48 protein-coding genes and 1 tRNA gene (2 of these 49 only partly in view) are annotated in these 57671 nt (G+C 48.5%); 31 read left to right on the forward strand and 18 right to left on the reverse strand.

The genetic code is table 11. The features are described 5' to 3' along the window. The 8 genes from E7747_RS15630 to E7747_RS15665 form a co-directional block, all read left to right on the forward strand. A protein-coding gene (locus tag E7747_RS15630; protein WP_123615844.1) for an FtsX-like permease family protein crosses the window boundary here: on the forward strand, nucleotides 1–104 show its 3' end. The gene continues 1228 nt to the left of window position 1, outside the view; 104 of the gene's 1332 nt are visible here — the last part of the coding sequence; the start codon falls outside the window, past its left edge; the stop codon is at nucleotides 102–104. 193 nt (nucleotides 105–297) lie between these two features. Then, nucleotides 298–969, forward strand: coding sequence for an ABC transporter ATP-binding protein (locus tag E7747_RS15635; protein WP_394366309.1), 672 nt, complete (start codon nucleotides 298–300; stop codon nucleotides 967–969). 35 nt (nucleotides 970–1004) lie between these two features. Then, nucleotides 1005–2294, forward strand: a complete 1290-nt coding sequence (locus E7747_RS15640) for an ABC transporter permease (RefSeq protein WP_136416916.1) — start codon at nucleotides 1005–1007, stop codon at nucleotides 2292–2294. A 24-nt stretch (nucleotides 2295–2318) separates the two neighbouring features. Further along, the gene (locus E7747_RS15645; RefSeq protein WP_136416918.1) at nucleotides 2319–3575 is read left to right on the forward strand and encodes an ABC transporter permease; all 1257 of its coding nucleotides are present in this window, start codon (nucleotides 2319–2321) and stop codon (nucleotides 3573–3575) included. 54 nt (nucleotides 3576–3629) lie between these two features. Then, complete coding sequence (locus tag E7747_RS15650) at nucleotides 3630–5114, forward strand: TolC family protein (RefSeq protein WP_123615841.1); 1485 nt, start codon at nucleotides 3630–3632, stop codon at nucleotides 5112–5114. A gap of 157 nt (nucleotides 5115–5271) precedes the next feature. After that, nucleotides 5272–6621: a sigma-54-dependent transcriptional regulator gene (locus E7747_RS15655; protein WP_136416920.1), complete on the forward strand. Its 1350-nt coding sequence runs from the start codon at nucleotides 5272–5274 to the stop codon at nucleotides 6619–6621. Next, on the forward strand, nucleotides 6618–7982 hold the full coding sequence (locus tag E7747_RS15660; protein WP_136416922.1) for a sensor histidine kinase: 1365 nt from the start codon (nucleotides 6618–6620) through the stop codon (nucleotides 7980–7982). Before E7747_RS15655 ends, E7747_RS15660 begins: the two co-directional genes overlap by 4 nt. 105 nt (nucleotides 7983–8087) lie before the next feature. Continuing rightward, nucleotides 8088–8159: transfer RNA gene (locus E7747_RS15665), tRNA-Arg, on the forward strand. 169 nt (nucleotides 8160–8328) lie between these two features. Here the strand turns inward: E7747_RS15665 and E7747_RS15670 are convergent. After that, entirely contained in the window at nucleotides 8329–9237 is a 909-nt protein-coding gene (locus E7747_RS15670) for a helix-turn-helix domain-containing protein (RefSeq protein WP_136416924.1), read from the reverse strand. Nucleotides 9238–9407: 170 nt separating this feature from the next. On the opposite strand from E7747_RS15670, the gene E7747_RS15675 reads away from it, so the two are divergent. The 3 genes from E7747_RS15675 to E7747_RS15685 all read left to right on the forward strand — a co-directional run bounded on the left by E7747_RS15675 (nucleotide 9408) and on the right by E7747_RS15685 (nucleotide 12609). Beyond that, nucleotides 9408–10445 (forward strand): alcohol dehydrogenase, encoded by a 1038-nt coding sequence (locus E7747_RS15675; protein ID WP_136416926.1) that lies wholly within the window; start codon nucleotides 9408–9410, stop codon nucleotides 10443–10445. A 63-nt stretch (nucleotides 10446–10508) separates the two neighbouring features. Next, nucleotides 10509–11189: a response regulator transcription factor gene (locus E7747_RS15680; protein ID WP_123613334.1), complete on the forward strand. Its 681-nt coding sequence runs from the start codon at nucleotides 10509–10511 to the stop codon at nucleotides 11187–11189. Continuing rightward, the gene (locus E7747_RS15685) at nucleotides 11167–12609 is read left to right on the forward strand and encodes a HAMP domain-containing sensor histidine kinase (RefSeq protein ID WP_228449206.1); all 1443 of its coding nucleotides are present in this window, start codon (nucleotides 11167–11169) and stop codon (nucleotides 12607–12609) included. Before E7747_RS15680 ends, E7747_RS15685 begins: the two co-directional genes overlap by 23 nt. A gap of 58 nt (nucleotides 12610–12667) precedes the next feature. Here the strand turns inward: E7747_RS15685 and E7747_RS15690 are convergent, their stop codons facing one another. Continuing rightward, entirely contained in the window at nucleotides 12668–14923 is a 2256-nt protein-coding gene (locus E7747_RS15690) for an inorganic phosphate transporter (RefSeq protein WP_136416928.1), read from the reverse strand. A gap of 254 nt (nucleotides 14924–15177) precedes the next feature. On the opposite strand from E7747_RS15690, the gene E7747_RS15695 reads away from it, so the two are divergent. After that, nucleotides 15178–18315 carry a glycoside hydrolase family 2 TIM barrel-domain containing protein gene (locus E7747_RS15695; protein ID WP_136416930.1) on the forward strand — a complete coding sequence of 1046 codons (3138 nt, stop codon included), beginning with the start codon at nucleotides 15178–15180 and terminating at the stop codon, nucleotides 18313–18315. Nucleotides 18316–18320: 5 nt separating this feature from the next. Next, entirely contained in the window at nucleotides 18321–19880 is a 1560-nt protein-coding gene (locus tag E7747_RS15700) for an alpha-N-arabinofuranosidase (protein WP_276927920.1), read from the forward strand. Nucleotides 19881–20009: 129 nt separating this feature from the next. Here E7747_RS15700 and E7747_RS15705 read toward each other — a convergent pair whose 3' ends face one another. Next, nucleotides 20010–20918, reverse strand: coding sequence for a LuxR C-terminal-related transcriptional regulator (locus tag E7747_RS15705; RefSeq protein ID WP_168185375.1), 909 nt, complete (start codon nucleotides 20916–20918; stop codon nucleotides 20010–20012). A gap of 289 nt (nucleotides 20919–21207) precedes the next feature. Here E7747_RS15705 and E7747_RS15710 point away from each other — a divergent pair, with 289 nt between their 5' ends. Genes E7747_RS15710 through E7747_RS15740 form a run of 7 tightly spaced genes read left to right on the forward strand, consistent with a single transcriptional unit; the run spans nucleotide 21208 to nucleotide 30736 of the window. Continuing rightward, a complete protein-coding gene (locus E7747_RS15710; protein WP_123613330.1) occupies nucleotides 21208–22035 on the forward strand; it encodes a calycin-like domain-containing protein in 828 nt (275 codons plus the stop codon). 31 nt (nucleotides 22036–22066) lie between these two features. After that, nucleotides 22067–22720 carry an HmuY family protein gene (locus E7747_RS15715; RefSeq protein ID WP_136416932.1) on the forward strand — a complete coding sequence of 218 codons (654 nt, stop codon included), beginning with the start codon at nucleotides 22067–22069 and terminating at the stop codon, nucleotides 22718–22720. Nucleotides 22721–22725: 5 nt separating this feature from the next. Next, nucleotides 22726–24660, forward strand: a complete 1935-nt coding sequence (locus E7747_RS15720; protein ID WP_136416934.1) for a TonB-dependent receptor plug domain-containing protein — start codon at nucleotides 22726–22728, stop codon at nucleotides 24658–24660. Between the two features lie 44 nt (nucleotides 24661–24704). Next, nucleotides 24705–29078 carry a cobaltochelatase subunit CobN gene (locus E7747_RS15725; protein ID WP_136416936.1) on the forward strand — a complete coding sequence of 1458 codons (4374 nt, stop codon included), beginning with the start codon at nucleotides 24705–24707 and terminating at the stop codon, nucleotides 29076–29078. Next, the gene (locus tag E7747_RS15730; RefSeq protein WP_136416938.1) at nucleotides 29078–29776 is read left to right on the forward strand and encodes a hypothetical protein; all 699 of its coding nucleotides are present in this window, start codon (nucleotides 29078–29080) and stop codon (nucleotides 29774–29776) included. Before E7747_RS15725 ends, E7747_RS15730 begins: the two co-directional genes overlap by 1 nt. A gap of 25 nt (nucleotides 29777–29801) precedes the next feature. Beyond that, a complete protein-coding gene (locus tag E7747_RS15735) occupies nucleotides 29802–30413 on the forward strand; it encodes a MotA/TolQ/ExbB proton channel family protein (protein ID WP_123613325.1) in 612 nt (203 codons plus the stop codon). Further along, nucleotides 30410–30736: a DUF2149 domain-containing protein gene (locus tag E7747_RS15740; protein WP_123613324.1), complete on the forward strand. Its 327-nt coding sequence runs from the start codon at nucleotides 30410–30412 to the stop codon at nucleotides 30734–30736. The genes E7747_RS15735 and E7747_RS15740 overlap by 4 nt, the downstream gene beginning before the upstream one ends. Before the next feature lie 122 nt (nucleotides 30737–30858). On the opposite strand, the gene E7747_RS15745 is transcribed toward E7747_RS15740, so the two are convergent. After that, nucleotides 30859–33468 (reverse strand): UvrD-helicase domain-containing protein, encoded by a 2610-nt coding sequence (locus tag E7747_RS15745; RefSeq protein ID WP_136416939.1) that lies wholly within the window; start codon nucleotides 33466–33468, stop codon nucleotides 30859–30861. Between the two features lie 656 nt (nucleotides 33469–34124). On the opposite strand from E7747_RS15745, the gene E7747_RS15750 reads away from it, so the two are divergent. Both E7747_RS15750 and E7747_RS15755 read left to right on the forward strand, forming a co-directional pair. After that, nucleotides 34125–34313: a hypothetical protein gene (locus E7747_RS15750; protein WP_136416941.1), complete on the forward strand. Its 189-nt coding sequence runs from the start codon at nucleotides 34125–34127 to the stop codon at nucleotides 34311–34313. A 10-nt stretch (nucleotides 34314–34323) separates the two neighbouring features. Continuing rightward, entirely contained in the window at nucleotides 34324–34533 is a 210-nt protein-coding gene (locus E7747_RS15755) for a hypothetical protein (protein WP_123613322.1), read from the forward strand. Here the strand turns inward: E7747_RS15755 and E7747_RS15760 are convergent. Genes E7747_RS15760 through E7747_RS15770 form a run of 4 tightly spaced genes read right to left on the reverse strand, consistent with a single transcriptional unit; the run spans nucleotide 34515 to nucleotide 36813 of the window. Continuing rightward, complete coding sequence (locus E7747_RS15760; RefSeq protein WP_317130235.1) at nucleotides 34515–35108, reverse strand: GNAT family N-acetyltransferase; 594 nt, start codon at nucleotides 35106–35108, stop codon at nucleotides 34515–34517. The genes E7747_RS15755 and E7747_RS15760 overlap by 19 nt on opposite strands. Next, on the reverse strand, nucleotides 35018–35455 hold the full coding sequence (locus tag E7747_RS17160) for a hypothetical protein (RefSeq protein ID WP_228449207.1): 438 nt from the start codon (nucleotides 35453–35455) through the stop codon (nucleotides 35018–35020). The genes E7747_RS15760 and E7747_RS17160 overlap by 91 nt, the downstream gene beginning before the upstream one ends. Nucleotides 35456–35509: 54 nt before the next feature. Then, a complete protein-coding gene (locus E7747_RS15765; protein ID WP_136416945.1) occupies nucleotides 35510–36133 on the reverse strand; it encodes an L-threonylcarbamoyladenylate synthase in 624 nt (207 codons plus the stop codon). Continuing rightward, nucleotides 36130–36813, reverse strand: coding sequence for a B3/B4 domain-containing protein (locus E7747_RS15770; protein WP_136416947.1), 684 nt, complete (start codon nucleotides 36811–36813; stop codon nucleotides 36130–36132). Before E7747_RS15770 ends, E7747_RS15765 begins: the two co-directional genes overlap by 4 nt. A gap of 185 nt (nucleotides 36814–36998) precedes the next feature. Here E7747_RS15770 and E7747_RS15775 point away from each other — a divergent pair, with 185 nt between their 5' ends. The 8 genes from E7747_RS15775 to E7747_RS15810 are packed head-to-tail and all read left to right on the forward strand — an operon-like array spanning nucleotide 36999 to nucleotide 46667. Continuing rightward, entirely contained in the window at nucleotides 36999–38252 is a 1254-nt protein-coding gene (locus E7747_RS15775) for a 3-deoxy-D-manno-octulosonic acid transferase (RefSeq protein ID WP_228449208.1), read from the forward strand. Then, nucleotides 38237–39109 (forward strand): lysophospholipid acyltransferase family protein, encoded by an 873-nt coding sequence (locus E7747_RS15780; protein WP_136416951.1) that lies wholly within the window; start codon nucleotides 38237–38239, stop codon nucleotides 39107–39109. The genes E7747_RS15775 and E7747_RS15780 overlap by 16 nt, the downstream gene beginning before the upstream one ends. A gap of 50 nt (nucleotides 39110–39159) precedes the next feature. Further along, nucleotides 39160–39897, forward strand: a complete 738-nt coding sequence (locus E7747_RS15785; protein WP_123613316.1) for a 3-deoxy-manno-octulosonate cytidylyltransferase — start codon at nucleotides 39160–39162, stop codon at nucleotides 39895–39897. Nucleotides 39898–39916: 19 nt separating this feature from the next. Beyond that, the gene (locus E7747_RS15790) at nucleotides 39917–40912 is read left to right on the forward strand and encodes a glycosyl transferase family 90 (RefSeq protein WP_136416953.1); all 996 of its coding nucleotides are present in this window, start codon (nucleotides 39917–39919) and stop codon (nucleotides 40910–40912) included. A 29-nt stretch (nucleotides 40913–40941) separates the two neighbouring features. Further along, the gene (locus E7747_RS15795) at nucleotides 40942–41976 is read left to right on the forward strand and encodes a glycosyltransferase family 9 protein (protein ID WP_136416955.1); all 1035 of its coding nucleotides are present in this window, start codon (nucleotides 40942–40944) and stop codon (nucleotides 41974–41976) included. 13 nt (nucleotides 41977–41989) lie between these two features. Then, the gene (locus tag E7747_RS15800) at nucleotides 41990–43834 is read left to right on the forward strand and encodes an LTA synthase family protein (RefSeq protein WP_136416957.1); all 1845 of its coding nucleotides are present in this window, start codon (nucleotides 41990–41992) and stop codon (nucleotides 43832–43834) included. A gap of 25 nt (nucleotides 43835–43859) precedes the next feature. Beyond that, the gene (locus E7747_RS15805; protein ID WP_136416959.1) at nucleotides 43860–45854 is read left to right on the forward strand and encodes an LTA synthase family protein; all 1995 of its coding nucleotides are present in this window, start codon (nucleotides 43860–43862) and stop codon (nucleotides 45852–45854) included. A gap of 15 nt (nucleotides 45855–45869) precedes the next feature. Further along, a complete protein-coding gene (locus tag E7747_RS15810) occupies nucleotides 45870–46667 on the forward strand; it encodes a glycosyltransferase family 2 protein (protein ID WP_123613311.1) in 798 nt (265 codons plus the stop codon). 113 nt (nucleotides 46668–46780) lie between these two features. Here the strand turns inward: E7747_RS15810 and E7747_RS15815 are convergent, their stop codons facing one another. The 10 genes from E7747_RS15815 to E7747_RS15860 form a co-directional block, all read right to left on the reverse strand. Beyond that, on the reverse strand, nucleotides 46781–47854 hold the full coding sequence (locus E7747_RS15815; protein WP_136416961.1) for a GNAT family N-acetyltransferase: 1074 nt from the start codon (nucleotides 47852–47854) through the stop codon (nucleotides 46781–46783). A 243-nt stretch (nucleotides 47855–48097) separates the two neighbouring features. Further along, complete coding sequence (locus E7747_RS15820; RefSeq protein WP_136416963.1) at nucleotides 48098–49801, reverse strand: SulP family inorganic anion transporter; 1704 nt, start codon at nucleotides 49799–49801, stop codon at nucleotides 48098–48100. Between the two features lie 251 nt (nucleotides 49802–50052). After that, on the reverse strand, nucleotides 50053–50901 hold the full coding sequence (prmA, locus tag E7747_RS15825; protein ID WP_136416965.1) for a 50S ribosomal protein L11 methyltransferase: 849 nt from the start codon (nucleotides 50899–50901) through the stop codon (nucleotides 50053–50055). A gap of 64 nt (nucleotides 50902–50965) precedes the next feature. Further along, entirely contained in the window at nucleotides 50966–51253 is a 288-nt protein-coding gene (locus E7747_RS15830; protein ID WP_123613307.1) for a hypothetical protein, read from the reverse strand. 27 nt (nucleotides 51254–51280) lie between these two features. Next, the gene (locus tag E7747_RS15835) at nucleotides 51281–51622 is read right to left on the reverse strand and encodes a hypothetical protein (protein WP_123613306.1); all 342 of its coding nucleotides are present in this window, start codon (nucleotides 51620–51622) and stop codon (nucleotides 51281–51283) included. Nucleotides 51623–51754: 132 nt separating this feature from the next. Continuing rightward, on the reverse strand, nucleotides 51755–51952 hold the full coding sequence (locus tag E7747_RS15840; protein WP_123613305.1) for a YtxH domain-containing protein: 198 nt from the start codon (nucleotides 51950–51952) through the stop codon (nucleotides 51755–51757). A 96-nt stretch (nucleotides 51953–52048) separates the two neighbouring features. Next, on the reverse strand, nucleotides 52049–52246 hold the full coding sequence (locus E7747_RS15845; RefSeq protein ID WP_123613304.1) for a YtxH domain-containing protein: 198 nt from the start codon (nucleotides 52244–52246) through the stop codon (nucleotides 52049–52051). Between the two features lie 173 nt (nucleotides 52247–52419). Beyond that, nucleotides 52420–54684 (reverse strand): cation:proton antiporter domain-containing protein, encoded by a 2265-nt coding sequence (locus E7747_RS15850; protein WP_136416967.1) that lies wholly within the window; start codon nucleotides 54682–54684, stop codon nucleotides 52420–52422. Nucleotides 54685–54721: 37 nt separating this feature from the next. After that, the gene (locus E7747_RS15855) at nucleotides 54722–55438 is read right to left on the reverse strand and encodes an MgtC/SapB family protein (protein WP_123613302.1); all 717 of its coding nucleotides are present in this window, start codon (nucleotides 55436–55438) and stop codon (nucleotides 54722–54724) included. Between the two features lie 73 nt (nucleotides 55439–55511). Then, entirely contained in the window at nucleotides 55512–56402 is an 891-nt protein-coding gene (locus E7747_RS15860) for a hypothetical protein (protein ID WP_136416969.1), read from the reverse strand. A gap of 248 nt (nucleotides 56403–56650) precedes the next feature. Here E7747_RS15860 and tamL point away from each other — a divergent pair, with 248 nt between their 5' ends. After that, nucleotides 56651–57671 carry the 5' end (the start) of a translocation and assembly module lipoprotein TamL gene (tamL, locus tag E7747_RS15865; protein WP_136416970.1) on the forward strand. 1325 nt of this gene lie beyond the right edge of the window, so only the first 1021 of its 2346 coding nucleotides appear in the window; its start codon is at nucleotides 56651–56653; the stop codon falls past the right edge of the window.

Below are 57671 nucleotides of genomic sequence, written 5' to 3' on the forward strand. Positions count from 1 at the left end.
TCATAATCTACTCCATAATGCTCACCTGTGTTCTCCTCGGCATCTATATCCCTGCCGGCAAAATAGCCCGCATAAACCCTGTCGACGCATTGCGCGATGAATAACCCATATCATCGTCGCAAGCTGAGCGGAACCCAGACTTCAATCTTAAAATCGATATTTTCAAACGCCCAAAATAATCAACATTTCCCATCCTCAATCAATTATTTAACCGCGTCATAATTCATGGCATAAGGAAGCCGAAAACCGTATAATCGAGCATTGTGCATTATGGATTATGAACTTAAACAAAAAACTATGGCTATCATCGAACTGAATTCAGTAAACAAAATCTATCGTACCGACGAAATTGAGACTCTCGCACTCGAAAACGTAAACATCGCTATCGAAAAAGGCGAATTTGTCAGCGTAATGGGCCCTTCAGGCTGTGGAAAGTCAACACTGCTCAACATTGTCGGTCTACTCGACACCCCGACCAGCGGAACAGTCAGCATCGACGGAACAACCCTCAGGAAAATGAGCGACAATCGCCTTGCCGCATTCCGCAACGCAAAACTCGGTTTCGTCTTCCAGAGCTTCCACCTCATCAACTCGCTCAATGTTCTCGACAACGTAGAACTCCCGCTTATCTACCGTTCCATGAGCGCATCAGAACGTTTCCGTCGCGTCCGCGAGGTACTTGACCGCGTAGGTCTCAGCCACCGCATGCGCCACATGCCCTCGCAGCTCTCCGGCGGACAATGCCAGCGCGTGGCCATCGCCCGTGCTATTGTCGGAAATCCCGAAATCATCCTTGCCGACGAACCGACCGGTAACCTTGATTCCAAAATGGGAGCTGAGGTCATGGACCTTCTCCACTCGCTCAACAAGGACGACGGACGCACAATCATGATGGTGACCCACAATGAAGAACAAGCCAAACTGACCGATCGCATCATCCGCTTCTTTGACGGCCGTCAGGTTATGTAAAACACCGTGCATTATCACCTTCCACATATACACAAATGAAAACCAATTATATCAGACAGGCATGGGTCTCGATGCGCCAGCAGCCGGTGGTCAGCTCCGTTAGCGTAATCGGCACAGCCCTCGCCATATTCCTCATCATGATAGTGGTCATGATGCAGGAAATCAAAACTGCGCCCTATTCACCGGAAAGCAACCGCGACCGCTGGCTCGTGCAAAGGTACGGTTCAATAAAAAACAAGGCTTGGGGTGAAGACAATTCATCAAACGGACCTCTTGCCTACAACACCGTCAAAGCCGTATTCTATGAAATGGAAACACCTGAAGCCGTGACCGCATTTGTGGGAAGTCCGAGTGTAGCATCACTCTCCGTGTCCGAAAAGCCGGCTTTCGGAGCGGAAAAGCGTGATGTCGACAACGGTTTCTTCGATGTTATGGACTTCAATTTCATTTCAGGCAAACCATTCACCAAAGCCGATTTCGAATCAGCCATACCGATGGCAGTCATCAACGAGTCGACCGCCCGCCGTCTTTTCGGTTCGACAGATGTCACAGGTCGTGAATTCAACATAAACCATGCCCCTTACCGTGTCAGCGGAGTCGTCAGAGATGTCACCAATCTCGCCCTGCTTGCCTATGCCGAAGTCTGGGTGCCGTTTACCACCACAAACACAGCCAACAGCAGCTGGTGTAGCTACATGGGACTGCTTAGTGCGGTGATTCTTGCCAAAGACCCGTCCGATTTTCCTGCCATACGCGAGGAGTACAACCGCCTGTTTGCAAAACTCGGTGACGAAGCAAAAACAGACGGATGGGAATTCATACCGCGCGACCGTCCCTACACACAGGAAGTCACAGTCAACACACCGTGGGCAAACTCCACTCCGGATATGGGCAAAGTGTACCGCACACGGCTGATTGTCTACCTCATCCTCCTAATTGTCCCCGCTGTCAACCTCAGCAGCATGACCCATAGCCGTCTCCAGCGCAGACGCGAAGAAATAGGTGTCCGCCGCGCTTTCGGAGCAAAACGCCGGGAAATCGTGACTGACATATTTATCGAGAATCTTATCATAACACTGATTGCCGGCATCATCGGATTTGCCCTAAGTCTCGTATTCGCCACCATCTGGGGCGGAACGATCTTCATGCCATCCCACGGCTGTTCATCACTATCTCTGACAGGAATAAACCTCGGGACACTCATCCATTGGTCTACATTCGGATGGGCCATGCTCTTCTGTTTCTTCCTCAATCTTCTCAGTACAGGACTTCCGGCATGGCAAGCCTCGCGCACGAATATTGTCAACGCCCTCTCCGGCAAATGATAGTCAACTATTACATCCAAAACAATGAAACGAAAACTACTAAAACAAATACGCAACGAATGGCGCTCGAATCTGTGGCTCGGCATCGAGCTGCTGATTGTCAGTGTGGTAATGTGGTATATCACTGACAATATTTTCTGCAAGACAGCCATACTCAACGAACCGCGCGGTTTCGACACCGATCACTGCTACCTCATCGACTATTCACAGCTTTCAAGCCAAAGTCCCGACTTCATACCTGACCAGACATACGAGGAAGCGAATGCCGACCTGCTGACATTTATCGACCGTCTGGAAAAACGCCCTGAAATCGAATGTGTGGCAATGGGACAGAATGCCTATTTCTACAACAGTTCAAATTCCGGAACTTATATGGCCTGCGATACGTTCAACACCACCGCAGCAGGCTATCTCGTCCGCCGCTACGTCTCTCCTGAGTTCCCAAAAGTGTTCCGCATACATGGCGCTAACGGGGAAAGCCCGGAGAAACTCGCTGAAATTCTTGAAGAACGCAACGGATTCATCATTTCGGACAATGCGTTCAAACGCGGCTACGGTATAGAACACATGAACGAGTTTTTCGGCAAAGATTTCTACAACGGTGCAAATAATGATACACTCGTGCTGAAAGCCTCCTACGTCCCGACACGCTATGATGACTACAGCGCTCTCGAATGGGCAGCCTCAATGATTATGCCATATCCAAAGGAATACTATAGGTCACTCAACGAGATGTTTGTCCGTGTGCGCGACAACATGGACAAAGATTTTATCGAAAATCTGATGAATGATGCCGACCGTCACTTCCGCATCGGCAACTACTACATCGCCTCAGTCAGATCGTTTGATGACATACGCACCATCCATCAGCGCAGCGAGAGTTCGGAAATGCGCAACTATTTAGTCGGAGCGCTCTTCCTTGCCATAAATATTTTCCTCGGGCTGCTCGGCTCTTTCTGGTTCCGCACCCGGCAGCGTGTCCCAGAAATAGCCATACGTAAAGCAAACGGTGCTACTCGCTCCGACATTTTCCGTCGTGTGATAGGCGAAGGGCTTCTGCTCCTGCTAATCGTGACACCGATTGCTGCTGTCATCGACTGGATTATCGCCCATTTCGAGCTCAACAGCTATTATAACGGAGCGTTTTTCGATCCTCTGCGCTTCATTGGCTGCATTCTGATTTCATCTGCATTCATGGCTCTGATGATAGTCCTCGGAATCATGATTCCGGCCAACCGGGCTATGAAAATCGCTCCGGCCAAAGCCCTTATGTCAGAATAACAGGCCGACATGCCATAACCATAGATATCATAACAGCTTTTAATACCTCTATATATGAAGATCTTCCGACAGTTAATGTTATCCCTCGCGCTCGCAGTCTCGATGACTGCGGGTGCAAGCGGAGAAACCACGCGGACCATAACACTCGACGAAGCCATACTCCGCGCCCGCAGCAGTAGCGTCGATGCCGCCGTTGCTCTCAACGAGCTGCGCACGGCCTACTGGACCTACCGGACATATCGCGCCGACCTTCTCCCTGAAATCAACTTTAACGCTACAGTCCCCTCCTATCGGAAGAGCTATAGCGCCTATCAGCTTGAAGACGGATCATATACCTTCGTCCGCAACAACAACCTCCAGATGTCGGGTGAAGTATCAATCGACCAGAATATATGGCTGACAGGCGGAATGCTGTCACTCAACACGTCGCTCGACTTTCTCAAGCAGCTTGACGGAGCGAAATATAACCGCTTCATGTCCATCCCCGTCGCGCTGACACTCTCCCAGCCGATTTTCGGAGTAAACAATATCAAGTGGAACCGCCGCATCGAGCCGGTGCGCTATGCCGAGGCCAAGGCCAAATTCATCAGCGCGACCGAACAGGTGGCCATGACGGCCATCAACTACTACTTCTCGCTGCTGCTGTCAAAAGAAAATGTCAATATTGCCAACCAGAATCTCGCTAACGCCGAAAAGCTCTATGAGGTTGCAAAAGCCAAGCGCGACATGGGACAGATAAGCAAAAACGACCTACTTCAACTGGAGCTCAATCTGCTCAATGCACGTTCAAGCCTGACGGATTGCGAAAGCCAGTATAAGTCCGACATGTTCCAGCTGCGTGCATTCCTCGACATTGAAGCCGACGTTACGCTCGATCCGGTTGTCCCTGCCGAAATTCCATACGCACTTGTAAATTACGATGACGTGCTTGAAAAAGCACATGCCAACAATAGTTTTTCCAAAAATATCCGTCGCCGCCAGCTTGAGGCCGACTATGAGGTAGCCCGCGCCAAAGGCAGCCAGCGCCAGATAACACTCTACGCACAGATCGGTTATACAGGGACGGCTGATAAAATGGGACTTGCCTACGACCGTCTTAAAGACAACCAAGTGGTTGAAATGGGATTTAAAATACCGATTCTTGACTGGGGCAAACGGCGCGGACAGGTAAAAGTGAGCGAGAGCAACCGCGATGTGGTGACAAGCCGTCTGCGAAAAGAACAGATGGACTTCGACCAGAATATATTCATACTCGTCGAACGTTTCAACAACCAGCGCCAACAGCTTGAAAACGCTCTTCGTGCCGACACGATAGCTCAGCGTCGCTATGACACCAACGTCGAGACATTTCTCATCGGCAAGATATCCACTCTCGACCTCAACGACTCTCAGGTCAGCAAAGACGAAAGCCGGCAGGCATACATCAACCAGCTCTATCTCTACTGGAACTACTACTACCAGCTACGCAGCGTTGCTCTCTGGGATTTCTCGACCAACACCGGCATTGACCGCGACATCGATGCCATAGTCCGTAACTGACCTGAACCACCACGCCTCATAACCGGATTCTTTTCCGGCAATCCTGTTACTCTCCCATCTTCACGAAAACACACGCCATCGCTTAGTCACGGTATAAATCCAAGACAAAAAATCATTTTCTCATTATTACGTTAATATTAAATTGTAAATTTGCATCATGATTCTAATTGTAGATGATGACCCGGGCATTCGACTATCGTTGCGGTTATTGCTGACACGCAACGGCTATGAAGTAGTCATGGCTTCCAACCCTAAAGAAGCCATGACTGTCGTGCGCTCAGCTAAACCCGAGCTCGTATTGCTCGACATGAACTTCTCGCGCGCAACATCCGGCGACGAGGGGCTGACGCTGCTAAAACAGATGAAAGTCTTCCATCCCGATGTCCCGGTCATACTCATGACCGCATGGGGAAGTATCCCTCTCGCTGTCGAAGGAATCCATTCCGGAGCATTCGACTTCATCACCAAACCGTGGGACAACGCATCGCTCCTCCAGCGTATCTGTGTCGCGTTGGATCTGAACAGTACCAAACCGGCCGACAGTGAGTCAGACGCAGCCAGACCGAAGTTCGACCGTTCATTCATCATCGGACGCTCTCCGGCGCTCATGAACATCCTCAACACCATCGAACGTATAGCCGCTACCGATGCCCCAGTGCTTATCATGGGCGAAAACGGTACAGGCAAGGAACTGATTGCCGAAGCTATCCACCGCAACAGCCTGCGGCGCGAAGGCTCGATGGTCAAAGTAAACCTTGGAGGCATATCCTCGTCTCTTTTCGAAAGCGAGATGTTCGGCCATAAAAAAGGGGCGTTCACCGGTGCTGTGGCCGACCGTGAAGGCCGTTTCGGTGTAGCCAACGGAGGAACTATCTTTCTCGATGAGATCGGAGAACTTGATTTCAACTGTCAGGTGAAATTGCTCCGCGTATTGCAGGAACACACCTACGAGATGCTCGGCGACAGTCATCCAAGGCGCACCGACGTGCGCGTGATTTGTGCCACAAACGCCAATCTCCCTGCTATGGTCAACGACCGGACATTCCGCGAGGATCTTTTCTACCGTATCAACCTCATAACCGTCACACTCCCTCCGCTGCGCGAACGCAGCGATGACATTCCGTTGCTTGTTGACTATATGGTAGACCGTCACTGCAATATTTCCGGACGCGAAAGACCTGATATAACGCCAGAAGCGATGGACTATCTGTCATCACTTCCTTATCCGGGTAATATACGTGAGCTTAAAAACCTTGTGGAACGGACTCTGCTCGTTTCGCCGGCCACACATCTCGATGCCAGCGACTTCCGCGCTCAATACACGGGATTACCCCTCTCACCCTCAATCGGGATACAGGAATCATTGACACTCGAATCAAAAGAACGCATCGCGATTGAAAACGCTCTCGCGCAGTCGGGCGGTAACCTCACACGGACGGCCGCCTTGCTCGGCATCAGCCGTCAGGCGCTCTACCGGCGCATAGAAAAATACGGGATTACTCTATGAGAGTTCGATGGATTTTCATACTCATCATCATGATGCTTGTCGCCTCAATCGTGACAAGCTTCATGATTTCCGGCGAAAATAATTCAATCGTCGGCTGGATTGCACGCCTCTCATGCGTGCTCGCACTGATGCTGATGGTTATTTTCTACTGGAAAATCATGAAACCACTCCGCAGCATCACCAACGGTGTCAATCTACTGCGCGCCCAAGATTTCAGCAGTCGTCTTGCCCATGTCGGCCAACGCGAATCCGACATGATTATCGACATGTTCAACCGCATGATGGACTCTCTGAAAACCGAACGCCTCCGCATGCGCGAGCAAAACCATTTCCTTGACCTCCTCATAGATGTCTCACCTATGGGTATTGTGATTCTCGATGACAACAACCGCATAACCGGTGTCAACCCATCGGCAAGAACTTTTCTTGAAATAAGTCCCGACAGCCCGATTCCCGGACTCAGACTGACCGACATCGACACCCAGCTTGCCCAATCACTGTCACGGCTTGCAAAAGGCGAGACAGTGACAGTCAGGCTCAGCGACTCCATGATTTACCGCTGTTCGCGGCTTTCGTTCATGGACAAAGGATTCGCCCATCCGTTCATCCTCATCGAAAAACTCACTGAAGAGGTGATGAAAGCCGAAAAGAAAAGCTACGAGAAGGTTATCCGCGTAATCGCACATGAAGTAAACAACACAATGGCCGGAGTCAATTCCATGCTCACCACCGCAGAAGCCATTCTGAATGAAAATCAGGAGAAAAACGCGGATATTCTTGAGGTCATAAACGTTTGCGAAGGGCGTTGCCACGACATGAGCAGTTTCATTACCGCATACGCTAATGTTGTCAAGATACCTGAAGCCGAGCTTATCTCCACCGATCTCAACGAACAGCTGCGCCGATGGGAAATCATGCTTGAAAGTCTCTGCCTCGGACATCTGGTATCGCTTGAATTCCATCTGTCGTCAAATAACATCCCGGTACTTCTCGATTCGGTACTGATGGAACAGGTGATGATCAATATCATCAAAAATTCTGTCGAAAGCATCGACAGCAGACATGCCGGCGAATTTCAATCCGTCAGCGACACACCAGTCGGCTATAAAGGCAGAATAATCGTTGCGACATCATCAAATCCACCAATGATAACTGTCACTGACAACGGTGCCGGAATCTCGGACGAGACTGCCAGCATGCTCTTCAGTCCATTTTTCTCCACCAAGGTCAACGGACATGGCATCGGTCTGCTATTTATCAGCGAAGTCCTCCACAAACACGGCTGCCGCTTCTCGCTCTCCACTGCCGCCGACGGTCTGACACGATTCAAAATCGCGTTCTCACCCCTCCTACGGCCGTGAAGAATATACCTAAACCGGGCTCGAATTAAGCCAAAAACAGTTTAAACATGTCCGATTGATTGCATTATTCCATAAAAATTCCTACCTTTGCATCATCGAATTTTCGCCTTGGTAGTTCAACGGATAGAATGGGAAATTCCTAATTTTCAGATAGGGGTTCGATTCCCCTCCGAGGTACAAACAGCGGTAGACAAAAGACGCTAAAAGAAAATAACGAACGAAGAATCAGCAACTTAGCAATTGCTGGTCCTTCGTTTTGTTGCTTATATTTACCTTTATTCTGTTGTCTAGGGCTACCTGAGGGCTACCTAATACATAAGTCCGGCAATTTGCCGCTTATTATTTCTCAATTCTGCTCGATCATCCGGCGGTATTCACTCGGACTTTGCCCTACCACCCGCTTGAACAGGCGCGTGAAATGAGCCGGATACTCAAATCCGAGGTCGTAGGCAACTATACTGACATCGTCGCTGCTGACCGACAGACGATGTTTTGCCACAGAGATTACATGACGGGTGATTATCTCCTTTGCAGTAAGCCCGGTTTCCTTCTTAATCAGTTCGCCGAAATATCCCGGTGTCAGATTCGCAAGGTCAGCAAAATAGCCGACTGTCGGAGTTCCGTTTTTCTTCGCATCACTGTCGTAATACAATTTCAGCGCCTGCTCGAACTGGGCCACCACATCTGAGTTAACCTTATGACGCGTTATGAACTGGCGGTCATAAAAACGGTGAAGATATTCAAGCAGCAACTGTATGTTCGCAGAAAGCAACGCAGCCGAATGGTGGTCGACAGAATGTTGCAGCTCCCGGTCTATCTTGTGGAGACAATCAAGGAAGATTTCCCGTTCCTCCTCCGACAGATGAAGCGATTCCATCTCTGAGAAATCAAAGAAACTGAACGAAGAAATTTTATTAGCAAGAGGTGTCCCGTAAATCAAATCGGGATGAAACATCAATCCGACCACATCGGGAGCGATTTCTTCGACATCCATGTCGACATCTATTATCTGGCCCGGAGAAAAACTGACGACTGTCCCCTCCTGATAATCATATTTCTTACGGCCATATCTGATTGAACATGCCACACTGTTTTTAAGGAACAAGGCATACACACCATAATTCAGACGTACATGGTTGATACACTTATCGGCATTTTTCAGATCAATGACCGTGACAAGCGGATGGCGCGTGGTCAGGCCATAAAGTTTATTATAAGCGTCGATTGAATCGAGATTGATTGTTTTTCTTTCCATATCGCGAATTTACAGCTTATTTTTCAATAAATTATCATCCGGAAGAATAAAGGTAGAAATATCGGCAATAGTGTAAAAACCGGCGTAACACGACAAACCTTAGAGCTACATTTGTCACGGATAATGCTTACCTTTGTAAACGCGACACAATAACCACGTATAATACAGAGATGAAAGCCTATACCTACATTGACAAAGGCCGCTTTGAGCTGACCGACAAACCAAAGCCTGAAATAGCCGCACCTGACGACGCGATAGTCCGCGTCACCCTTTCAAGCATCTGTTCCTCAGATCTGCATATCAGACACGGCAGTGTCCCGCGTGCGGTCAAAGGCATTACCGTGGGCCATGAAATGGTCGGCATAGTTGAATCCGTCGGCAGTGGGGTGACCTCGGTGAAACCCGGCGACAGAGTGACAGTAAACGTAGAGACCTTCTGCGGTGAGTGTTTTTTCTGCAAGAAGGGTTTTGTCAACAACTGCAGCGACCCTGACGGCGGATGGGCTCTCGGATGCAGGATCGACGGAGGACAGACATATTACGTCCGTGTTCCGCACGCCGACTGTGGACTTAACAAAATTCCTGACAATGTGACTGACGAACAGGCTCTGTTTGTCGGCGATATCCTTGCCACCGGCTACTGGGCTGCCAGAATTTCGGAAATATCGCCAGATGACACCGTTCTCATAATCGGTGCAGGCCCGACAGGTCTTTGCACCCTCCAGTGCGTGCTCCTTCATAATCCTGCCAACATTGTCGTATGTGAAATTGACCGTACACGCCGTGATTTCGTCAGACAGCACTACCCGCAGGTCACAGTCACCACCCCTGAAGACTGCCTGAAAACAGTCAGGACTCTCAGCTCACACGGAGGCGCAGACAGGGTGATTGAGGTCGCAGGAAACGCCGAAACATTCCGTATGGCATGGGAATGCGCACGGCCTAATGCCATTGTAACCATCGTCGCCCTCTATGACACTCCACAGATGCTGCCGCTCCCCGACATGTATGGCAAGAATCTTACATTCAAGACCGGCGGTGTCGACGGGTGTGACTGCGAAGAGATTCTCCGGCTGATTGCCGGAGGCCACATCGACACAACCGCGATGATAACCCACCGCTATCCACTCAGCCGGATTGAATCGGCCTACAGGACTTTTGAAAACAGACTTGACGGTGTGATAAAAGTCGCCGTCTATCCTGACTGAACCAATCAACCTGTCGACACATTGTTGTATATAGCAATTACAAAAACCATCACGAACAGACCAATGAGCCAACATAAATTATTAGTAGTCGATGACGAAGACACCCTTTGCGAAGCGCTCAGATTCAATCTTGAAATTGAAGGCTATGATGTCGACGTGGCCCACAGCGCCGAAGAGGCATTGAAACTCAGCCTTGAAAACTACTCCCTCATACTCCTTGACGTTATGATGGGCGAAATCAGTGGTTTCAGAATGGCACAGATCATGAGAGCCAATCCCAAGACAGCTGACGTACCTATAATCTTTCTTACGGCAAAAGACAATGATGACGACATGATTGCCGGACTGAAACTCGGCGGTGACGACTACATCACAAAGCCTTATTCCATCCGCAACGTCCTCGCACGCATTGAAACAGTATTACGCCGCACAAGAAACATCTCCACCAACCACGACATTGTAAAATATCAGGGTATTGCCATCGACACAAATTCCAAACGGCTTGAAATCGACGGAAACGAAATCAGACTTCCTAAAAAGGAACTTGAAATTCTCCAGCTGCTCCTCACAAACCGCAACAGGGTCTTCTCGCGCGAAGAAATCCTGAACATAGTGTGGCACAACGAAGCCGTCGTAGTCGACCGCACGGTAGATGTCCACATCACACGGCTGCGCAAACGTCTGGGTGAATACGGCCATCATATAATAACCCGTTCTGGCTATGGATATGGTTTCAGTGAATAATTCTCTCCGTTACAGCCAAAAACTTTTCCTGCTGCTCGTTCTCTTTGCATGGGCACTTCTGGCATGCTTCCTCACGTTTCAGTACGAAAGAGAAAAATCATTTAAAGTCATTCAGCTAAATTCATCGCTCCAGCTATTCAACGCCAAGATGGCCGAAGCTATAAAGGACGGCATCACACCCGAAGAATTTCTTGCCGGGACGAAACTTCCGTTTGACAGCCTGCGCGTATCGGTCATCAGTCCTGACGGCAATGTGAAGTTCGACAACTCAGCCGCCACACTCCCCAATGACAGCCACCTGACACGCAGTGAAATCTCCAAGGCATTGAAAACCGGCAGTGGCTACACCCTCCGGCGACACTCAGAGTCAACCGACAGGACTTATTTCTACTCGGCCTTGTATGACGGCCATACGATTGTACGCTCCGCCATCCCCTACACATCGATTTCTCTTCTGGAACTTCTCAAAGCCGACAGGGGGTTCATCTACTTTATGTGTGTAGTCACGCTGATTCTCATCGTTGTAGCCTATTTCGCCACGAGAAAGCTCGGCACAAACATCACACGCCTGAATAATTTCGCAAAAAAAGCCGAACGCGGCGAGCGCATCTATGCCGACGAGTCATTCCCTGACGATGAACTCGGCGAGATTTCAAGCCATATCGTCATGCTCTATGCCAAGCTTCAGGAGGCAAATGCCGAATGTGACCGACAGCATCTTTTAGTGCTGAAGGAAGAAAAGGAGAAAATCCGCATCAAAAAACAGCTGACCAACAACATTAACCATGAGCTGAAAACACCGATTGCCTCCATACAGGTCTGTCTCGAAACCATTGAATCGCATCCCGACATGGACCGGTCGAAACGAGAAGAGTTCATCAGGCGTGCCCTTAAAAATTGCCATAGGCTCAGAAGCCTGCTGACAGATGTCGCAACAATCACACGTATGGAGGACGGATTTAACCACATAGAGAAATCTCCGGTCAATCTCTCAGCTATAATTCAAGAGTGTTTCGACGACGCACGCCACAAAGCCCCATACATGGAGTTTGAGATAGACATTCCCGCCAATATAATCATCAACGGGAATCACGACATACTTAAATCGATTTTCTCAAACCTGCTTGACAACGCAATGGCCTACAGTGGCGGCAATAAAGTCACTCTTTGTCTGACTTCCGAAAGTCCGGCTGACTATTCATTCTCTTTTGCTGACAATGGTTCAGGGGTCGAAAACAGGCATATACAACATTTGTTCGAGCGGTTCTACAGAGTGGATAAAGGACGCTCTCGCTCTGCGGGAGGGACAGGTCTCGGACTTGCAATTGTCAAAAACGCAGTCATATTCCATGACGGTCACATAACTGTCCGCAACCGCCACGGTGGCGGTCTTGAATTTGATTTCACACTTTCAAAATAATATTGACGCCCGTTGCCTTTATAATCTGCAACGGGCGTCGCGCGCTGAAAGTGATGGTTTATCTCATTCTTGGAGGGAGGTTGAGTTTCATTGAGGCTCTGAGAAGCTTACGCATGTTGGAAACAAGCTCCTGTGTTTCGTTCAGCAGATTGAGGTAGACATACATGACAGTCAGACTCCGTGTGTCGCCTTCACGCAGATGATCATACGTGCTACGCGACAGTTCCGATATGTGATCCTTGACACGGTCACATTCCTTTCGCAACGCAGTGGTGCGGTTTACATCGGGATGTTCAATCAACTCCACCGATTCATCGAATATCGCATCGATCCGTTCTCTAAGAGGAGTCAGATCGACAACAAACTTTGCAGGAAGAAGCGGAAAATTATTATTGACATGTTCAAGACACATCTCGTTTATTCGCCGCAGGTTATATAGAATGGCCATGCAACAGTTGTTTGACAGGTGAAACCATGCGCTCTTTTCGATGGCGACATCAGGCGATGCCTTACGAAGACACAGTGTCTCTTTACGGCGTGCACTCTTCAACACATCTTTTTCTTTCATCAATGACTTCTCAAGTCTGTTAAGGGTCTTGGCCTCGTCACCGATAAATCCGGTTGCAACCTTGTCATATGAATCTTTGGCGAAATTCAGGAATTCGCTCTGCTGCCGTGCAAGATACTCCTTAAGCAATCCCCAGACGCGTGTCGAATCGTCAGTCTTGAGCATTGTCTGAAACAATACATCGTCGGCAGAATCAGCCTTTTTGCGCTTCGCAACAATGTTGCTTCTGATGAGCAACACCAATGCTGCTATAGCAACAATAACCATGACCGGCGTTCCGCCGAAGTGCATAAGCGTAACGATGATTCCGGCGGCTATGAATGCCACACCGGCTGTAATGAACCATCCGCCGATTACAGAGATGACACCTGTGATTCTGAACACCGCACTCTCTCGACCCCATGCACGGTCGGCAAGCGACGTACCCATAGCCACCATGAATGTTACGTATGTCGTTGAGAGTGGAAGTTTGAGCGATGTTCCTGCGGCAATCAAAGCTCCTGCGAGCACAAGATTCACCGATCCGCGCACGAGGTCAAACGCCGCTCCGTTTTCCATAATCACCTCCGAAGTGTTGAACCGTCGTCCTATCCACTGCCTTACTCCCTGCGGGATATATTCTTTGAGCCATGACACGAAACCGATGGTCCAACGCACAAGATTGCGCGACAGCCTCGATGAGCCGAACATTTCATCCCCGACATCCTGCCGGGTCAGATTGACCGAAGTCTCGACTACCTTACGGGCCTTCTTGGATGTCGCAAGCGAGACAACCATCACCACTCCTGCGCCAAGAAGGAAATAGACAGGAGTATTGGCCGATCCGTTGAGCGAATTCATCATAAATGCGCCCGGGTCGCCTGTTCCGTTGGCTATATAGTCGTTATAGGCCGACAAGCCTGACAAGGGCACACCGATAAAGTTTACAAGGTCATTGCCTGCAAAAGCCATCGCCAGAGAGAAAGTACCCATAAGCACCACCACCTTGAACACATTGACCTTCAACATGTGGAGAATCTGCATCAACACCGTGAAGAATACAAAACATCCACCAATGATGAGCGGAGTATTACCGTTGATCCATGCCTTCAGCTCCGGGGTCATGAATGCAAGATCCTTGATGCCCTTAATGAGAAGGAAATAGATTATTGCAGTCGAGGCGACTCCACCGAAAATACCGATTTTCCATCTCAGACGGCTACGGTAATTGAAAGTGAATATCGCGCGTGACAGCCATTGTACCACCATACCGAACACAAAAGCCACCGCAACTGAAAGAAATATACCGAGAATCACCGAAATAGCCTTTTCAGTATTCAACAGATCTCCCAATGTCAGGTCGCATGAATCTCCGGCCATCTTCAGAAGAGATATGGCAAACGCCGCCCCGAGAAGCTCAAACACCATCGACACCGTGGTCGAGGTTGGCATGCCGAGAGTATTGAAAACATCCAGCAGTATTATATCCGTGACCATAACGGCCATGAATATACATATCACATCATAAAACGTAAAATGCTCAGGTCTGAAAATACCGTGGCGTGCTATGTCCATCATGCCGTTACTCATCGAAGCACCGACAAAGACACCCACAGCAGCCACGGTGATGACGACTTTAAAAGTCGCGGCTCTCGAACCTATCGCTGAATTAAGAAAATTGACCGCATCGTTGCTTACTCCGACCGATAGATCGAATACTGCAAGCAGGAAAAGGAATATTACAATTCCGAGAAAGACTATATCCATCTGATAAATGTCTGGTGAATAAAAAATACCTGTAGAATTATACCTGTTGTTGATTTTCAATGCGAAGGTAGAAATGAGATGTTAACAAAATATTAAATCCGGGTTAACTGTAGGTTAAGTCGATATATCTATCAATCATTTTTATTCATATAAGTCTCATTTGTCATCCGTCGAGTGGATTTTAACAGTCTTTTTTACTAATTTTGTGGATATTCAACAGCAGTCAGACTGACATCAACACCCGATAATAAACCATGATTACTATTTTAAGAACTGTAATTTTCTCAGTGCTCACGACAACAATCGCGAGCAGTCTGGGCGCTATCACACCCGACTGGGAAAATCCATCGGTGTTTGCCGAAGGGCGCCTTGCACCACGAGCCACCTCCTATCCATATCCGACTCCGGCCGAAGCCCTCGCAGGCAACGGATATGGATCAGCCTACGTAATGCCGCTCAACGGAAAATGGAAATTCCATTTTTCTGCGAAACCCGACAGTCGTCCTGCGGATTTCCATTCACCGAATTTCGATGATTCCGGCTGGGACGAGATTTCTGTACCTTCTAACTGGGAAATGCTCGGTTACGGGACTCCCATCTACACCAATATCACCTATCCTTTCCCAAAGAATCCTCCCTTCATCGACCATAGCGATAATCCTGTCGGCAGCTACAGACATACGTTCCGACTTCCCGATTCATGGAAAGGCCGACGTGTCATCCTCCACTTCGACGGCAGCACGGCCGGAATGTATGTCTGGGTCAATGGACAAAAAGCAGGATATGTCCAGAGCACTAAGAATCAGGCAGAATTCGACATCTCAAGCTTTGTATGCGAGGGCGACAACACTATTGCCTGCGAAGTATACCGATGGACCGACGGCTCATATCTCGAAGATCAGGATTTCTGGAGACTATCGGGCATTGACCGCGACGTGTATATCTACTCCACAGCCGACGAACGCATACTTGACTTCTTCGCCGATGCCGGACTTGACAGGAACTATCGCGACGGCGTGCTGCGACTCAACACGGTTCTGCAAAATCACTCGGATCTAACCAAAGACACACGTCTCGACATAAGGATTTATGATGCCGCAGACCGTCAGGTGGCAAGCCAGTCGAAACAGGTCAGACTCAACGGCAACGCATCCGAAACCGTCGATATCACCCAAAAACTCCGCAACGTCAGAAAATGGAGCGCCGAAACTCCCAATCTCTATACTCTCGTCCTCTCGCTAACCGACAACAAGGGAAATATTATCGAATCGACCTCCTCACGCATCGGTTTCCGAAAGGTCGAAATCAAGGATAGCCGTCTTCTGGTCAACGGACAGCCGGTCGAGGTTCACGGAGTCAATCTTCATGAGCACCACCAGACAAACGGCCATGTGGTGGACCGCGAGACCATGCTCAGCGACATCCGCACGATGAAGCGACACAATATAAATGCCGTGCGCATGAGCCACTACCCTCAGTCACCGCTGTGGTATGACCTATGCGATGAATACGGGCTATATGTGGTGGATGAGGCTAATATCGAAATCCACGCTATGGGTGCCGAGCATCAGGGCGGCTTTGACAAATCAGTCCATCCTGCCTATCTCCCCCAATGGAAAGAAGCCATTCTCGACCGCCAGCGCACAATGGTCGAAAGAGACAAGAACCACCCCTGCGTCATCGTCTGGTCGATGGGCAACGAATGTGGCAACGGAGAAAACTTCTATGCCGCATACGACTGGATAAAATCGCGCGACACAAGCCGCCCCGTTCAGTTCGAACAGGCCGGAGAAGCGCCCGATACAGATATTGTGTGCCCGATGTATCCGTCCATAAACAGCATGAAGGACTATGCCTCGCGCACCGACGTGACACGTCCCTATATCATGTGTGAATATGCCCACGCAATGGGCAACAGTTCCGGGAATTTTCAGGAATATTTCGACATCATCCGCAGTTCCGCCCACATGCAGGGTGGCTTCATCTGGGATTGGGTCGATCAGGGACTTCTCACCAAAGACGAAAACGGCGAAGCTTATTGGGCATACGGAGGTGACTTCGGAGCATACAACTATCCCCACGATGAAAATTTCTGTATCAACGGACTTGTCCAGCCCGACCGCACCCCACACCCGGGACTGATGGAGGTCAAGAAAGTGTATCAGGACATACGCTTTGCGGCCATCGACCCGCAACGTGGCGAATTCGAAGTACAGAACCATTTTATAGCAACCGATCTCAGCGACTACGATTTTAGCTGGGAACTACTGCGCAACGGCGAAAAAATGGCAGATGGAACGTTTGAGCTAAATCTTCCACCCGGACAGAAAAAAGCTGTAAAAGCGCCTATCCCTTCTGTAGACATGAACGATGGCAACGATTACCATCTTTCAGTCTACGCCTACACCCGTAAGGGCGACGAAATCATTCCGGCTGCCCATGAAGTCGCCCGAGAACAATTCTCCCTCGCCACCGGCTCTATGACCATCCAAAAACCGGCGACAACAATCCCCGCCACATTCAATAAGGATGGAAACACATGGAGCTTCGATTGTCAAGGCAATGTAACAATAAAAGTCAACAGCCGTAACGGTGAAGTATATGCCTATGCGGTCAATGAACGTAATCTGCTCAACGGCTCGATCACACCGTCATTCTGGCGTGCGCCGACCGACAACGACTGGGGCAACAATGCACACCGCCGCCTGAACGCATGGCGCTATGCCGGCCATAACAGAAAGCTTACCGCCCTCACACACGACACCGACAAAGAGCGCCATATCATTACCGCTACCTATACCCTACCTGAAGTCAATGCAACCTATGTGTTGAGCTATACCATCCACCCTGACGGACGTCTGGGAGTAGAAAGCACTCTGCATGCCGACAGCGACCATATGCCCGAACTCATGAGGTTCGGACTCAGGCTGCCTCTTGACCGGTCAAAAGATAATTTTCGTTGGTATGGCCGCGGACCTTGGGAAAATTATTCCGACCGCAACACCGCATCATTCATGGGAATATGGGAAGGCAAGGTCGATGACCAGTTCTATCCCTACATCCGCCCGCAGGAAACAGGCAACAAGACCGATGTCCGCTGGGCCACACTGACCGACGACACCGGTTTCGGCATAAAGGTCAGCGGCCGTCAGCCATTAAATGTAAGCGCACTCGATGTGACTCCCGACGACCTCGATCCCGGAATGAAAAAATCACAGATGCACACAAGCGATGTCCATCACAGCCGACATAATGTGTATCTTAACGTGGATCTCGCACAGCGTGGACTCGGAGGAGACAACAGCTGGGGGCGCGGACCTCACAAAGAATATCTCCTGAACGACAAATCTTATAATTATTCATTCATAATCTCACCTGTCATCCCCGACTGATAATCATGAAACTATTATCCGTTAAAAACTTCACTTTGGCAGCCGGTCTCCTTTCCGGCATGCCACTGCTTGCAGCCGAAAAGGCGACAGTCACACCTCTTTTCAGCAATGTTGCCGACAGCGTAACTATTCCAGCCGAAATCTATGGTCAGTTTGCCGAACACCTCGGCACTTGTATCTACGGCGGACTATGGGTCGGTGAAAATTCGCCCATTCCCAACACATCCGGCTATCGCAACGATGTTCTCAATGCCCTTAAAGAACTTAAAGTCCCCGTGATGCGCTGGCCCGGCGGATGTTTCGCCGATGAATATCACTGGACCGACGGCATCGGCCCTAAAGAGAACCGTCCCGTAATGGTAAATACCAACTGGGGAGGCACGGTCGAGGACAACAGTTTCGGAACTCATGAATTTTTCAATCTCTGTGAGCTAATCGGCTGCGAACCCTATCTAAGCGGAAATGTAGGGAGCGGCACGGTCGAGGAGCTTGCCAAATGGGTCGAATATATCACCGCCGAAAACGGTCCTATGGCCGACCAACGCAAGAAAAACGGTCGTGAAAAACCGTGGAAACTCAAATATCTCGGTGTCGGCAACGAAAGCTGGGGATGCGGCGGCAGTTTTACTCCCGAAGCATACGCCAACGAATATCGTCGCTATCAGACATATTGCCGCAACTTCAATGGAAACCGACTCTACAAAATCGCTTCGGGCGCAAGCGACTATGACTACAACTGGACTGACGTGCTGATGAAAAATGCCGGCAGACACATGAACGGCCTGTCGCTCCACTACTACACTGTCAAGGGGTGGAACGGAAGCAAGGGTGCAGCCACCAAGTTTGACAACGACGACTATTACTGGACATTGGGTAAATGTCTTGAGATAGAAGATGTGATTAACAATCACGATTCTATTATGGACAAGTATGATCCCGCCGGACACGTAGCGCTTATTGTCGATGAATGGGGCACATGGTGGGACGAAGAACCCGGGACGGTCAGCGGACACCTCTATCAGCAGAACACCATGCGCGACGCTATGGTAGCCGCACTGAGTCTCAATGTATTCCACCGCCACACCGACCGTGTAAAAATGGCAAATATCGCCCAGATTGCCAACGTATTGCAATCGATGATTCTTACCAAGGACGGCGACATGGTGCTCACCCCGACCTACTACGTGTTCAAAATGTATATTCCTCATCAGAATGCCACTGTCATACCGCTCGACATCAAGACCTCGACACGCGCTGTGCGCGACGGACGCACAGTCCCGACAATAAGCGCGACAGCTTCTAAGAAAGATGGCGAAATGAACATCACACTGACAAACATTGACCTTGACAGTCCGGCTGAAATCACAATTCCTCTTGGCAACGATGTAAAAGCATCGGGCATCAAAGGTGAAATTCTGACAGCCGGCAATATCGACGATTACAACGACTTCGGCTCTGCCGAAAAAGTAACTCTCAAACAATTTGATAAAGTAAAATACTCAAAAGGCGCGCTCACACTCACTCTACCGGCAAAATCCATCGTCAGCCTCAGCATGAAAATCTGAACTGAAACAATACTTATTTGTAAATACCATCAGGGTAGATTCCGTGGGAAGGCCGGAATCTACCCTGATGGTATTTACCCGTTGCAGACAAGGCATTTCGAATCCCGTCCGACTGCAATCCACAGGATGTCACTGGTGAGGATTGACATCCTTTAAATCCACGAGATGATGAAGTATGGCAAAAATCGTAAGTCCGGCCGGAGAATGTATGCCGAGTTTCGCACTGAGATTGCGCCGATGGGTAGTGACAGTATGTATCGACAGACACAGCCTGTCGGCAATCTCCTTGTTTGCCATCCCGAGAGCGACGAACCTTATTATATCTTTCTCGCGGTCACTGAGCGATTCGAGTTGCGGATCGCTCTCTTCATTTTTATTATCATCGGGCGAGTCCATTACCGCGAGCTTAGAGCGCAGACGTTTCTCAAGATTCTCGACCGCCGGAACAAACAGATTTGTCTCCACATCAAAATGCGCCATAAGGTCACGTTCACAGCCTATGATATCGGACAGCACACTGCTTAGCAAATCATTGTCGCGCTGATTGTATGAATAAATGAAGATATCCTTCAGCTCATTGAGTTTTGATGTCATGTGGTTATGGTTGACCGAGAACTGGGATATGCTGAAACACTCGTCAATAGTCCCTCCGAGCAGTTTCTCCACGTATGTGAATATATGTTCGTTCTCATATTCCATGTGACGGCGCACCTCAACCACATAATCGTCATAGAATTTCATCAGCTGAAAAGCGACATCGTTTGTATCCGAATAGTTTATAGCCTCAATCAGCTTCCGGCGTATACCGGGCAATATGAAATCAATAAATGAACCGTGGGCGTGTTTAAGATAGCCCATCAGTGTCGGGAGATGTATGATGTAACGCCGATAGTTTTTACCGCTCAGAAGATTTGACACTGCAAGAAACGTGTCGGTATCAACACCGTGTTTTTCGCAAGCCTCCTTTATCTGACTGTCTCCGAAACCGAACGCGATGTCAAACCGGCTTATCGCCATAAGCAATAAGTTATTGTCCATTATTATCTCCCTCATCCGGTGATGAGGCCCATATTCCTGCTGCTTTTCCATTATAATTTCCCGGGCATAATCACCCATGCAAAGGTACGGTAAACCCCAAACCTCCACTATACCTAAAAATAATGAAAAAAAGACTATTTTACAGACGAATTACCGTTTTTTAAGTAAAAACCGTGTTAAATTAACCCAATTTCTGAGTATTGGCCACCCGGAATGTTAAATCTAATTTTGCATCGTTAAATTTTACAGCGAAAAAAATTAATCATTACATAACAAACCAATCTTCACAATGAAAAAATCAGGTTTCCTATTCCTTCTCCTCACCTCAGTAGCCTTTGCATCGTGCAGCGACAGCGACGACAGTGAAAAAGACCTTGCCAAAGAAATTGCCGGACAATATAACGGTTACACCGTGGCATCATGCGCTTATTTCAGCAATCAGGTGTCATCGAATCAGAAGCTCGCCATCTCTTCGACAGAAATAAATAAAGTGAATGTCGACTACGCATCCGATTCATGGGGAACAATCTCAATCCCTGACGCATCTGTGATCAAATCAGGGAATGAATATGTCATCACCGGCACAGGAACATCCGTGATGGGAATGCAGGGAAACGGAAGTAAGGAATATGTCTGCAACCTCAGCGGTAAAATCATTAACGGAACTGTCGACTTCACCTTCACTTGTCCCGCAGTTATGGGCGGTCTCAACATAGCCTTCATGCAAGGTGAAATTCCGGCAGAAACAGTCGTCCCCGGAACATACTCAGGCTATACCAAAGCAGACTGCGCATATTTTCAGGACATGTATGCCGATAATCAAAAAATCGAGATTGCTTCTAACGGCAACAATACTTATAAAGTAAGTCTGATATCGGACTCATGGGGCGAATTCACAATTGAAGAAGCGACTGTCACCACCGAAGGCAACCTGTTTAAACTTGAGGGCGCCGGCAAAACCCTCATGGGCATGGGAGGAAATGTGAGCGAGTATGCCTGCACGTTCTCCGGCGAGATTGATGCCGACAAGGAAAATCCGACATTCACTTTTAACGTTCCCGCCGTGATGGGAGGACTCACCGTGACTTTTAAGCCCGGTTCTGCACCACAGGTCTGACTTTCCTGAAATCCGATAAAACCGAAACACAATGGCAACTAACTTTATTTCATATCTTACAGCGGGAGCGGCAGCAATGCTGCTCTCCGCATGTAACGGAATATTGAGCAACATCTACGACGAACCTTCGACTGATGCTGTTTCAGAATACGGTTTCGTAAGCGAAGCCACCACAACATCTCCCGGCTCAATATATATCGACGCAACCGACTATACCGTCTGGACATATATCGACTTCAGGTCTATGACAACGACCGCTCTCGATGTCAACGCTCCTGTACCCGCGTCATGGGACATAGCCATACACCGCTACGATGCCAAGACAAACGGCGCAGAGGTCATGGAGACCGGTGCGACAAGCTTCTATTCGCTCGCCAACGTCGTCACTCCGACCGAAAACGATTATGTCAGCGACATCTGGACAACCACAACCATAGTCACAGATATGTCGACCATGATGGACGGTTACCTCAGCTATGCCGAGTCGTCCTATAACCCGGAGCTGTCAAAATGGCTCAACGTCGACAAAAGCTCAATGCCTCCGATCTACACTCCGTCAAACAAAGTATATGTCATCCGGCTTTCCGACGGCACTCTCGCTGGAGTGCGTCTGGCAAACTACATGGACGGGCTCGGAGTCAAAGGCTATATGACTATTGAATACATGTATCCGCTTAACCTGTAATCAGCATGAGACGACAACTTCTGAGTCTTGTTCTCCTCTCTCCCTCACTCCTCTTAGCCCAGTCATCGTCCCTGACAAAAGCACAAATCGATTCCATCGAAAAAGCATGGGAAGTAGAGCTTAACACCGTAGTGGTCACCGGCACACGCACTCCCAAACTGCTCAAAGACTCCCCCATCCTCACGCGAATTATCTCGGAGTCAGATATCCGCAAGACCGATGCTACAAATATCAGCGATCTCCTGCAGCTCGAACTTCCCGGAATCGAGTTTTCCTATTCGATGAACCAGCAGGTTTCGCTCAACATGCAGGGATTCGGAGGCAATTCTGTGTTATTTCTCGTCGATGGCGAACGTCTTGCCGGCGAAACTCTCGACAATGTTGACTACAATCGTCTGAATCTCAATAATGTCGGTAGAATCGAGATTGTCAAGGGAGGCGCTTCATCTCTCTACGGCTCTAACGCTGTCGGAGGAGTGGTCAACATCATCAGCCGCGAAGAAAGCGAGCCGTGGAGAGTGAATGTCAACGCCCGTTATGGCGCGCACAACGAACAGCGCTATGGCGGGGCAATAAGCTTCAAGACCGGCCGTATCAGCAGTGCCACCACACTCCAGTACACCTCGATTGATTCGTATGACATGAAAAACGATGGTGACTACAACCGCTTCTACGGCGGATACAACTGGAACGTCAAAGAGCGTCTGACCGTCAATGTCACCGACCGGATAAAACTGATCGGACGTGCCGGATATTATTTCCGCCAACGCAACGCCCAAGCCGCGTCGAGAGACAGATACCGCGACTTCTCCGGCGGTCTGCGCGGACTCTACACATTTTCTGACGCTGACAACCTTGAAGTGTCATATAATTTCGACCAGTATGACAAGAGCGATTATATCATCATCACATCGAAAGATGTCAGAAAATACAGCAACGTGCAGCACGGTGCGCGCGCCATTTACAACCACACCTTTGCCGGACGCCATATCCTGACTCTGGGAGGAGATATGATGCGCGACTATCTCCAGACCTACCAGTTCACCGACAATGGCAACAAGCGCCAGATAACAGCCGACGGTTTCGCCCAGTTCGACATGAATTTCGTCCGAAACTTCAACATTATAGCCGGAATGCGCTACGACTACTTTTCGGAAGCGAAAATGAGTCATGCGTCATCGCGTCTGAGCATGATGTACAAGCTTCCCCGCGTAGCGCTCCGCGGGTCATATTCAGGAGGATTCCGCGCACCGACACTCAAGGAGATGTATATGGACTTCGATATGGCAGGCATATTCATGATTTACGGCAATCCGGATCTGAAGCCGGAGACGAGCCATAATTTCCAGCTATCCGCCGAATACACCCGCCGACTTCTCAATTTCAGCATCGGGACATTCTGTAATCTTGTCAGCGACCGTATAACCACCGGCTGGAGTCAGGCTCTCAAAGGGCAGGTCTACACCAACATCGACAAGGTTACAATTTCGGGTGTGGATGCAAACATGTCATGGCGGACAGCCTGCGGATTCGGCACACGACTCTCATATATGTTCACGTATGAACAGGTAAAAAAAGGACAGCCATACACATCGTCAACCCGCCCTCACACCGCCACGCTGCGCCTTGATTACACAAAACGGTGGAAAAACTATGAGCTGATGGCTGCGCTCAACGGACGTTTCCTCTCAAAAGTAAAGGTCGACGAATACACTTCAGTCTCATCCTACGAGGAAACACAGCGGGTCACCTATCCTTCCTATATGATATGGAAACTGAACATGTGCCACAGTTTCCGAAAAGGAATCGACCTGACAATGGCGGTGGACAATCTGCTCAACTATGTTCCCAAATACTACTATAACAACTCGCCGACCACCAACGGCACCACCTTCTCGGTGGGCATGTCGGTCGACATCGACGAGTTTTTTAAGAAATAAGCCGGTTTTAAGAGCTTACATCAGAAATTATTGTTAAACGGACAATGAAAAATAAACGTAAAGTAATCATTATCACATCGGTCTGTGTGCTCATAGTAGCCACGGGCCTATTGCTTTGGAATATTTTTGCCTCTCCCACCAGAATCGCCTTTGTCAACTATCAGGCCATAAGCCTCGGTCAGATCTCAAAGGCAAACGACAATTCTTTCGTCACAATCAAGGAGCTTCCTGTCGAGGAACTCGACCATACGTCGGACTACGACATGGTCTTTGTCAACGGCATGGGACTCAGAATCACCGACGAACAGCGACAGTCGCTGGCCGCAGCAGCCGACAAAGGCACACCAGTGCTCACGACCGCTGCAACTAATCCGCAGAATCTTATTGTTTCAGTCGATTCGGTCGATCAGGCATTCCTGAAACAATACCTGAACGGAGGGAAAAACAATTACCGTAATCTGCTACGCTACGTGCGCAAGTATATTGACGGAAAGAGTCTTTTCACCGCCGAGCCGGGCGATCCGCAGACATCAGTGTCATCACTACTATATTATCCATCTGAGAACGATGACCTCAACTTTTCGTCGGTCAGCGAGTATGAATCATTCCTGAAATCCAAAGGGCGGTTCAATGAGAATGCCCCAGCAATCATTCTCACCGGCCAGATGGGTGTCCCAGACAGCCTCATCGCAGCGCTCGAACACGCCGGCAACACAGTCTATCCGGTCAACACAATCCAGCTTTTCATAAAAAACGGCCATGCCGACTCCATCTCTCCGGCAGCCATAATCAACATGGCCCACGGACGCATGGGTGACATGGTGGTGAATTATCTGACTGCTAACAATATCCCGCTGTTCTCACCTCTCAACGTAAACCGCAGCTATGACGAATGGATGGCCGACAAGATGGGTATGAACGGTGGTTTCCTGTCACAGAGCGTGGTGACTCCCGAAATAGACGGAGCTGTGCGTCCGTTCTCTCTTTTCGCCCACTACGAAGGTAAAGACGGACTCCCTTACGTGGCGGCTATCCCCGGCAGGCTTGAAGAATTTGTCGAGACTGTCGGCAACTACATCTCACTCCAGAAATCCGATAACCGGGACAAGAAGATTGCAATATTCTATTTCAAAGGTCCGGGACAGAACGCACTTGTAGCCGAGGGAATGGAAGTCGGGCCGTCGCTGTTCAATCTGCTCACACGTCTAAAAAAGGAGGGCTACAGAGTCGAGAATCTGCCCTCGACAGCTGCGGAACTTGAACAACGCATCAACGACTATGGGAAAGTGTTCAACCAGTATGCCCTCGGGGCTAAGGACTCATTCGTGAAGACCCATTCGCAGGAAGTCATATCAAAGGAAGACTACGACCGTTGGTGTAATGATGCCTTTTCGAAAGAAATGCGTGCTGAAATCGACGCTGTTGACGGCGACTTCCCCGGCCACGGACTGAAAACCGACGACGGTCGCCTCGCGCTCGCACGCCTCCAATTCGGCAACGTGGTGCTCATTCCCCAGACAGCCGCCGGACTCGGCGACGACGAATTCAAGATTGTACACGGAACTGAAGTCGCTCCGCCCCACAACTATGTGGCCTCTTATCTATGGGCTCGTTACGGATTCGATGCCGATGCGCTCATCCACTTCGGCGCTCACGGCAGTCTCGAATTCACTCCACGCAAACAAGTGGCACTCGGCAGCCACGACTGGCCTGACAGACTCGTTGGCACAATGCCTCACTTCTATGTCTACTCGACAAGCAATGTCGGCGAGGCCATGATGGCGAAACGTCGGTCATACGCAGCTATAATCAACTATCTCACGCCTCCATTCATGGAAAGCGAAGTGCGTGGCATATATAAGAATCTCTCTGACGCAATCAACGACTATAACCGTCTCTCCGGCGCAGAACATCCCGACGAAAATGCCTTGCGCAGAGCATCGCTCCTCGTAAAGAGATACACTGTAGAGCTTGGCATACACCGCGAACTGCGCATGGACAGTACACTCTCGCAGCCTTACAGCTCAGACGATATTGTCCGCATCGAGAATTTCGCCGAAGAACTCGCCAACGAGAAAATCACCGGCGCACTTTACGTGATGGGCATACCTTACTCAGACGAACATATCAGATCGACAGTCTATGCAATGACGGTCGACCCCGTGGCCTACAGTCTCTACGGACTTGACAAGGAACGCGGACGCACCGCCATCGACTATGAAAAGAACCGGTCGCAATTCGCACGCACCTATCAGGCCAAGGCCCGCACTCTCGTCAGCTCGCTTCTCGCGTCAGGCCGACAGGAAATCACAGACCAGTATCTATGTCAGATTGCAGGCATAACGCAGGCCGAACTCGACAGCGCACGCACTATAACGGCGACAGTCAACGGCTCTAAAGACATGCTCTCACGCATGATGGTTATGGGTGCTATGATGACTCCTCCAGCCGAACAGAATCTCAAGCTTTCAGACCGTCAGTCAACATCGGGCATGAAGCGGATGATGGCCCGGTCGGGGATGTCGCCTGAAAAAGCCATTGAAATGGCAAAGAAAATGGGTGCTGACGAGGAAGCCATCAAAAAAATGGAAGCAGCCATGAAGCGTAAGCAGCAGACCGGCCAGATTGAAAACGGGGGCAAAGGAAAAGCTCTCCCCGGATATGCAAGTGCCAACAGTTCCGGCACACATGTAAAAGCTCACGGCATGAAACGACCTGAATATTCCAAAAAGGAACTCGATTTCGCCAACGCCGTCTCGGAAGTCGAGCGGGCCGTCAAAAACGTCGGCAACTACCGTTCGGCTCTGACAGGAAGTCCCGAAGCGGAACTTTCATCCGTGGTCAACGCGCTTGCCGGCGGCTACATAGCCCCGACATCGGGAGGCGACCCTGTGCTTAACCCCGACATACTCCCGACCGGCCGCAACATGTTTGCGGTAAACGCCGAGGTAACACCGTCGGCCGTAGCTTGGGAGAAGGGCAAGAGCCTCACCGACAACACGATTTCAATGTATCGTAAAATGCACGGCGATTCCATTCCCCGCAAAGTCAGCTACACACTCTGGAGCAGTGAATTCATCGAGACCGAAGGCGCTACAATCGCACAGGTGCTCTATATGCTTGGAGTCGAACCTGTCCGCGACCCGTTCGGTCGAGTGACCGACCTGCGCCTCATCCCCTCGGCCGAACTCGGGCGTCCGCGCATCGACGTTGTGGTCCAGACGAGCGGACAGCTACGCGATCTCGCTGCCTCGCGTCTCTTCCTCATCAGCCGTGCGGTCAAGATGGCTGCCGAAGCTGCCGACAAGGAATATCCCAACTACGTTGCAGAAGGCGTGGTTGAGTCAGAACGTCATCTTGTGGAGAAGGGCGTGACACCCAAAGAAGCCCGTGAACTTTCGACAGCCCGAGTATTCGGCGGTGTCAACGGGAACTATGGCAGCGGCATTCAGGGAATGGTCGAAGCCGGTGACCGTTGGGAAAATGAATCGGAAATAGCCGAAACCTATATCAACAATATGGGTGCTGTCTACGGCAGCGAGGAAGACTGGGAAAAAATGCACGACTATGCGTTTGAGGCCGCTCTCACACGCACAGATGTGGTGGTGCAGCCACGCCAGAGCAACACATGGGGAGCGCTCAGCCTCGACCATGTATATGAATTCATGGGAGGCATGAACCTTGCTGTCAAAAACGTGACCGGCAAAGACCCGGAAGCCTACCTGAGCGACTACCGCAACCGCAACAACGCACGCATGCAGGAAGTCAAGGAGGCAATAGGCATCGAAAGCCGCACCACTATCCTCAACCCGACATATATCAAAGAAAAGATGAAAGGCGGAGCAGGAGATGCCTCGGGATTTGCCGACATAATCCGCAACACCTACGGATGGAACGTCATGAAACCCGCCGCTATCGACGACGAGCTGTGGGATGACATCTATGACACATACGTGGCCGACAAACACGGCCTCGGCATCAAGGACTATTTCACATCGACCAATCCCGCCGCCATCGAGGAAATGACAGCCGTCATGCTGGAGACCGTCCGCAAAGGGATGTGGGAAGCTTCACCCGAACAGGTCGAGGCTCTTGCCAACCTTCACACGGAGATAGTCAATGAATATGCTCCGTCATGCTCCGGTTTCGTATGCGACAATGCAAAGCTCCGCGATTTCATCGCTTCGAAAGTTTCGAAAGAGACCGCAGGAAAATACAATCAGGCCATAGGGACTATCCGCGCCGAAGCCGTGGCCGGAAGCGACAACGACGGCATGGTGATGCAGAAAGAGGAACTCAACAACACCGAGAAGACGACAAGCCGTATCAACGGCGTGATTGTCGGCATAGCCGTAGCGGTGGTGCTCGTAATTGTGGGAGTGCTTCTGCGACGCCGGAAAAAACAACAGGCCGAGTGATGGAAACAGTCGTTCTCATAATAATGCTTATGGTCAGTTTCAATTTCGCATTGAAACTGACCTATCACAATGCTGCCGGCCTGATCGCCACCTGCATGCTTGCCGCTATATTCGCAGGGCTGGCATGGCCCTTTGCCGTCAGCCAGTCCAAAGCCCAGATAGCCGACTGGCTCAATGCCCCCGACCTCATGCTCGACACCTCGGTCATCCTCACCGTCGATGTATTTTTCCAAGTCACATTCTGCGTGATGATGGCCAAGAAAATTGCCGGCGAAAAACTTTCGAAGGCGCAGGGAGCAATCTATACGGTGGCCTTTTGGTTTCCCGGACTGCTGATATTCCCGGTACTGTTTGCTTTGCTTGTAGAAATTATTTTCGCCTTCCCCGGCAATGATTTCTCCACTCTCGCGTGGGCTACAGGAGCCTTCGTGCTTGTCGCTGCTCCATCGCTCTCATATCTCATAAAATTCCTGCTGCCTGAAAGAGACCTCAGGCTTGAACTCATGTTTGTGGTCAATGCCATCACGGCTATCCTCGGAATAATCGCAACTGTAAACGGACGCACAGCCGTCAAAGGCACTAACAATGTCGAATGGGATGCCCTCGCAGGCTTCCTGCTTATCATGGCTGCCGGCGCTGTGGCGGGAATACTGATCCACAAACGCTCAACCAGAAAAATAATCTCAAAAATACAATAAACTTTATCACACGAAACATACTGCAATGAACATAATTTCCAACATTCTCTACTGGATTTCAACAGGGCTGCTCGTCCCGGTAATCGTACTCCTCATATTTTTCTTCATCCGCGCAATAATCCTCATCGGGACATTCTTCGGCCAGTATCTGCAGGTCAAGAAGCACTCGGAGTCATTCTATGCGCGCATCGTAAAACTCACACCGGCCACCCTCGACTCTTTCAGCGAAGCGCTCCCGGAGAAATCCGACACAGTCGTGACTGCTTACGCCAAGAAAATCATTGCCAGCCACGACAACCACGCACGCATCGACCTGCTGCTCTCGGAGTATGAGATCGAGGCCGACAAGGAACTGTCGACTTCAAAAGTGCTCACAAAGATGGGTCCGATTCTCGGATTGATGGGCACTCTTATCCCAATGGGACCTGCTCTTGTCGGACTGGCCACAGGCGACATCGCGTCGATGGCCTACAATATGCAGGTGGCTTTTGCAACGACTGTTGTCGGGCTCGTTGTCAGTGCGATCGGCTTCCTGACACAGCAGGTCAAGGAACGTTGGGCCGTAAAAAATATCACCATGCTTGAATATCTCGCCGAAGTGGTGAAATTGTCAGACTCTAAAACCGATAACCAATGAGACGCCGCCGACTTCTGACCCGCGCTGAAGACAGCGACCCTATGAGCGTTGTCAGCAACCTCTTTGATGTGGCAATGGTGTTTGCGGTCGCGCTAATGGTCGCACTCGTAAGCCGATACAATATGACCGAGATGTTCTCGCAGGAGGATTTCACTATGGTCAAGAATCCCGGAAAGGAAAATATGGAGATCATCACCAAGGAAGGCGAGAAAATCAACCGCTACACGCCCTCCGACAACAATGATTCGTCAGGGAACAAGGGCAAACGCGTAGGAACTGCCTACGAACTCGAAAACGGAGACATAATCTACGTGCCCGAGTAACAGACACGACAGAAATGTGATAGCCAACGAGGGTGTATCAAATCCGAATGATGAATTTGATACACCCTCGAAATATCTTGCCTAAACTTAAAATTTGTCTGACTCTTAAATAAATGAATTATCTACTCTTGGGTGAGTTTATTTAATCGCATTACGATTGATGTTTGACTTCTTCCCATTTTTGCTGCAATATATTTCACACTCTTGCCTTCACTATACAGTTTTAATAGAAATTGGTCTGCCTTCATTGTCCATCTTTTATTTGCGTTAGGATGTTTTATATAATTTACCTCTGAAACCTTTTCCGGATGTAAAAACTCTTCTACAAACACAGATGGAAAATTCCTGTTATACAATATGATAGTCTTAATTTTTGCCCTTGTTATAGCGACATAAAACAATCTCCGTTCTTCTCCATACGGAAATTGATCACTCTTAGTCAGAACATGATTAAGTACAGGGTCATCACTTACAAGAGAGGGAAAGCCATAAATATCCTTATTACATTGCAGAAGTATCACATAATCTGCTTCAAGACCTTTTGATTTATGGACTGTCAAGAATTCTATTTTTCGTCCTCCTATTATATAATAAAATTTACTACCTTCTTTTATTCCTTGATACACAAAAGATATATAATAATCATCAAACGAATATCGGCCTAATAGAAATATTGATTTATCCAACGGAATAGAAGATATCAGTTCTTCTATCGTTTTACAATAATCACGTCTATCATAAGGATAAAATTCCAATTCTGTTTTCATATCATAGCATGATGAATGTATATCCTTTTTTATTTGTGCGTTATTGCGTTGAATAAAAAGAGATGACAGAGAAACCAAAGGCTCTCCAAACCTATATGTGGTCTCAATTTTGTTTATTTCTGTCGGTCCAAAATATTTATGAAATTGATTAAAAAGAGCCATATCACTTCCCGAAAAACGATATATAGATTGCCAATCATCCCCTACACAATACAACTTTGCAGGATGCTTCCCTTCTCTCAATACTTTCAAGAAATTGTAACGGTCAACTGATATATCTTGAAACTCATCTACAAGGATATAATCATATTCAATTGGATGTGAAGTGCGACATATTTCTGTAGCTTGAATAATTGCATCTGTAAAATCAATCTTATTGCTATCTTTTAATATCTTGATATAACGTTCATAGACAGGTTGAAATATATTCTCTATAATAAATACACTTCGTTCATCAGAGTCATGTTTTGCTTGCTCTAAAACCTCTCTAACTGTTTTGCAACTTGATTTTACTAATGTCACGAAAGTAACGATAAGACGTATAAATGCTTTTTCTTGTTTGCTACCTTTAGGCAACACCATATTATATAATTCTTTATCGTTCTTTTCTTGAATTGGCACACCTGCATCCTCTAATATTTTTTTGATCTTATACTTTATATCTGAACAACGAAAATCCGCGCTTGATGTTACCAATAGTTGTGTGCCAAATTTTTTGTGAGCAGCTTTCTTCCATGTTATGCCATCATTATATTTTTGATTAGCTTCTTCATACGTTATATTTTTATCTTTCGCAAACCAAAGAGGCACCAGACTATGTTCATCAACACCAAAATGCTCCAAATAGATTCGTTTGGCTACTCCTGCCTGCTCAAAATATATTGAGAAATCAGGACAATACTGCGAGTGCATTTCATCTGCCAATGGATGTTCGTATGGCTCTTCATATCTGAAGTTTACTCCAAGAGATGATAACGCAAAACATATCTTCTGCTCTTGTTCACTTCTTACATATATTGCCTTACCATCCATATCAGGCAACATCGCTTTTAATTTTACACCTTTTTGTTCTGATAGTTTTTCTCGTATTTCATTCTTGCGTTGTTCCCAGTCAGATTCATTAATTTGATGATAAATAAAGTATTCCACCACACTTCTATTAAAATTATCATCCTTTAATAGTAGTGTGTGATAAATATCTATGAATAGGACATCTGTATTATCGCATATCGATGGTTTAACGCCTGTTTCTTTTCCGATAATATCAATGGCCAACTTATGAAATGTATAACCATTCAAACCTTGCGTAGCTATTCTCTCCGTAAGTTCAGCAGCAGCTTTATTCGTATAACTAATTAATAATATTCTATGCGGTGCAACGCCTTTTACTTCTGTTAGATACTTGACTTTGCCAACAATAGTAGAAGTTTTTCCACTTCCTGCACTACTAATCACTAAACAATTATTTTCCTCTGATACAATTGAGCGTCTTTGCTGCTTATCCAACGGATACTTCAAACAATGGTCAAAAAAGTCCTTATGTGTGTCAAGTAAAGAATCTATTATTGTATTATTATGATGTCTTATGAGCTTTTTAATATTACCAAAGTCATGAATTAGATTTGTGATTGTTGCTGATGGTGTAATATTAAAGGTTTTGAGTGTTTTAGCGAGTGAATATGCCTCTTTAAAATGTGATACATAATGATTTATGAAATCATCTTCTTCTGTTGCCGATACTATCTTACCATTAAAAGAATTATTTAAATATGTTTGAATATCAACAAATACAGCATCATTACGTTTAGATAATCTCTCTTTAGCTTCCTCATAGCTGGATTTTTCACTATAAGAGGATATGCAATTAAATTTTTCTGATAATTTTTTAGATTTATTTTTTAGGTATATTCGTATTATAGCGATAACCACAATACTAATCAAAACTACGAATGGAATTAACTGCATATCCGAGATTAAATAGCTATTTAATTTTTCCAACCATCTATAATAATCACTCTTACCACTCCATATAGGTTTATCCTATAGTAATAAATGGAATAAAGCAGAAATGTCTGAATCCGGCTGCTGAACGTTTTTTATCACTTGGCAAAGCCGGTAATCCGGCTGCAAATTTAACCAAAATATCTGAGGACAAGGCCATAATCGTCAAAAATAATAACTTTTGCTATCAAAGGACAAAAAATTATGTTTCTGAAAAATTTTTCGACTGCGGGAGATTCATTGATTTTTTTATGTCGGTTCCGTCTGTTTCCGTCATTATTTTATACAGCTTGACAGAAAAGGGCCGGAAAGGTGCGATAATGCAAAAGCTGCAAAAAAATTCCCGTTGAGATTTTTCAAAAAAATTCGTAACTTTGCACCCACGGTCACAAAGACCGCCGTCTATGAACAAAACTCCACATTTTACCGGCGAGAAGCCGGCCGCAGTCAGAAATTACGCGTACAAAGAGAGTTGGAAGAGTACGCAATAATCTGCATCATGTAGTGGCCTGACCCCACGTAGCTATCTCAAGGTCAGGTCACATGTCTTCGTCTATCCCATATCGGCCGCAAGACTCCAATCAAAATCACACATATATTTTTCATCACCAATCCACCTTATGAACAATTCCAGATTGCTCACAGGGTTGCTCCTTGCAACCTTGGCGGGCGGTGGACTGTGTGTCAAGGGCAGTCAGCCTCAGTGGTCACTCTCGATGAGTTATTCACTGTGGCCGAAACCAACAGCACAAGAACGCATCACTGCTTTCATCGGCGATAACCGACACCAATACGGCCATAGACTGTGAGGTCTACGGAATGGTGCAGCGTCACGCTCTTGTCGTGTCAATGAAGGAAATCTACGGCTGGCTTCTCATAGTAGCGCTTGTGACGCTACTCGTCATAATCGTCAGCTACAACCGTGTGCGCCCCTCGGCCTTCTTCCCGAAATGGAGCACCATCAGGAAGATTTTCCGCCACAATGTAAGAATGCTTGAGAAAACCGACGGTCAGACATCCATCTCATAGATGTCGTAGACCACCGAGCGACCGCCGAACTCCTCTTTGTGATGAATCATCCCTTCGTTGAGATAACGTCCGGCGTCCTCATTTGAAATTCCGAAATCGAAATAATTGTTTCCGGGAAGGATATGGAGTATCAGGTCATGATAAATGACATCGGTAGCATACATATCCTTCCCTTTTTGCGTACATGCGGCATATTGGAGATGAATCACGCCACGGTCAAGGTATATGACCGCTCCGCCGAGCACTTCGCCGGCCGGATCTGTAGCGATGTAAAACCTGATGTTTTCAGGGAAACGGCTTTTCAGATAGTTAAGCTCGGCAGCTGTGTGTACAGGACGGGTGTTGTGGCGTAGCCTGCGATCCTCGATGACTATATCCCAGAACTCATCCGACGTGTCAGTCTCGCTTACACGTATGTCCCACTTGCGACGGCGCTTTTCGGCTCTTTTCCCAAGACGCGACGACGGAATCGGGTCGCGCAGGTTTATCGCGGTCGAAAGATTGCGGATGCTGAGGCGCGCATTGTTTCTGAACAGCGCATAAAGGTCCTCTTCCGCACCCTGACGGTGATAGATATGGGGATAGCCTTGTAGACGAGTTTTCTGATGTCTTCCTCGCGCAATCTCTCCCTCAGCAGACCAAACATCTCAAGAGGATCAACAGCCGAAGTGCGGACACTCATCACAAGACCGCCATAAGTCAGCCCCGCATGACTTGAAAGCACATTGCCTTCACGCAGTGTGGCCGGAAGAAGAGCGGCGACAGAGCCGTTGTCGTCAAGAAAAAGATAGGAATGATCGGGGAAACGGTCGGCATGATATTCCATGTAGTCACGTTTCAGCAGGAACGTGCCGTTTTTAGACATCTCCACAAAGTCATCCCACACCCCTTTCATCTCAGGGCTATATCTTACAATTTTCATTTCTCTCGCAAAAATAATGATTGACAGGATATTTTTCGTACTCAGCCCGGACTCTTACTGAAGTTCTCCGCACCCTTCTCGAATGATTTCAGGCGATGAACTGTCGGTAAGGTCTACCACGGTTGACGGATGGGGGTCAATGCCTACGTCGCCGTTAGAGCCTCCGTCGTCAATAAGCAGCGAAGCTACCCCCTCGAAAGTAGCGGCAAGCTCGTGGGCATCGAACACCGGCACTTCGTCATCGACTTTAAGCGACGATGAGAGAATGGGATGTCCGAGTCTTTCGGCGATAGCGCGGCTTATCGGATTATCCGGAACACGGATACCAACCTCCTTGCGGCCTTTGAACACCTTCGGAAGCGACGTGGCAGCCGGCAATATAAAAGTAAACGGGCCGGGCAGATTCGTGCGGAGTATGCGGAACGCCTCATTGTCGATGCGGGCATATTCGCTCGCCATCGATATACCGTCGCAGACAACCGAGAGCACCTGTTTCTGAGGATTCACACCCTTGATTTTACAAAGGCGCTCGATAGCGGAATTGTTGAGCGCATCACAGCCGATGGCATAGAGCGTGTCGGTCGGATATATGATGACTCCTCCGTCGCGCAGACAATCGACCACTTCGTCAAGATACCTGTCGTTGATGCTTGTTGGATAAATTCTAAGTGTTTTCATGGCTCACTATTTTTTTCAGGTTTGTAAATATCGACTTTTATATCGCTTGCGTCGGCATATTTTTCAAGCAGCGAGAGTGTTAGCGCGATCGTATCGTCAATCGGCATTTCCTCGCCGTAGACATTTATACACATCAGCAGGTTAGTTGTATCGAGACTAAGTTTCGTGCGCTCGTTATCGCTTGTCGGAGTTCCCACGCCACCGACCGCATCACGATAGACCGGCATGTGGGCTATGTTAAGCTCACCGCGCCCGATTCCCTCGAAGGGCTCACCTTCACGTCCCACTCCGAGAGTCATGACTCCGCCTTCAATCCTGTCGGCATCGAAACCGCCTATCGAATAACCGGACTGCAGTGAAACGAGATTTATAAGATCGACAAGGGTATTGATACGGTAAAGCTCCAACCCCTTTACCGCACGGCGCGACAAAGCCTCCGATGACGGACGATAGCGGTTCGGTTCTTTTCCGCAGGCCTTGTATGCCTCGCGTGTAGCCCTGATTGCAGGACGCTTGTTGATGTCGGCAAGCTCGGTCACTTCCCGAAGGTCGGCGGCCGCGCGTTCGATCATGCTCCAAAGTTCATCAGTTGTCGGACTGTTTTTGACTGTCGCCTCAATGGTTACAACCTGAAGCGCAGGGGCAGCCCCGGCTATTATCGGTTCAAATTTTATTTCCATGTTCTTCCGGTAGGGGTTTCCATTGCAAAATTAGCCAAAAATTGTTGAATTAATTCAAACATTTATCGTAATTTTGTAGTCTTAAACAAGGCGTCTCCGGCATTTTCCATCGCGACATCCGGCGGAGAGCCACTCATTTTTTATCCCTACCGACCGGCTTAATGCTTGAGATATATGATTTAGGAATGAGATTAGGACGGCGTGCAATCTTCGCAATCGCGAAGACGGTGCGTAGCGCTGAGCCATCAAAATTTATCCGTTTCGCCCGTGGACAGCGACAGGTGTCAGGCGAAGTGGACATCGTGGCAGAAAGGCTTGACTCCAAACGCCCTACGGTGTGGATTCATGCCGCATCGCTTGGTGAATTCGGAATAGCCCGTCCGATAATCAAACTCCTCAAAGACGAGTGTGACTGCAACATCGTAGTGACATTTTTCTCTCCCACCGGCTACGAGGCGCTTACGAAAAATATGCCAGAAGGCATTGACGGAGTGCTCTATCTTCCGTTTGACACATCGGCCAATGTAAGGCATTTTCTCGACACCATCCGTCCGGCATGCGCGGTGTTCATGGTGTCGGAATACTGGCACAATTATCTGACGGAGCTGCACAGACGCGGCATCCCGGCCTATCTCGTATCGTCGGTAATCCGTGAAAACGGGCCGTTTTTCAAATGGTATGGTCATCTCTTCCGTAAAAGCATCAGCTATTTCGATGAAATCTTCACTCTTAATGAGGAATCACGACAGCTGTTAGACAAAATCGGAGTCAGCGATGTCACAGTCAACGGCGACCCGCTGTTTGACAATGTAATTCTTGTCGCCTCCACTCCGTGGGAAGACAAGATCATCGAACGTTTCACGGATGGGCGAAAGGTGTTCATCGCAGGAAGCCTTCACGATGACGAGGATCTCAGACTGGTGACAACACTCGCAAACAGACATCGCGACACCCGTTTCATCATTGTCCCCCATGAAATCAGTCCGTCGATATTGCGCCACCTTGAAGAAAATCTCCAAGGGAAAACCGAGCTTTATTCACGCTGCACACCAGAGTCGGATCTGAGCGACACCCAGACTTTGATCATCGACTTTGTCGGGGCTTTAGCCTACATCTACCGCTATGCGACATGGGCGTATGTCGGCGGTGGCTTTACCCGTCTGCTCCACAGCGTGATTGAACCCGCCGTCTATGGCCTGCCGGTTGCATTCGGACCGAATGTGAACCGCAAGGCTGTCACACGCCGCATGATAGAACTTGGTATAGGCCGGATAACCGCAACTCCCGAAGCTCTCGATGAATGGTTCCGTAGCCTGAAGGACGATGACGAGGGCTTGCGTGAGATTGCCGACAAAGCAGCCGTCTATGTCAGCAAAAATGCCGGAGCTACGCGAAGGGTTGTCAATAAAATCAGACAGAATCTATGCGCGAAAAATTAAGATATGCACTTTACAGGGGAGCTTTCGGAGCGCTTTCGCTACTTCCGTTCCCGCTGCTATACGGACTGAGCGACCTGCTCTATCTCGTAATGGCGAAGGGTGTGAAGTATCGCCGCAAAGTCATACGTGAAAACCTTCGGAATTCATTTCCCGAAAAAAGCGAGCGCGAACTGCTTGATATCGAAAAAGATTTCTATCATCAGTTCACCGACAATATCGTAGAGACAATAAAACTGCTCAACATGTCGGACCGACAGGCCGACAAACGCATCACAGTCACCGGCGGAGAGATCGTCGACAGATACATCAACGATGGTCATCCCGTGGTGCTTTATCTCGGCCACTATGCCAACTGGGAGTGGGTGCCGTCGGTCGTGCGCCACTTCAAAGCCCCCGAATTCTGCGCACAGGTCTACAAGCCTCAGCACGACAAGGCTTTCGACCGCCTCATGCTAAAAGTGCGCTCGCGCTTCAATCCGGTTTCCGTCCCGCAGAAACAGGTGTTCCGCTCGCTCGTCCGCTGGCGCAACGAAGACCGTAAATTCATTGTCGGTTTCATTTCTGACCACAGGTCAAATCTCAACGTGTCGCACCACCGCACCACTTTCCTCAACCAGATGACACCTTTCAGCCCCGGCGGAGAGGAAATCGGCAACCGAATCAATGCTGCCTACCTCTATCTGGATGTCGAAAAGACCGGACGCGGACACTACCATTTCACAGTGAAGGAAATCTGCCCTGAATCCACAGAGGGCGATTCGCCCTACACGCGCCGCTATCTTGAGATGCTTGAGGACACCATACGCCGCCGTCCGGGACTCTGGCTGTGGTCACACAGACGCTGGCGCTATAAATAAGGTAAAGAAATTTCTGAAAAAACAACATATTAACCCGTAAACCCTGTCAAATGAAAATAATTTGTGTGATTCCGGCACGTGCCGAATCAAGCCGATTCTTCGAAAAACCCCTCGCCCTTATCTGTGGCAAGCCCATGATCCAATGGGTATATGACCATTGTAAAGAAGTCGAACTTTTCGAAGAGGTCTATGTAGCCACTGACAGTGAAAAAATCAAGGTCGCAGCTGAAAAGTTCGGTGCCAAAGTCGTGATGACACGTTCCGACCACGACACAGCCACTGAACGCCTCTACGAAGTATCGACCCGCATCGCAGCCGACCTATACGTAATGGTCAACGGCGACGAGCCTCTTCTCACACGCGAGGCCATCATTCAGTGTATTCCCGACGGACTCAAGGCTGATGACTTCTTCGTGTCAAACCTCATGACCGACTTCAGCAATCCTGTCGAGGTGGTCGATGCCACCAACCTCAAGATTGTGACAGCCAAAGACGACCGTTGCCTTTTCATCTCTCGTAGCCCTATCCCCTATCCCAAGGGTGCGATGGACTATGTGTTCCATAAGTTTGTTGGTGTCGGCGCTTTCACTCGCAAAGCACTCGATTTCTACCACAACACCCCCCGTGGCCCGATTGAGAAAATCGAGGAAAACGACTCGTTCCGCTTCCTTGAGAACCACATGCCAATCTACTACTACAATTGTCACTGCAAGTCGCTCTCCGTCGACAACCGCAAGGACATTGACGGCGTTGAAGCATATCTACGGGAACTAAACAAGCAAGCATAATAAGAAAACTTACGCGCAGATGAGAATCCGCACCGATTTCCGCTCACTCATTAAGGGCTATCAGCGCATATCGTACTACACGAAGAATTTCTCACGCTACATCCTTCCGGATGCACTTTTCAGAACCATATATGGTCTGAAGCTGAAACATCTGTCACAGGAGGAGCTTGACGAAATCGGCCATCGTGTGGACTACTATGCACGTTGCGCAGAGGGTTCGGAAGTCGACAGCAGGAATTCCGTGACTGTCGGAGGCTTCCGTTTTCCATGGAAGGCAAAGAAAAAACACACCACATATTTCTTTGACCTCTATGAATGCGTGAGATGTTTTCCCCAAAAACTGCGGTTCTCGTATCTGATGGGCGATGTGGCGTGGGACTTGCCTACACCGACATTCGCAAAGACCCGTCCTATCACGCAGGGCAAAAGCAACACGGTGATTCTGCCGCTCAACAAAGTGCGCCATTTCCGTTTCATCAACGACACGCGCAGTTTCCGCGAGAAGCGTGACATGATTGTGTTTCGCAACGTCGTGCGCAAGCAGCCCCACCGCGAGCTTTTCCTTGAGAAATACATCGACCATCCGATGGTAGATGCCGGACAGATTAACCGTGACACTAAAAATCCACGGTTCGTCAAGCCCTATATCCCTATGGAGGATCAGCTCGATTTCAAATTCATCGCGACAATAGAAGGAAACGATGTCGCGACGAATCTCAAATGGGTGATGTCGTCAAACTCTGTAGCCGTTATGCCACGTCCCCGCATCGAATCTTGGTTCATGGAGGGAAAACTCATCCCCGACTACCATTACATCGAAATCAAGCCCGACTACTCAGACCTCATCGAGAAGCTTGAATTCTATATTGCCAATCCTGAAAAGGCCGAAGCGATAATCCGACATGCCCATGAGTATGTCGACCGCTTCCGTGACCCGGACCGCGAGCTGCTGATTGCCCGGCTTACAGCCGGACGCTATTTCAGGCTCACAGGCCAGCTTCCACTTCACCCTTAATCCTATTCACCTCTAACACTTTACAAAGAATGGTATCCAAGCGCATGTTGATTATTCGGTTTTCAGCCCTCGGAGACGTGGCCATGACCGTGCCGGCCATATATTCACTGGCCACACGCTATCCTGACCTTAATATCGATGTGGTCACACGTCCATTCTTTGCGAGACTGTTCATCAACGCGCCGGACAACGTTAATGTAATAGGCGTGGATTTCAATAAGGATTACAAAGGGGTCGGAGGGACAATCCGTCTTCTACGCCGACTTGGCAAATTGAGGCCGGACTATGTTGCGGATCTCCACAATGTCTTGCGATCATGGATAATTGACCGATACTTCTGTCTTCGCGGAGTCAAGGTTGTCATGGTCGACAAGATGCGCGGGAAACGCTCGGAACTGTTCCGGACAGGACAACCGCAGCCTTCGTTCATCGACCGCTACGCAAAGGTGTTTGCCGAACTCGGCTATCCTGTCAGCCTGACGTTCAAGAGCCTGTATCAGAACCACTCCCCGGCTCTGCCGTTTGAGCCTAAGCACCCTGCAATCGGAGTAGCTCCCTTTGCCCGCTATTCAAACAAGACCTATCCCGAAAGTCAGATGCGCGAAGTCATCTCAAAACTGACAGCAGGAGGATATAACGTCTACCTGTTCGGCGGGAGAGGAGCTGAAGCGACCCGGCTGAAAGAATGGGTGGCGGCGACATCCGGCTGCACATCGCTCGCCGGAGAATATCCGCTCGAAGACGAGATAGCCCTCATGGGTGCGATGGATGCGATGGTCAGCATGGATTCATCCAACCAGCACATGGCGGCGCTTGCAGGCACACATGTCATCAGCATCTGGGGAAGCACCACTCCGGCATGCGGATTCATGGGCTACGGACAGGAGGCCGGAAGGGTGGTCTGCCTTAACATCGAATGTCAGCCTTGTTCGGTCGGCGGAGCTCCCGATTGCCCCAAGAGACATTTCGACTGCATGCGCAAACTGGCAGCCGACACCATAGTTGAAAAAATCCGTCAGACCGTAGAAGCCGCTTCGGCAACATCAGTTCCGAAACATTCATAAACCGACCGATATCATGACTGGATTCGTCTTATTCGCACTGATATATTTCATCTTCTGCACACTTTTTTTCGAGGTGATACAGAAGCCGTTTTTCGGATTGTACAACAGGCATGTCAATGCCGAAAAAACAACGGCCAAGGATATTGTGCAGGTGTACTCCCACGGACTTGTCTCCGACTTCATAATAGCGTCATATCTAACCGCATTTCCTCTGATTGTGAGCGCGATTCATACACTTCTGCCATGCTTCAACGTGGCTATAGTCCTGACAGTCTATAATATAATCATATCACTGGCAGTCGGGCTGATATGCGTGTCGGACACACTGCTATATAAATTCTGGAACTACAAACTTGATTCGTCGGTCTTTGTCTATCTCCGTTCACTCAAAGGCGCTTTTGCCAGTGTGTCGGCCGGTTATCTCGTCGCGGCATTCTCGGTTGCGTTCATAGTCGCAGGGATATTTTTCGCAGGGACACAGATAATCACGGTCAGATGTTCGGCAACGCTGCTTGACAGCTCATGGATGGTGTGGTGGAAATGTCTGCTGACATTCTGCATATTCATCGTAGCCGCAGGATGTCTGTTCGCAATAATACGCGGACTGAAAATCAGGCCCAACAATCCGAGCGTCGTCTACTACAGCAAAAATCCGTTTTTCAACCATTTGGCGCTCAATCCGGCCTACAATCTCATCTATTCGTTAGGCACAAAAGATGAATTCAAAGGCAAATTCCGATTTTTCGATGACAAGGAGTGTGAGGAAATAACATCACGCCTATTTCCGACATCCGGCCGTCCAAAAAGGAAGCTGCTCCGAACCGACAGGCCGAACATCCTGTTTGTCATCTGGGAAAGCCTCGGGGCGGAATTCGTACCCTCGCTCGGAGGCAAGGAGAATGTCGCTGTCAATGTCGACCGCATAGCCGCCGATGAAGGGATACTCTTCACCCGCTGCACCGCCGGAAGTTTCCGCACCGACCGAGGCCTTGTCTGTCTGCTAAGTGGCTATCTCGGGCAGCCAACCACGAGCGTGATCCGCTATACCCGAAAACTCCCTAATCTCCCCGCACTCCCGCGCAGACTGAAAAAGGAAGGCTATGTCACCACAGCCGTTCACGGCGGCGAACTGACCATCATGCACAAGTCGGACTATTATCTCGCCGCCGGCCACGACACTCTTGTCAGCCAAAAGGATTTTCCATCGTCAGCCCCGACATGCAAATGGGGCATACAGGACGGATACATGTTCGACTATATTTTAAATGACATCAAAGAGAAAACCGAAAGAGGCGAACGGTGGTTCACCACCTTCCAGACACTAAGCTCCCATGAACCTTTCACCGTCCCTTACAACCGTCTGCCTGACGATGAAGTAGGAAACTCGTTTGCCTATACCGACCACTGTTTCGGCGAATTTATCGACCGGCTCAAAACCACTCCGGCATGGGACAATACCCTTGTCGTATGCGTGGCAGACCACGGGTATAACGCTTCGCATAACCCTGTCTCACGTCAGAAATACGCCCACATTCCTATTTTGCTCACGGGAGGCGCTCTTGCCGAAAGCGGACGCATCGACACTCTGATGAGCCAGACTGACCTCGCGGCAACACTGCTCGGACAGATGAACCTCCCTCACGACGAATTCTTGTTCAGCCGCGACGTCCTTGCCGACTCCTACAGCGAACCGTTTTCGTTTCACACATACACCAACGGCTTCATGTTTACCGACGAGCGCGGTGTAACGATAGTCGACAACGTTTCCGGCGATGCTATCGAAGGATCTGATCCCGGACGTGAAAAGAAAGGACGTGCGATACTTCAGAAACTTTATGAGGATTTAGCCAACAGATAAAAAATAATCTTAACACATAGAACCAATGCAAACATATTACAGCTACAACTATAGAAGTGAACGATACAGATGGTTTGACTCAAACCCTGTCAGACTGATATCGAATCTTCTGTGGGTATATATATGTTACGAAATATGCCGTCTGGCATTCATCTTCGAGAACTGGAGTCTATATAGCGCGAATCTTTCGTGGCATACATTCTGGACTCTTTCGCTGGGAGGCTGGCGTTTCGACACTTCAGCCATATTCTATACCAATTCGCTTGTAATACTTCTCTACCTTTTTCCTTTCCACTTCAAAGAGAAAAAATGGTTCTGGATGCTGACCAAATTACTCTATGTCATCATCAATACGGCGTGTATAATAATGAATTTCGCTGATTCAGTCTTCTTCGAGTTCAGAAAGCACCGCACTTCGATGGCTATATTTCAGGAATTCAAGGGCGACAACAATCTCGGAGGAATAGTCGGCAGTGAAATCGCCGGACACTGGTATCTTGTGATACTCACCATCCTCATGACCATCTTTCTATGGAAGTGTTACCGAAAACCCGGCACACCTGTGAAGCCGCTCAAACGATACTATCTGACACAGGTCATATCACTCATCGTAATGACTCCGTTAGCGATTTTCGGCATGCGCGGAAACACATTCTTCACTGCCACCCGACCGATTTCGGTCAACTATGCACACAAGTATGCCAGTGAACCCATCCAGACAGGCATCGTCCTCAACACGCCCTTCTCAATAATCCGCACAGTCAACCAGATGGCTGAGAAAACGCCTATACTCTTCAAGGATGAAGCCGCTCTTTCAGCCGTCTACTCTCCGGTTCATGTACCCGCCGACTCCCTTGTAAAACGCGAGAAGAACATCGTGATACTCATAGTCGAAAGTTTCGCGCAGGAATTTGTCGGAGCGCTAAACAAGGATCTCGACAACGGAACTTACAAGGGATATACACCGTTTACCGACTCACTCCTGCAACACAGCATGTATTTCGAGCAGTCATTTGCAAACGGAGGTTTCAGCATTGACGCGCTTCCGGCTGTCATCGCCTCAATCCCACGCATGGACCGCCCGTTTGTATTATCGCCCCACTCCCTCAACCACATCAACTCGCTTGCGAGCGAGGTAAAAAAAATGGGCTACTCCACAGCGTTTTTTCATGGCGCTGACAACGAGTCGCTTGGATTCAACGCATTCATAAAACAGGCCGGAGTCGACAGATATTTCGGCAAAAACGAGTTTGTCGCCGACCCGCGTTTCGGCGGAATGAAGGAGTTTGACGGTAAATGGGGCATTTGGGACGAACCGTTCCTTCAGTTCTTCTGCGCCGAGCTCAGCAAGATGCCACAGCCATTTATGGCAAGCATATTCACACTTTCCTCGCATCATCCGTTTGCTGTTCCTGAAAAATACAAAGATGTTTTTGTTGACGAAGGTCTCCACAAGCTCCACAAGTGCATCAGATATGCCGATTATTCCATCAAAAGATTCTTCGAGAGCGCACGCAAACAGCCGTGGTTCGACAACACAATCTTTATCATCACAGCCGACCATGCAAGCAGCAAACGCACCCACGAAGTATATTTCGGTGAGGTCGGAGGATTCCGCATACCCATCATATTCTACGATCCGTCAGGAGAACTACCCCAAGGCCGTCAGCCCGGCATCGTCCAGCAGATGGACATAATGCCGACAATGCTCAACTATCTCGGCTACGACAAACCGTATATAGCATTTGGCAAAGATGTATTAAACACGCCGGTGGAAGACATGTGGGCTTTCAACTGGGATTTCTACCCTCAATATTTCAAGGGTGACTATGTCATGCGCATGGAAAACCAGCAGATTTCAGAAATCTACAATTACAAGAAAGATCCACTTCTCAAAGAAAACCTCAAAGGAAAAATGCCAAAGGACATCGAGCAGGATATGTTCAACCACATGTGTGCCCTAATCCAAAGCTATATGCAGCGCATGGATAAGGATGAAGTTAGTATCAAACATGAATAAAATTCTGTAATTATTATGCGTATCGCTCTTATTATGACCACATACAATAGACCGGATGCTTTAGATGTAGTTTTGGACAGTATCAAAAATCAGACTATACTACCTGATGAAATCCTTATTGCAGACGATGGTTCTGGAAATGATACAACCAATGCTATAGAACATTGGAAAGAAGATTCCACAATCGGATCGAAAATCAGACATATATGGCAACCAGATGAAGGTTTTAGACCGGGAGCTATACGGAATAAGGCTATAGCAAAAAGCACATGTGATTATATCATAATGATAGATGGAGACATGATGCTACATCCAAAATTCATTGAAGATCATAAAAAAGTTATTCGTAAAGGCTATGTCGTAAATGGATGTCGCGTACGTTTAGACGAGAAATTGACAAACAAAATCTGTGCGACCCATAAGCATAAGAATATTAATATTATGACAAGAGGTATTTTGAAAGATAGGATAAAGTGTATTAGATTTCGTCCGCTTTCAAAATTGTTTTTAGATAATTTCAAACCTCATAGTTATTATGGGATAGGATGCAATATGGCATTCTGGCGCAACGATGCAATAGCCGTAAACGGATTTGATGAAACATTCACAGGCTGGGGACACGAAGATTCCGATTTCTTATTCAGGTTAAGTCGCATAGGAGTAAAAAAATGTGATTTACGTTTTGCAGCTGTCCAATATCACCTATACCACACACAGAGAGGTAATGGTTCGGATAATCATATCATATTAAAAAACCGAAATTCAGAGGGAATAATAAAAGCAATCAAAGGTATTGACCAATATCTTGATTGAATCTATGATCATGTTTTTAGCGGACATCTTCGATGCCCGTTGTGAAATGGCCACGTATTCCCCGCGCCTCGCGGTTATTAAATCATCTTCCTATAGGATTTACCGTATATCAATCACAGCTTGGCCATCACGCGGCAGACGGGCTGGTTGACGGCTCCCATCTGCTGCTTGTAGGGTTCTTCGCCACGGCAGAGGTCGAAATCTCGGACTCCGCGGTCGTAGCACCACTTCATTATTTCCTTGAGCATAAGAATGCCCGGAGCGTGGGCGCGCTGTTCGGTGTCAATGGCAAGTTTGGGCACGACGATATAACCGTCAGACAGATAAAGGAAGGCAAAGGCCGCAGGCTCTCCGTTGATCTCGAATACGAATAGCACTGTCTCGTCGAGTTCGCTGAAACTCCGTGTTTTCATTCCGCCTGAACACTCTTTTCGGGTTTCCCATGAGCATACAAGTTTGCGGAAAAACGTGATGTCACGCTTTCGCCATACGTTCTTACGCATGAAAAACAGACGCCAGATTTTTTTCCAATAATCATTGAAAGGAGGATTTTCGCGCGTGAACACTTTTAGCTCAGATGTCAGATCGCCGTGGGTGAAATGGTTGCTGCGCGTCTTGATGTTGTGGCGCAGTTTCTTGTTGAGCGACATATAGTAGGCATCGAAATCTTCAAAATCGGAGAGTGGTATGTGGTAGCTGCCCCGCTCGGTGTAAGATGCGCCGGGAATGGCCGAAAGCTCCACAGTGAACGGCGTAGAGGGCGGAAGCTCAAACAGGCGCAGCTTTTTGCCGTGATAGCGCCCGCGGATATAGCCGATAAGAGCTTTGAACACATCGGCATGACGCTCATTGTTGTAGACTGAGACAACGTTGTTTATACCTGACGTACGCCATGAAGTCATCTCTACCTTGCCTGATTTATAGACCATCAGCGGCAGAATCGCCATAGCCTTTCCGTCCTTCCTGACAAGAATGTATTCTATATGTTTCAGTCCAAGCCTGACAGCCGGCTGGCTAGAATAATAACGTTCGACAAATTCGTTCCACCGAAAAGTCTGATAGAACGTATATTCAATCCTTGGCAGCCTTCCATCGGCAATCATAGCGGAGGCCAGTGCATCTGACTCCTTCCAGAACGACTCCAAATGCTTTATTGTGTCAAAAACTTCAAATGTAATTTCAAGCATAGACAAATAGAAATTATCACCGGCAGCAACATTGCAACCGAACAATGGCAATGACGCCGGTTAATTGACCACAAATTTAGATTAATTCTCCCACTTTGCCAAATCACGTGGTAACGGACAGTAGCTAAAAATCAGTGGCCGGTCTTGACACAGACAGGCCACTGAAAATAGAAACTATACCTAATATAACTTAACGGATTGCCTTTAATCAGGAGTCAGCGCGTAAGGCTGATGGCTTTCATTTCACGCATTTGCAGCTGAAACGGTCGAGGATGCAGGTGCAATCCTGTTGGCCATCTCTACAGCCTTGGTGATGTGAGAGCAGATATGATCCTCACCTATGAGACGGTTGATTCCGGCATTGACAAGAGCGGTACGCACATTTTCCTTGACACCGGAGAGAACCACATGGATTCCTTCCTCCTGCGAGGATTTAATGAGAGTCTCAAGGTTATGGATTCCTGTTGAGTCGATGAAAGGCACTTTACGCATGCGAATGATTCTGACAAGAGGTTTGCGCCCCATACTGCTGCGCATAAGCTCATCGAACTTGGTAGCCACGCCGAAGAAGAACGGGCCGTCGATTTCATAGACCTCAACCCCCGGATTGACATCAAGCACCTCGTGGTGTGCCATCTCAGAACCTTCGTCGATGTCAAGCTGACCGGAGTAAGCCTTGATTTCCGTATTTTCCATGACACGGCGCAGGAAGAGTATTACAGCCAGCAGCAAACCCATCTCAATCGCAATCGTCAGGTCGAAGATTACGGTCAGAAGGAATGTTACCGCGAGCACGGAGATGTCGCTCTTGGGGTTGTGGAAAATCGAGCGGATCGTACGCCAGCCACTCATATTGTAGCTCACGACAATGAGCACGGCGGCGAGACATGCCATCGGAATTAGATTGATAAGTGGCATGAGGAAAAGGAAAATAAGGAAAAGCACGATAGCGTGGACAACTCCTGCGACAGGTGTACGGCCACCGTTTGTGATGTTTGTCATTGTGCGTGCGATTGCACCGGTGACAGGGATTCCGCCGAAGAACGGCACGATAATGTTAGCCATACCCTGCCCTATCAGTTCTGTGTTGCTGTTAGTGCGTGTACCTGTCACACCGTCGGCGACTGTAGCTGAAAGAAGCGACTCGATAGCTCCGAGAATGGCAATTGTAAATGCCGACGGGAGAAGACGGTTGATAGTCGCCATGTTGAGTTCAAATCCATGAGGCTGCGGGATGTCGGTTGACAACGAACCGAACCGGTCGCCGATGGTCTCGACGCTGATACCCGGCACAACAGCTACGACAGCTGTGACGATTATGATTGCGATAAGCGCTCCCGGCAGACGGCGCGACACCTTCGGAGTTACAATGATGATGGCAAGAGCAGCCAGTCCCACACAAAGGGTAACCCAGTCGATATTACCGAAATTGGAAATATACGCACCCCATTTCGGAATAAATTCGCTCGGGACGTTTTTCAGTCCGAGACCGAAAAAATCGTTTATCTGTGTCGAAAATATTGTGAGTGCAATACCTGCGGTAAAACCGACCACTATAGGATAAGGGATAAACTTGATGACCGTTCCGAGGCGGAAAAATCCGAGAGCCACCAATATCAGACCTGCCATAAACGTAGCCACGGCAAGACCTTCGAGTCCGAAAGAGGCTATAATGTTATAGACAATGACGATGAACGCACCTGTAGGACCACCTATCTGAACCGTACATCCGCCGGCAGCAGAAACAATAAAACCACCGATTATAGCCGTAATCAGACCTACTGTAGGGCTTACACCGCTTGCAATACCAAACGCAATTGCAAGAGGAAGAGCGACGATACCCACGACAATACCGGCCACAAGGTCATTCTTGAACTTGTCTGCCGAATAATTTTTCAATGCCGAAACCAATTTCGGCCTGAAATCAATTGAACCGTTAAAATTCATTTGTATACTTAATCTTTATGGAATAACCAAGTTACTATATCAGCGGATGCGGAGAACAGTGGACAAGAAAGCCGGTCGGATACAATGCTACTCAACACTGTTTTTTAACATATCTCGCGATAAGAATCAATTAAGGCGCAAAATTACATAAAAATTCTTAATTCCGATTAAAAAAATTCGCCATTATAGATAATAACGGCGAATAATTAACAAAAAAGACTACGACAGCATTGGCCGTGGAGTCTGAATTATCATTTTTTCAGTTCAAGCACCAGACAAGACCATCTGTCAAGCGTATGGTGTTCCTTGTAAGCGAGACCCAACGGTTCAGCCACAGCAAGAATCACAGGAATATCCTCTTCATAGAATCCGCTCAGAAGCATTGTCGCACCGGGAGCAAGAGTGGCAGTATAGGCCGGAAGGTCGGCTGTGATTATATTGCGGTTGATATTGGCGATGAACAGCCCGACATTCCCTATGAGCCTGAGAGCCGAGGCATCGCCAAGATGCAGATATATGTTTTCGGCAAAATTAAGACGGACATTATCGACAGCATTGTTGAAGGCGAATTCATCGATTTCAATCGCTTCAATACGTGCCGCACCGCGCATGGAAGCGAGAATGGCAAGGATTCCTGTGCCGGTTCCCATGTCGACAATCTTCATTCCCGACAGGTCCATCGAAAGCAGTTGTCGGAGAATCAGCGACGTGGTGGCATGGTGGCCTGTTCCAAACGCCATTTTCGGATCAATCACAATGTCGTAACGGCATTCGGGGATATCTTTATGAAATGAACTGTGGATGACACACTGGTTGTCAATCACAATAGGCTGGAAATAGTTTTTCTCCCATTCGCTGTTCCAGTCGCGGCCTTCGACAGTGGTTGCGCCGATTTCAAACGCCGTCTCCATCGGAAAATCGGCAATCAGCTTTCTGACGGCATCGGCATTGTATGACTCGGCCTTTATATAAGCTGTCAAGCCCTCAGAATCAGCGACAAAACTTTCAAAGCCGCCATCGGCAAGGACAGCGGCAAGTATATCTGTACGCGTCTCGTCGCACGGTGTCAGATCAAGACGCACTTCAACATAATCGTTCACTTGTTAATATATGCACTATTTTGGGTTATACATTTGATGGTATGGCGGAGTGAGACATCACCAATCAGCGTTTTCCACGCAGGAAACGCATTGTGCGCAGTGCACGGCTGCCGATACGGTAGGTGATGATGGCAATGTCGATATAGCTGAGCGTACCAAGCACCTTGCCAAGAAGACCGGTTTTCGATACAGGACCATAGTCCTTCAGATTTCCGAAATTACGCTGAAGACGGTCGCGCGTTATTTCCATACGGGCGGCCGTATAAGCGCGCATATAGCGGATTTCCTCAAGTGTATAGCCATTCCACTCCGATTTTTCGTGAGGAAGTTGTTTTGTCGTAGTATTACTCATTTTATCGATGTCAGGATGATTGATAAATCAGGGATTGAAAAACAGACGGGAGATAAAGCGTGCAATCGGATTTATGACCAATTGCTTGCGGAATGCAATGACAATACCAAGCAAAAATACATAGAACCCACACATTATAAAATAAGCCCATATCAACCCCGTTCCTGTCGCAATGCAACGCACGATGGCAATCGACAGGAAAAACATAAACAATGAGATAAGCACAAAGCCGATCAGGGCAAATGTGACAGTCGTCAGAAGAAGTGTCAGCTTTTCGGCTGCGGTAAACTTCGCATAGTTGACATTCAACTTGAGCGCGTCCTTGATTTCGGCCCAGAAAGCATGGATTTGATTTTGTTTATCAGACATATAACTAATAAGAACGTGTGAATTATATAATCCCGACTTCAGGCCCGCGCCACATCCGACCAAACGAAAGGCATGGGGATGCGACACGAGCCTGTAAGCTAAATATTCGGGTCGGTATTATACCTTTATATATCAGTCGTCAATTTCAGTTGTAAGCTGCTCGACGAGGGCATCGATTTCGTTGTCGGAACAGATGATACCCTTCTTGCGGAGAAGTTCGGTGATGCGCGCACGCACATCCTCACCCTTTTCAGGAGCGAAAAGGACTGCGGCACCCGCGCCTACGATAGCACCGCCGATAAAGGCATAAAGCAATGACAGATTTGACATATCGGTAAAGAATGTTAATTATGTGTTACAAATTGAGCGTTTATGATTCAGTTGCCGTATGCCGGAAAAACCGGGGGCAACAATCGGTAGAGCGGATTACTTCTTGATTTCCTCGGCGATTTCGTCGGCAAGTTCTTCAAGTTTGCTCTTCTGCAGCTTGATACCCTTGCTTTCGAGATACTTCACGATGTTGTCACGAGTCTTTTCGCCCTTTTCGGGAGCAAGAAGGAGACCAACTGTTGCGCCGGCTACAGCGCCGCCGATAACTGCGAGAACGATGTTTAAAGCTTTCATTCTTTTTATAATTTTTAAGGTTGTTATGAATTTACAATGTTAAAACACTGTAAACAGGAAAAAGTTCACGGGTTGATGGCCTAAAGATACGATGTTTTATCGGTCTTTCCAAGAATCATGCAAAAATGAGGTCTTTATAAGACAAATTTCAGGAATTTCGGACTAATAGCCCCTTAACCTTCGATAGCTGAAATACGCTTCAGATTTCCGACCACCCACACTGTATCGCCTGCGGTGAACACAATCGACACATCAGGCTGCAGATACTCGTCGCCACGCTGGACAGCAACCAGAAGCGCTTCCCATGTGTTGCGGAAATCAGAGCTGACTATTGTCTTGCCAATGAGCGGCGATGTCGGTTTAAGAAGTATGCCTGTGAGCTTCACATCTGTCGAAGTCGCGGATGCGGTTTCATCCTCGCTATTGGCTTCTACCACAGGAAGAAGTCTCTGTATCTCCTCGTCAGTTCCTATCACTCCGAGCACGTCTCCGGGAAAAACTCGTTCGGTAGCACCGGGCACCATAATCATGCGTCCACCACGCTGAATCGACGACACCGAGACTCCATAGCGGCTGCGAAGTCCGGAATTTTTCAGCTGCTCGCCGACAAAAGGACACTGGTAGCCGACGGTCATGTAGGCAAGGTGCATATTGGGGACAAGACGGTTTTTCGCTCCGCTACGGCGCAGCTCACGCTCATTGAGATTGTCGATAAAGCGAGATTCGATTCTGACCATACGCCTGTGGGCTGATTTTGAAAACGAGAGTGCGAGAATAAAGAAGAGCCCCACACCGATAGTCCAGCCGACGGCCATAGAATAGATCGAGCTTAGAAGATAGACCACCAGAATCATAGCAATCAGCAACCTGACGATAGTCATTATGATAAGTGGTACGTCGTAGCGTGCGTTGGCAGCCACAAGACGCTCGCGCTCAGTTTTCTTCGAGGCCGGATAGGTCATGGCCAGCAGAAACGGCGACATTAATATTAGAGCCACTACAGTGGTCACGAAGCGTCCCCACGAAGGGAAAATACCAGTAAAAAGTGGCTGAAGATAGTCGAGTGATATTATACAGAGCGCGATAAGCACCATCGAGTAAAGCACGACGCGCCACAGATAGCGCTTGAAAAGAGACATCCAAAGCTGTTTTGTCGCGCTTGCCGAAGTCGTCGCGTCCTCTGTATATCTGTCAATGAGGAAATGGAGACGCTTTGGCAGATGCGCCTCGACAAAATCACATGCCGGTCCCGCCATACGGATGAAATACGGAGTGGTGAATGTAGTCACCACCGACACTGCAACCACTATAGGATAGATCTGCGGGTCAAGGACTCCGAGCGACATGCCAAGCGATGCGATAATGAAAGCGAACTCTCCGATCTGCGTCAACGAGAACCCCGACTCTATGGCAACCCGAAGAGACTGTCCGGTCAGCAGCATGCCGGTAGTGCCGAAAAATATCATGCCGACAATCACGACCGCCGACAGGAAAAGAATCGGCCCCCAGTATTCGACAATTATATGCGGATTGACCATCATGCCGACCGAGAGGAAAAAGACTGAGCCAAAAAGATCCTTGACAGGAAGTGTGACCTTCTCGATACGCTCGGCAAAGCTCGTCCCGGCAAGAATCGAGCCCATGACGAACGCTCCGAGAGCCAGAGAGAAGCCACACGCCACGGAAAAAACCGCCATACCGAGACACAGTCCCATCGACACGATGAGAAGAGTCTCGGAATTGAGAAATCTCCGCTGGGAGTTGAGAAGCGATGGAAGCACAAACACTCCCACGACAAACCATATTATAAGGAAGAAAGCAAGCTTGCTGACACTGTAGAGCATTTCACCGCCTTCCACACTGTTGTTTATCGCGATTGACGACAGTATGACCATCATTAACACAGCAAAAAGGTCTTCGACAATCAGGACGGCAAACACAAGCGACGCAAATTTGCGGTGACGCAGGTTCAGATCGGTAAAAGCCTTTATAATAATGGTGGTAGACGACATGGATAGCATGCCACCGAGAAAAAGACTGTTGATATGGGAAAAGCCAAGCACATGACCGACCGCAAAACCTGCACCCATCATTCCGCAGACGATAAAAAGAGCCGTGACGACAGCCGAACCTCCGGCATTGACAAGTTTCTTGAAACTGAATTCAAGCCCGAGCGAAAACAGCAGAACCACGATGCCTATCTGTGCCCAGAACTCGATATTGTCTTCCGTACTTACCGACGGAAGATATTCGAAATGAGGACTGGCAAGGAAACCGGCGACAATATAGCCGAGGACAACCGGCTGTTTAAGCCATTTGAACACCAGAGTCGTTACGGCCCCGAGAATCAGTATGAATGCGAGGTCACGGATAAGTCCCTCGACATTGAACGTCTCTGATGCGACGGCGGCGTTTGCGAGAATCAGGTTGAGTATCATAATAGAAAGCGTAATTCATTATAGTGTGTTTCTCCGCTCAGGAGAGATCAGCCTGATTGGAGAGCGAGATTGAGATTGTAGGATGCACATCGTGGAGAGCTGAGAAGACCTCTATGAAATCGGAATGCTCACGGATCAGAATCAGAAGATTGAGCCGCGTGGAATCAGCCTCGTAATCATATTCCACATAGACCCTTGAAAGATGGATATTGTAGCGTTCGAGAACATCGCGATATGGCTTTATGGTCTTCACTATCCCCTTTACCTTGAGCCTGATTGTGCGCGCCTCATTCCCGACATTGACACGATGTTCAATCTGTTCGAGAATGGTAAGCACTACAAGCACCAGTATTGTCGCCACCACTGCAATAAGATAGAGCCCACAGCCCACGGCCATGCCTATGGTCGCGATTATCCAGATGCCGGCGGCCGTCGTCAGACCGCGGACCGACCCTTTCATCTGTATTATAGTTCCCGCACCGAGAAAACCGATACCCGACAGAACCTGAGCGGCTATTCGGCTTGGGTCACCTCGAAGAAGCCCCACTGTCTCCTGACACACATAAATCGAAAGCATCATCGCAATGCAGGCACCCATCGAAATCAGCGAGAACGTGCGCAGTCCGGCCATCTGCCCTTTGCGCTTGCGTTCTATACCTATCACACTGCCGAGAAGCAGACTGAGTGTTATACGAAAAATTGCCGATGTCGTGTTGAGCTCGACATTGTTGACTATGTGCCAGAATTGTTCCATTGTTGTTCAGGAGACTTTTCAGGAGAAAACCGGCCGACGGCACGAAGGCCATCGGCCTGAAAGCTCCTGATGTTTATTTTTTCATCGTAAAGTGACGTGATGTCAGACGGTAGCCGTCGGTGAAAAGCTCGACAGTATAGTCACCGGGGGTGAGAGTAGTGTTGACATCCCAATAGATTTTCACTCCGGGAATCTCCTCGCCGGCATATTCGATGGATTTACGGGCTGTACACGGAATCGACTTACCCTCGAAACTGAACGAGCCCACGCCGCCGAGCAACTGCCCCTCAGGATTGACGAGGCGGAGATAGATGGTCTTTTCACCGACAGGAGTCGAATTGTTCTGGGGGATAGTGAACGTCACCATCAGCTGTTTTGCCTTGGTGATATTTTTTTCTGTCTTGCCGTTTTTCTTGAGTCCTGTCAGTGACACGCCTGTGACATTGAGCTTCTCAGCCAGAGTCATTCGCTCGCTCAGAGTCTCTGCTGTACGGGTAACTTCCTGCACTCGGGATGAAAGGCGTTCATTCAGACTCTTTATTTCCTGATTTTCGGCTCTAAGACCGGCATTTTCCTTATTGAGAGAGTCAATCTGCGCGATATAGTGGCGAAGAAGGCTTTTGAGTGTGGCGATTTCTTTCTGAAGTTCGTTGATGCGAGCCTGTGATTTCACCTTCTCGCTCTTCAATTCCTGCATAAGCTGCTCGACCTTGGCCTTTGCAGCTGTATATTTTGCAAGGATAGTGTCGTTTGCGAGTCGCTGAGCCTGATCCTCATATTGCTGGAACTCGGCATTGAGCACATCAAATTCGTTTGACAGCTGGAGCTGTTCGTTCGAAAGTTTCAATTCCTCATTTTCAAGCTGAGCTTCCTGCACCTGAGATTTCAACGACGCAACCTGCGTCACACCGAAACCGACCGCGATAAGCAATAGGGCTGCCAGAACAATGGTCAAAATGACCATGGGTGACATTTTTCCTTTCATAATTCTATTCAGATATGTTCAATTGATGAAAATTTAGACAAAAATCGGCTGGAAGACATCCCCCCTCAGCCAAGCTGCAAAATTACGAAACCGTCCACTATAATCCAAATCCACGAGCTTAAACTTTGTAACCCACGCATCGAAAAGCTTCTGTTTTCTCTCTGTCTGCTTTTTTGCGACAGGGAACTTGGTTATTTGACAGAGGAAATGTAACTTTGCAAATAATTATGTGTAAATTCACGCATTTTATTGTCGCATTTCTATCAGTGGCCTGTGTTCTGCTCATGTCGGGATGCAGTTCGACGCGTCATGTCCCCCAAGGTTCCTACCTGCTCGACAAGGTGAAAATCGACATCGAGGGAGACAAGGAGGTCACAGGAGATGAACTTGACAACTATCTAAAACAAAGCCCCAACCATAAAGTGCTCGGATTCTGGAAACTGCAGCTCGGGACTTATAACCTTTCGGGTAAAGACTCGACGAAATGGTATAACCGCTGGGTCAGAAGAATGGGACAGCCACCGGTCATATACTCGCAATCACTCACCGACGCATCAGCCCGACAGTTGCGTCAGGCGCTTGTCAATCGTGGCTACCTCGAAGCAAGAATCGATGTCGACACAATAATACAGACAGGCAAGAAAAAAATCGATGTCACATACAATGTCTTTACAGGCGAGCCACGACGCATATCGTCTATCGACTACGAAATCCCAGACACCCTCATCGAACGTATCGTACTTGAAGACTCCGCACTATTTACACTACGCCCCGGCAACCGCTTTGACCGTGACATGCTCGATACCGAACGGACGCTGATAACCCAACGTCTGCGCAACCACGGCTACTATTCGTTCAACAAAGAGTATATCACATTTTACGCCGACACGGCAGAATTTTCAAAAGAAGTATATCTTACCCTGAATGTCATGCCTCCGCGCACCTTGCATGGAGGAAAAATCGTGGCCGACTCACTTTCGCGCCATCAGCAATATTACATCAATAAAATCTATTTCGTCACTAACGGCTCATCCCCGACTGCAAACACCGTTCAGACAGATGCCGATACAGTAATATATCATGACATAGAAGTAATCTACGGGAAAGACCATTACATCAACCCCGGCATACTGCAACAAAAGTGTTATCTTACCCCCGGAAAAATCTATCGTGCGGCAGATGTCGACAGAACCTACGAGGCGCTCGCTCGTCTCGGCATCCTCAAAACAATCAATATTGAACTTGTGC

The organism is Duncaniella dubosii, from assembly GCF_004803915.1.
Lineage (GTDB): Bacteria > Bacteroidota > Bacteroidia > Bacteroidales > Muribaculaceae > Duncaniella > Duncaniella dubosii.

Excerpts from the sequence above, each read along its gene's own strand:
- E7747_RS15720 (WP_136416934.1), top strand. The coding sequence starts at position 22,726 with ATGAGACGACAACTTCTGAGTCTTGTTCTCCTCTCTCCCTCACTCCTC.
- E7747_RS15835 (WP_123613306.1), bottom strand. The coding sequence starts at position 51,622 with ATGTCTGATAAACAAAATCAAATCCATGCTTTCTGGGCCGAAATCAAG.
- E7747_RS15850 (WP_136416967.1), bottom strand. The coding sequence starts at position 54,684 with ATGATACTCAACCTGATTCTCGCAAACGCCGCCGTCGCATCAGAGACG.
- E7747_RS15640 (WP_136416916.1), top strand. The coding sequence starts at position 1,005 with ATGAAAACCAATTATATCAGACAGGCATGGGTCTCGATGCGCCAGCAG.
- E7747_RS15705 (WP_168185375.1), bottom strand. The coding sequence starts at position 20,918 with ATGGACAATAACTTATTGCTTATGGCGATAAGCCGGTTTGACATCGCG.
- E7747_RS15855 (WP_123613302.1), bottom strand. The coding sequence starts at position 55,438 with ATGGAACAATTCTGGCACATAGTCAACAATGTCGAGCTCAACACGACA.
- E7747_RS15710 (WP_123613330.1), top strand. The coding sequence starts at position 21,208 with ATGAAAAAATCAGGTTTCCTATTCCTTCTCCTCACCTCAGTAGCCTTT.
- E7747_RS15700 (WP_276927920.1), top strand. The coding sequence starts at position 18,321 with ATGAAACTATTATCCGTTAAAAACTTCACTTTGGCAGCCGGTCTCCTT.
- E7747_RS15735 (WP_123613325.1), top strand. The coding sequence starts at position 29,802 with ATGAACATAATTTCCAACATTCTCTACTGGATTTCAACAGGGCTGCTC.
- E7747_RS15660 (WP_136416922.1), top strand. The coding sequence starts at position 6,618 with ATGAGAGTTCGATGGATTTTCATACTCATCATCATGATGCTTGTCGCC.
- E7747_RS15670 (WP_136416924.1), bottom strand. The coding sequence starts at position 9,237 with ATGGAAAGAAAAACAATCAATCTCGATTCAATCGACGCTTATAATAAA.
- E7747_RS15800 (WP_136416957.1), top strand. The coding sequence starts at position 41,990 with ATGACTGGATTCGTCTTATTCGCACTGATATATTTCATCTTCTGCACA.
- E7747_RS15635 (WP_394366309.1), top strand. The coding sequence starts at position 298 with ATGGCTATCATCGAACTGAATTCAGTAAACAAAATCTATCGTACCGAC.
- E7747_RS15745 (WP_136416939.1), bottom strand. The coding sequence starts at position 33,468 with ATGCAGTTAATTCCATTCGTAGTTTTGATTAGTATTGTGGTTATCGCT.
- E7747_RS15830 (WP_123613307.1), bottom strand. The coding sequence starts at position 51,253 with ATGAGTAATACTACGACAAAACAACTTCCTCACGAAAAATCGGAGTGG.
- E7747_RS15750 (WP_136416941.1), top strand. The coding sequence starts at position 34,125 with ATGAACAATTCCAGATTGCTCACAGGGTTGCTCCTTGCAACCTTGGCG.
- E7747_RS15795 (WP_136416955.1), top strand. The coding sequence starts at position 40,942 with ATGGTATCCAAGCGCATGTTGATTATTCGGTTTTCAGCCCTCGGAGAC.
- E7747_RS17160 (WP_228449207.1), bottom strand. The coding sequence starts at position 35,455 with ATGAAAATTGTAAGATATAGCCCTGAGATGAAAGGGGTGTGGGATGAC.
- E7747_RS15810 (WP_123613311.1), top strand. The coding sequence starts at position 45,870 with ATGCGTATCGCTCTTATTATGACCACATACAATAGACCGGATGCTTTA.
- E7747_RS15725 (WP_136416936.1), top strand. The coding sequence starts at position 24,705 with ATGAAAAATAAACGTAAAGTAATCATTATCACATCGGTCTGTGTGCTC.
- E7747_RS15775 (WP_228449208.1), top strand. The coding sequence starts at position 36,999 with ATGAGATTAGGACGGCGTGCAATCTTCGCAATCGCGAAGACGGTGCGT.
- E7747_RS15790 (WP_136416953.1), top strand. The coding sequence starts at position 39,917 with ATGAGAATCCGCACCGATTTCCGCTCACTCATTAAGGGCTATCAGCGC.
- E7747_RS15805 (WP_136416959.1), top strand. The coding sequence starts at position 43,860 with ATGCAAACATATTACAGCTACAACTATAGAAGTGAACGATACAGATGG.
- E7747_RS15715 (WP_136416932.1), top strand. The coding sequence starts at position 22,067 with ATGGCAACTAACTTTATTTCATATCTTACAGCGGGAGCGGCAGCAATG.
- E7747_RS15780 (WP_136416951.1), top strand. The coding sequence starts at position 38,237 with ATGCGCGAAAAATTAAGATATGCACTTTACAGGGGAGCTTTCGGAGCG.
- E7747_RS15765 (WP_136416945.1), bottom strand. The coding sequence starts at position 36,133 with ATGAAAACACTTAGAATTTATCCAACAAGCATCAACGACAGGTATCTT.
- E7747_RS15655 (WP_136416920.1), top strand. The coding sequence starts at position 5,272 with ATGATTCTAATTGTAGATGATGACCCGGGCATTCGACTATCGTTGCGG.
- E7747_RS15785 (WP_123613316.1), top strand. The coding sequence starts at position 39,160 with ATGAAAATAATTTGTGTGATTCCGGCACGTGCCGAATCAAGCCGATTC.
- E7747_RS15645 (WP_136416918.1), top strand. The coding sequence starts at position 2,319 with ATGAAACGAAAACTACTAAAACAAATACGCAACGAATGGCGCTCGAAT.
- E7747_RS15650 (WP_123615841.1), top strand. The coding sequence starts at position 3,630 with ATGAAGATCTTCCGACAGTTAATGTTATCCCTCGCGCTCGCAGTCTCG.
- E7747_RS15685 (WP_228449206.1), top strand. The coding sequence starts at position 11,167 with ATGGATATGGTTTCAGTGAATAATTCTCTCCGTTACAGCCAAAAACTT.
- E7747_RS15680 (WP_123613334.1), top strand. The coding sequence starts at position 10,509 with ATGAGCCAACATAAATTATTAGTAGTCGATGACGAAGACACCCTTTGC.
- E7747_RS15730 (WP_136416938.1), top strand. The coding sequence starts at position 29,078 with ATGGAAACAGTCGTTCTCATAATAATGCTTATGGTCAGTTTCAATTTC.
- E7747_RS15860 (WP_136416969.1), bottom strand. The coding sequence starts at position 56,402 with ATGGTCATTTTGACCATTGTTCTGGCAGCCCTATTGCTTATCGCGGTC.
- E7747_RS15840 (WP_123613305.1), bottom strand. The coding sequence starts at position 51,952 with ATGTCAAATCTGTCATTGCTTTATGCCTTTATCGGCGGTGCTATCGTA.
- E7747_RS15695 (WP_136416930.1), top strand. The coding sequence starts at position 15,178 with ATGATTACTATTTTAAGAACTGTAATTTTCTCAGTGCTCACGACAACA.
- E7747_RS15755 (WP_123613322.1), top strand. The coding sequence starts at position 34,324 with ATGGTGCAGCGTCACGCTCTTGTCGTGTCAATGAAGGAAATCTACGGC.
- E7747_RS15675 (WP_136416926.1), top strand. The coding sequence starts at position 9,408 with ATGAAAGCCTATACCTACATTGACAAAGGCCGCTTTGAGCTGACCGAC.
- E7747_RS15845 (WP_123613304.1), bottom strand. The coding sequence starts at position 52,246 with ATGAAAGCTTTAAACATCGTTCTCGCAGTTATCGGCGGCGCTGTAGCC.
- E7747_RS15820 (WP_136416963.1), bottom strand. The coding sequence starts at position 49,801 with ATGAATTTTAACGGTTCAATTGATTTCAGGCCGAAATTGGTTTCGGCA.
- E7747_RS15740 (WP_123613324.1), top strand. The coding sequence starts at position 30,410 with ATGAGACGCCGCCGACTTCTGACCCGCGCTGAAGACAGCGACCCTATG.
- E7747_RS15815 (WP_136416961.1), bottom strand. The coding sequence starts at position 47,854 with ATGCTTGAAATTACATTTGAAGTTTTTGACACAATAAAGCATTTGGAG.
- E7747_RS15690 (WP_136416928.1), bottom strand. The coding sequence starts at position 14,923 with ATGGATATAGTCTTTCTCGGAATTGTAATATTCCTTTTCCTGCTTGCA.
- E7747_RS15770 (WP_136416947.1), bottom strand. The coding sequence starts at position 36,813 with ATGGAAATAAAATTTGAACCGATAATAGCCGGGGCTGCCCCTGCGCTT.